Here is a 57,671-nt window from a genome sequence, read left to right as displayed (position 1 = left end):
GATCGCAACTTTGAAATGTTGAATATATTCTTTTTAAATACCTATATTTTCTTTGATTTAACGCAATATTTGTCACCTCTTTACACGTATATTAATTTTGATTTAATGATTAAAAATCAAATAGATAGAGGATAAGTATGGAAAAGAAATTAACTACCGCAGCAGGATGTCCTGTTGCTCATAATCAAAATGTACAAACAGCAGGGAAACGAGGACCTCAACTTCTTCAAGATGTGTGGTTTCTTGAAAAATTAGCACACTTTGATCGCGAAGTTATTCCTGAACGCCGTATGCATGCAAAAGGTTCAGGTGCTTACGGTACTTTTACTGTGACTCATGACATTACTCAATATACCAAAGCTAAAATATTTTCAGAAATTGGTAAAAAAACAGAGTTATTTGCTCGTTTTACTACCGTAGCAGGTGAACGTGGTGCTGCTGATGCTGAGCGTGATATTCGTGGCTTTGCTTTGAAGTTCTATACTGAGGAAGGCAACTGGGATTTAGTGGGCAATAATACGCCTGTTTTCTTTTTACGTGACCCTTTAAAATTTCCTGATTTAAATCATGCAGTGAAACGTGATCCTCGTACTAATATGCGTAGTGCAGAAAATAACTGGGATTTTTGGTCATCATTGCCTGAAGCTCTGCACCAAGTAACCATCGTTATGAGTGATCGTGGTATTCCTGCGTCTTATCGCCATATGCATGGATTTGGTAGCCATACATTTAGTTTTATTAATGCCGCCAATGAGCGTTTCTGGGTTAAGTTCCACATGAAATCTCAACAAGGCATTAAAAACTTGAGTGAAGAAGAAGCTGCAAAAGTTATCGGTGAAGATCGTGAAAGCCATCAACGTGATTTATTAGACAGTATTGATAATGGTGATTATCCAAAATGGAAATTCCAAGTTCAAATCATGCCTGAAGCAGATGCAGAAAAAGTACCTTATCATCCATTCGATTTAACTAAAGTTTGGCCACATAAAGATTACCCGTTAATTGATGTGGGTGAGTTTGAACTCAATCGTAACCCTGAAAACTTCTTTGCTGAAGTTGAGCAGTCAGCATTTAACCCAGCGAGTGTAGTTCCTGGGATCAGCTTCTCACCAGATAAAATGTTACAAGGTCGTTTGTTCTCTTACGGTGATGCGCAGCGCTACCGTTTGGGTGTTAACCATCATTCAATTCCAGTGAATGCTCCTCGTTGCCCAGTACACAGCTATCATCGTGATGGTGCAATGCGTGTTGATGGAAATCATGGTGGCACTATTGGTTATGAACCAAACTCAAAAGGTGAATGGGTGGAGCAACCTGATTTTTCAGAGCCACCATTAAAAATCGATGGTTATGCGGCAAACTTTGATTTCCGTGAAGACGATGATGATTACTACTCACAGCCTAGAGCTTTATTCCAATTAATGACGGCTAAGCAACAACAAACATTATTTGAAAATACTGCGGGTAATATTGGTGGCGCATCAAAACCTATTCAGTTACGTCATTTAACTAACTGTTATAAAGCTGATCCAGCATATGCGGCGGGTATTGCCGAATTACTAGGTATCGATGAGAGTGAATATAAAGCTTAATCTTATATCCATATCTTAATTTAATAAGATAAATAAAATGCCGTATTACATTCAAAATGAAATACGGCATTTTTATATCAAGCTAACTGCTTAGTTGGCTTAGTTAAATTAGTTTATGTTGTCTACCAACGATAATCGACACTAAGTGTTGCCGAACGAGATTGCCCGTAATAACAATAATAATCACAACCTGACACATATTCTTTTCCAAGGATATTATTCACATTCAGTTGTGCTTGCCATTGTGATGATATGCTATAAGAAATTGCCGCGTCCCATAATGTTGCACTTGGTACGGTGAGATCACTGCTTGCTGGGTTATCTTGAGATTCACCTATATAACGGACACCGGTACCAATATTTAATCCCGGAATACCTGCAAATGATGCATCATAATCACCTCAAGCAGATGCTGCATGTTTGGGAATAAGTCCAGCTTGTTTTTTACCTTGTCCGCCAGTGTTATCTGTTTTTTCATCGGTATAAGTATATGCTGCTGAAATAGTTAAGCTTTCAGTCATCTGAGTGAAGGTTTCTAGTTCTATACCTGAAGAGGTGACTTCCCCGGTTTGTGTCGCAACCCATGTTGTTGGATTTGTTACTAACGCATTTTTTTGTGTGATATCAAACCAAGCTAAATTGATATAACCATCACGGAATAAACGGTTACCATCTAAATATGTTGCTGCATCAAAACCTCGTACTTTAAACCAATCAGTATCATTATCTGAACCATAAGGTTGTGATGTTACTCCTGATGTATAACGTAATGCTTCATCTAATTTTTTAGGGACATGTTTTTGTAAGTCATCTTCAGAAACAATAGAAGCAGACTTTGGTGTTTCTTGTAATGATGTTTCCATTTTCAAAGCATCAGCCGTTACAACCATCATTTCCATTTTTTGTACACCTTCAGTATTTGCCATGGCAAAACTTAGTGGTAGTAATGAAAGTGTTCCTGCAAGGATCCCTTGTTTTACACTTAACGTTAATGGTTTTACTTTAAACGTACTCATAATGTCCTTATTTTGCTGTTACGCACTATATTTTTTCAGCTATTTATTGAATGGTTGTAGATAAATAACCAAGTTAATTGATTCATTTATAGAGGATATAAAAGCTTTTTTTAAAAAAACTAAATTTAATAATGATATTCATTATCATTAACTGCAATACTTGTTGCAATCAAAAAATATGTGTTAATAAAGTCATTTATTTATTAACAAAAATAATTATCATTCAATAGGTAATATGAGTCGCATTTTTAGACACTTTCATGTAAAAAAGCCGCACAGAAGGTAATTGCTCAATTTAGCTAATATTAAGATCCACATTCTGGATTATTGGTATTATGGCATCTTTTAATAAAAACAAATAAGCAGCCATGCTGTTATCGTTATTGATACTAAAGCGCTTATTTAAATTAATCATAATTTGGAATTATAATGTTTAGTTGGTTTGAAAATATAACAAAAGCTTTCCCGTCAGATGAGCCACAAAAACCACCTAAAACCTTATTTGGTTTTTGTCGCCATTATACAAAAGGCTTTGAAATCCCGCTTGTTATGATGTCGATATTAAGCGCTTTGATCGCCATTGCAGAAGTAACCCTGTTGCGCTATATGGGTGAACTTGTGGATATGTTAAGTACTCAGGATCGTGCAACATTCTGGGTTGATCAAGGCGACCAAATTAAAGTAATGATCATCTTGATTGCAGTCATTATGCCTGTGTTGAGTGTGTTACATTCGATGATCATGCATCAGTCTTTACTTGGCAATTATCCAATGTCTATTCGCTGGTCTGTGCATCGCTATCTATTAAAGCAAAGTGTTGGTTTTTTCCATCGGGATTTTGCTGGCCGAGTTGCTACTAAAGTGATGCAAAGTGCATTAGCGGTTCGCGAAACAGTGATGAAATTATTAGATGTATTGGTTTATATATCTGTATATTTTGTTTCAATGCTGTGGATGATGGGACAGTCAGATCTACTACTTATGTTACCAATTGCTATTTGGTTAGTAAGTTACATTCTTATTCAATTTTATTTTGTTCCTAAAATGAAACGAATTGCGACTGAGCAAGCAGATGCTCGTTCTGTGATGACTGGTCGTATTGTCGATACTTATACAAATATCACAACAGTTAAGCTATTTGCACATTCCCAACGAGAAATGGAATACGTAGAAACTAGTTTTAAGCGTTTTTTAAAGACGGTATATAAGCAGATGCGTATGGTGACTTGTCTGTTATTGAGCGTAGATACAATTAATTATTTATTACTTATTTCTATCGCGACGTTATCAGTGACACTTTGGTTGGATTCTGCTGTGACTGTCGGTGTCATTGCTGTTGCAATCAGTATTGCCTTAAGAGTACAAGGTATGTCTAAGTGGATAATGTGGGAAGTTAGTGCGTTATTTGAAAATATTGGTACGGTTGTGGATAGTATGAATACTATTTCTAATGATGTTGAGATAAAAGATGTGGTTGATGCTAAACCACTTATGGTTAGTCAAGGTGCAATTCATTTTAATCAAGTCAGTTTTAATTATAACTCTGAGAAAGCTATTTTTGCAGGTCTTGAGCTAGCTATTAAACCGGGAGAAAAAATTGGTTTAGTGGGGCGCTCAGGAGCAGGTAAATCGAGTTTAGTTAATTTATTACTTCGTTTTCATGATGTGTACTCTGGTTGTATTAGTATTGATGAACAAAATATTGCGGCAGTACCTCAAGAGTCATTACGTAAGCAAATCGGTATGATCACTCAAGATACTTCATTGTTGCATCGTTCAATTAGAGAAAATATTTTGTATGGGGACCCTGAAGCGAGTGAGGAAGCGTTAATTGAAGCAGCTAAACAAGCTCATGCTTATGACTTTATTTGTGAATTAAAAGATGAACATGGCAATGTCGGTTTTGATGTTGAAGTTGGAGAACGCGGCGTTAAATTGTCTGGTGGACAACGTCAACGTATTGCCATTGCCCGAGTGTTATTAAAAAATGCGCCTATTCTTATTATGGACGAAGCTACATCTGCCCTTGATTCCGAAGTTGAATCAGCTATTCAAGAAAATTTAGAATTGTTAATGGAAGGTAAAACAGTGATTGCGATTGCTCATCGTTTATCTACTATTGCAGCCATGGATCGTCTAATTGTAATGGAAGAGGGTAAAATTGTAGAGCAAGGTGCTCATCATGAATTACTTGATAAAAATGGTATTTATGCTCAATTGTGGGCATATCAAACAGGTGGTTTTTTAGGGGGGGTAGAGGACTTATCGTAACCAAATAAGCTTTTATATCAGTAAAAAAATAGCCTGTTATCAAGTGAATAACAGGCTATTTTAATAAACTTTTAATATGTTATTTTTTGATTAGTTTAAATTCATCAACACGAACTTCAGTTTGTTTGCCGATGTCACCATTTTTATCGATTTTTGATGGATCTGAGATATGTATTTTTGCAAACACTTTCACACTTGTATTTGCACCTGTATTAAAGCTCACTGATGTTTGACGGAAAGCCGTTTTTACAGCTCCCATTGGCGCTTCGATAAGTTCTGAAGCATGAACTGATTTTTTTGCTAACGATTGCCCTGAATCAGTTGTTGCACCAAAGACTAAATCAGTAATAGATTCTGGGCCTTTTTTATCACTGTAGTATAAAGAGAATTCATAATCAGTATTTGCTTCTAAACCTTGAATTTCTTGAGTTAGCCCTGGTTCAGCAGTGAAGTCATCGGTTGCAGCAACAAAGCGGATACGAGCTGAGCCTTCATCATCAAATGCAGTATCTTTTGAGCTACCTATATCGCCTAAACCATTTATTCTATCTGCATCTTTATGCCACACATCGCTGTTGCCACTGTTATTTCTAAATTGTGTTAATTGAGCATCAAAAATTTGATTGTCAGTAGGTGATTTTTGCGGTTTAGCTGCTGTTGGATCTGTTGTTACACAACCCGTTAATAAGCCTGCAATTGCTAATCCTAAGTAAATTTTTTTCATCGTATTACACCCTTTGAATAATTAATGGTTATTAATGTAGATACTCTATAGCGGGGAAATTTTATTTTATGTGATTGATTAAACAATATTGAAAAGAAGTTACTAAAATATTGAATGTATTCATGGCACTAAAATCAACTTAGGTAAAGCATCTGGTTATTTAAAATAATGTTAAATCTTATCTACCCTACATTAATCCTTTCTTTAATGAGATCTCTTTAGAAGTACAAAAATTAACAAAATCAGTAACATGTTTAGGGCTATCAACACTACAGTGGTATAGGTTAAGCGCTAAGGTAAGACTCAGTTCTTGCATGGGAATAAATTTACATTCATTTAAACCAATATATTGCACACATTTAGGGACAAACGAGATCCCTAAACCCGCTGAAACAGCCGTCATTAAACTACGGATATTGCCATTATGATAAGTAATATTGGGTGTAAAATTATTTTTCTCACAGTTCGACATAATATGATAATGCAAATCAACCGTATCCTCTGGTTTAAAGAGAATGAAGTTTTCATTTTCTAATTCATTAAAACTGAGGTGTTCTTTATTCGCTAGGTAATGCCCTGTTGATACAGTAGCAACGAGTGGATCTCTGTAAATTTCTGAGCAATAAAACTTTTTTCTTTCTAATAAAGGTTGAGGTCTTGAAAAACTAATATCAATTTTCTTTTCTAATAATGCATCTAATTGCTCTTTTGAGCTCATTTCTAAAATAGAAATTTTTATTTTGGGGTAGAGTTTTGAAAATTCACACACTAATTGTGGTAAAAAAGTAAAACAAGCGGAGGCAAGGTAACCAATTGTAAGACTTTGTTGGTTATCTTTAGCAGCTTTAATGAGGTTAATAACACGAGTGTTGTTGGCTACAATTTCAATGGCTTCTGGTAACAAAAGTTGACCTACTTCGGTCAAACTTACTTCTCGGGTATTGCGAATAAATAACTTAACATCTAGTTCTTTTTCTAGATCAGATATTTGTCGGCTGATATTGGGCTGTACTGTATAAAGCTCTTTTGCTGCAGCGGAAAAGTTCTTTAAAGATGCAACTGTAATAAAGGTTTTTAATGTTTTAATTTCCATCTTTAAATTCCATCATTCCAACTTTGTATTAATGTTATACGATATCACTATTTCTCAGCATCCCCTATGTCACGTATATTAATTTGTGTGGTATCTAGCAAAGAGCCATTTAACTAAAGCAGATCCTTTACCTTCTTCATATTATAGGAATAAATAAAGATGGATATCGATGTAATTGTAGTACTCGTTTATTTTGTATTTTTACTCGCTATTGGTTGGATGTTCCGTTCAGCTGCCGATAATACCAGCGAGTATTTTAGAGGGGGCGGCCGAATGCTTTGGTGGATGGTTGGATCTACCGCATTTATGATGGCACTTAGTGCTATGACGTTCACAGGCTTAATGGGTAAAGCATTAACCAGTGGTATGTCAGTCGCGATTGTATTTTTTGCAAATGCGTTAGGCTACTTTTGTAACTATTTATTCTTTGCCGCTAAAGCTCGACAAATGCGTGTTATCAGTCCATTACAAGGCGCAAGAATGCGTTTAGGTAAAGTGAATGAGCAAGTATTTACTTGGGCAAATATCCCGTTAAGTGTACTTCAGGCTGCTATTTGGTTGAATGGTTTAGCTGTATTTACTAGCGCGGTATTAAATGTTCCGCTAGAACAAACAATTGTTGGTGCTGGTTTAGTTGTTTTGTTTATGTCTTTAGTTGGTGGTAGCTGGGCTGTTATTGCATCAGACTTCCTGCAAATGGTGATTATCACCGTGATGTCATTTATTGCAGCTGGTGTCGCAGTTTGGAAATCTGGTGGTATTGGTAATTTACTTCATGTTGGTTTACCTGAGCACGCATTAGTTGGTGAAGGTTATAGCTACACTTATCTTTTTGTTGGCTGGTTTATTTGTATTTTTGTTAAGCAGTTCTTTAGTACAAATAATATGGTTGATTCTTATCGTTATATTAGTGCTAAAGATACTAAAAATGCCCGTAAAGCAGCGTTACTTGCTTGTGGTTTAATGATTTTAGGTCCTCTAATTTGGTTCTTGCCTGCTTGGTATGTTGCTGGTAATTATGCAGATGTTGCAACATGGGGATTAGACTCTCTTGGTAAAAATGTGTCTGATGCAACTTATTATATCTTTGTAAAACGTGAAATGCCGGTAGGTATGGTGGGATTAATGCTTGCTGCTATGTTTGCTGCAACAATGTCATCGATGGATTCTGCATTGAACCGTAACGCAGGGATCATGGTGAAAAGTGTTTACGAACCTTACTTCTGTAAAAACCCAAGTGAAAAGAACTTAATGCGTGCAAGTCAGTTATTCACGGCACTGTTTGGCATTATTGTTATCTTAACAGGTTTATTTTTAACCTCTTTACGTGAATTTGGTTTATTTGATTTAATGATGCTTGTTGGTACGTTAGTTGGTTTCCCTGTATTGATCCCTTCTATCATGTGTTTCTTTGTACGTAAAACGCCTGATTGGGCTGGTTGGGGAACGATTCTTGTTGGTATGTGTGTTTCAGGTGTCATTGCTTTTGGTGTGACTCCAGAGCTTATTCAATCAGTACTTCACTTAGATGCACCTTTATCGGCTCGTGAATTTGCTGAAATGAAATCAGTAACATTAGGTGTTTCTGGTCACATGCTGATCACATTACCATTCTTTGTTTTATCACAATTCTTCTATAAAGGACTATCACCTGAACGTACAGCAGAGGTTGAGAAATTCTTTAGCAATGTAGATACAGAAGTGGTAGTAGAGGATACAGCGTTCAGCGTAACGATGGATAACAAGCAACATACTATGTTAGGTCGTTTATTGTTAACTGCATCAGGTGCCTTACTGCTATTAACTTTGGTTCCAAACCCATTATGGGGACGTTTATTGTTCGTTGTCGTTGCTGGGATCGTAGGTCTAATTGGTTTCTTATTAATAAAATCAGTAAGAGATGTACCTGAAGATGCTGAATCTAAAGGCTCTGTTAACCAAACTGTTTAATTAATTGTGGAGGAAGTGAGTTATTGCTAACTCACTTCTTAAAGGTAAAAAAATATGTCAGTACAAGAGAAATTCGGTGGTGAGTTAAGTGAAGAAGAGTTTCGTAAATTCACCCTGTATACAACTCAAAGTAGTAATTTTGAAGATGATAATAGTAGATCGCTAATCCTTGGCTTTGTTAATGAAAGAGTCAGAATCGCACCCGGTGCAATTGTGCGTATTGGTGATAATCAAATAGGTCAGCGTTCGTATGTTGGACTGTATAGTTACATTAATGGTGATGTAACTATTGGAGAAAATGTACTTATTGGGCCACATGCCAGTATTGTTGCTTCTAACCACACTTATTCAGCGGAGGATGACTTTTTTAGTGGTCGCAGTGATCTCGATAAAGGCAAAGTAGTTATTGAAGATGGTGTTTGGTTAACCTCTGGTGTAGTGATCACTCCTGGAGTAACAATAGGGCGTTGCAGCTTAGTGTGCGCTAACTCTGTAGTCACTAGTGATGTAGCTCCATATTCGATTGTGGGTGGAACACCTGCTGTATTACTCGGTAATATTGACCGAGAAACGGGTAAATATACTTGGTTTACGAAGGAGAAATAATATGTTGCAGTTAACTCGTCATCATGATTTTCAATTATTTTTGTCTCCTGAGAACCAGCAAGTAGCGTTAACAAATCCGCCTAGTTTTAATTGGCCTCAGCCAAAGAGCGAGTTACGTTATAATTTACAATTAGAATTATGTGGTAGCGAACAAAAATGGCAATGGCAAACAGTGCAATCTCCTTTTCAGCTATCATTCTCATTACCTGTAGGGGATTACCGCTGGTGCTTAACTGATGCTGAAGGTCAACAATCTGAATGGTTTAGTTTTGAGATTGATGAAACGGTTGCTGCTTATTTAGCACCAACAGCTGAAGATTTATTTACACTGTGTGAAAACCGTTCTCAGTTTATGATGTATTTTGATGAAGATATTAGTGCAATTAGGGCAGCTTCTGAAAAAGATTATTCAACCTTAAAAGCAACTGCAAAATTAGCCGTTGATTGCGCTGATATTAAATATCCAGATCATTATAAACGTGGTGCTGAAGCAGGCAAAAGAACTGCTATTACCAATGTGCGCGAATGGTTAGATAGAGATTTAATGGCTTTGACTCTGCTTTATAAAATTTGGCAAGAAGAAGATAGTGGTCAAAAAGCCGTTGATCTGTTATTGAGTTTTGCACAATGGAGCCCTGAAGGACCTGCTACATTAGTGCGCCCATTAACATGGGGAGACGAAGTTGGACTATCACTTTCTCGTAACTTATTTTTAGCTTATCACTGGCTTTCACCGCTAATGACTGAGCCTGAAAAGTCTTATGTTCGCCCTATGTTGATTCGTATTGCGTATCAAATGGAGGAACGTTTGGCTGGCGATGAATTTCATCAATTTCCGGGGCATTCTCATACTTCGCGTTTACCGGGATATTTAGGGGTGGCCGCTTTAGTATTGCACAAAGAATTTGAACGTGCAGTGTGTGAACGTTGGCTGGAATATTCACTGATGATCTACCGTGGAGTTTTGCCTTTTTATGGAGGTAAAGATGGTAGTTGGGCTGAAGGTGCATTCTATTCGTCATCTTATAGTAAATGGCATCATCCATTCTTTTTATCTGTAGAAAGGTTAAGCGATTTTTCTTTTTATGAGCATCCTTTTTATAAAAATTATTGTCATTTTGCGATGGATTTTGTGGCTTCCGAGCAAGCGATTCATCCTTTTGGTGACGGCTTTTGGTGTAAACGAAAAAGTGTTGAATGGCCAGGCTTCTTTGCTCAAAATCCATTACGTATTTATGCTCAACGTTTTGGTGAACAGCAAACAAAACAAGTGTGTGAAAAACTAGAGTCTCAGATTGATACTTATGCATTACATTTATTGGATGTGATCCCAACGACCAAGCAATTAGCATTTACCAAAGTCGTTAAGCAAGAGTCCAAGCAAACGTTGTCGGATGTTGCTCGTTTTTATGATTATGCTGGTTTTGGTATTGCCACCTTTGAGCAAACTAACTTGTCATTCCGTGCTAGCCGTTTTGGTAATAGCTCTCACCGTCATGCTGACCAAGGTAACCTTGCTTTAATTGATAACGGTTTGGGTGTATTAACACCAACAGGAAGTTATGGTTATTGTTTTGGTAGTGCACACCATAGTGAGTGGACACAAACTACACAGGCTCATAATTTACCGTTAATTGCTGGTAAAGGTCAGTTAATCGATGATGAAAGTGCAACAGCTGAAATGGTATTCCAACAACAAGGAGAAGGTTGGTATTGCTGCAAAATTAATTTAGCAAAATCGTACCAAGATGTTGAATCATTTATTCGCACATTTGTTTTTGTTGCAGGTAAAGGGGTAGTTATTTGGGATAGTATCGAATTACAACAGGAAGGTTCGATACAGTGGCGTTTACATAGCCATCTCAATGCTCACCTAGATTCTAAATTGGTGTTGTTGCAAGCCGAACAATTTCAATATGAATGTGCATTACTCAGTCAAATTAAAGTACAGCCAACCATTGAATTTGGTTATCAAGAAGCAATACCTGTCACTGGTGGCATTGAGTCAGATGCAACTTTAGAAGTCTCTCATTTACAATGGGAGTTGCCTGCAACTAAAACTCATAATGTTGTTGTAAGTTGTTTGAAACAACCATTAGAGATTAGTTTTGAAGACGAAAAATTGTTATCCCTTGTTGTTACTGAAGGCAACTTAACTATTGATAAGTCATCACTTCAATTGACATAAAACAGGAATATGTGATGACTGCTACTTATCATATTTGCTGGTGGCGGTCATTAATTTATACCCTTAAAGCGGGTGCTTATGCTCAAGTTAGTTTTTATCGCTTAAATTTACAACAATAGAGCTTTTTATAGAGTGGTTTAAATTTTGATTAACCACTCTTATTTTTTAGGTAGTACAGGTGCTTTATGACAACATACTGCTTTATAGAATTTTTGCTCTAAAATATTTTGATCTACAAATTGATAATAATGTAGCTTAATACGATTCCAATAAGTTGGTTTTATTCTCACTTGATACTTTGAGAGTAAATTTTGTATTTTTGTTAAGTTACTATTTGTAGCATCATAACTTATGCTAAGCATGCCTGATATGACTTCAATATTTAGTTTCTCTATAGCAAAAACCTTATTCATTTCTTGAGATATATCTGCATGATTATATTGGGTTATACCAATTAATTGTAATTTCCTATGAACTAGATTTTCTTCCTTAACACCCACTTTAAAATTTAGATTATTCATTTACTTACTCATATTTTTATTCGTTTTGCATTTAAAATAAAACGCTTAATCAGTGTTTAATAGGTTAAATGTAATCTTTACCCTTATGGCAAGGTCTAGTCATTTTAGTAAAAAGTAGTGGTAACAGTCACAATAAATAGCTTATCTATTTTATTGCTTAAAATAGTCCACTTCCTCGTTGTAAATTTCGTAAAGGGAACCTCTTTACGCTTGAACTGTTTTTTCAGCATAAAATTTAGAGAACATATTTAATGTAATCGCTATTAATAAAATAATACCTCGATAATTTTTCTCTTGAATAGAGAAGATCATATGTAATTATATTTACCTACTTTATTAATAATAAATTGACAAATAACTCACGTAAGCAGTAAAATTTCTTGTTGTTAGTTGCCTAGGCAAATAAAAAGGTGATCTATGAGTGATTATTTGCATAATAAATCTTTAGGCATTCCATTAAGTAAATTAATTGGTTTAGTGAATCAGCATAAAGAAGCGTTACTTAACCAATATTTATCTCCTTTAGGTATGTCATCAGCACAATTTAAAGTATTAGTTGCTATTCATTTTTATAAAATGAATTCACCAGCTGAAATTAGCAAATATCTTAATATCAACTGCGGTTCAATGACTCGTATGGTTGATCGGCTAATTAAAAAATCATTGATAGACAAGCAATCAAACCCTGAAGATAAACGTAGTGTATTACTCAATCTTACAATACCAGGTGAATTGCTATTAGAGCAGTGTATGGAAACCATGAATAATGACATCGGACCTATGTTAATCGGGGATCTTTCCCCGCAAGAAGTAGAACAACTTAGTGGATTATTAAAGCGTTTATTGCCTTAATGTTTCCTAATCTTATTTTGATAACCTTGATAGGTAAGTGGTAAATAATGGAAAATTCAGAAAAAACAACTGCTGCTCCAGTAGCTACAAAAAGTAAACGTAAAGTTTCTTTCTTCATTTTATTTGTAGTTTTAATTGCAATTGTAGGCGCTTGGGTTACTTATTATGAGCTTTACGCTAAGTACTCTCAAGAAACTGGAGATGCTTATGTGAATGGTAATTTAGTGGTTATTTCTCCACAGATTCCTGGCACGGTGAGCAAGGTGGTTCCTGATGAAGGGGACTACGTTAAAAAAGGTCAAGTGTTAGTCAGTCTGGATTCAAATGATACTAAAATTGCTTTACAAGGCGCTGAGGCAAAATTAGCAAATTCTGTCCGTGAAGTACGTAGCCTATATGCAACTGCAGATAATGCAAAAGCAAGAGTTAAAACAAATAAGGTTGAATATACACAAGCTGTTAATGACTATAAACGTCGAGAGAACTTAGTAAAATCAGGTGCAATATCGAAAGAAGACTTAAATCATTACCGTGATATGGTTGAAAAAACGCGTAGCGAATACTTAGCTGCACAACAATCATTAAAAATGACCATTGCGCTAGTTGATAATACTGTAATAGAAACTCATCCAGCGGTTAAAACTGCAGTGTCGAATTTACGCCAAAGTTACTTAAATAATATCCGTACTCAAATTGTTGCACCTGTTAGTGGTTATGTTGCAAAACGAGCTGTGCAATTGGGTAGTCAAGTACAACCAGGTACACAATTAATGGTTATTGTGCCATTACACCAAGTTTGGGTGGATGCTAACTTTAAAGAAAGCCAGATGAAAGATATGCGTATTGGGCAATCTGTTGTTCTAACGTCTGATCTCTATGGTGATGATGTTGAATATAAAGGAAAAATTGAAAGCCTTGGTATTGGTACAGGTAGTGCATTCTCATTATTACCAGCACAAAATGCGAGCGGTAACTGGATTAAGATTGTGCAACGTCTACCCGTTAAAATTCGTTTAGATGATGAGAACCAAGAACAATACCCACTAAGAATTGGCCTTTCGATGTTAGCAAAAGTAGATATTGAAGATACTAGCGGTACAGTATTAGCTACAACCCCCCAAGAAGAAGCTCGTTTTGATACAGATGTATATCAAAATACTTTGGAAGAGGCTGATAAACTGGTGACTAAAATTCTACATGAAAATGTGGGGCTCATTACTCCAAGTGAAAAATAGAGGCGTATATGAAGGATCAAACCTATACGCCGCCGAGTATCGTATTAGCGACGATTGCTTTAGCGTTAGCTACTTTTATGCAGGTTCTCGATAGTACTATTGCAAACGTTGCCTTACCGACAATTGCAGGTAGTTTAGGTGTTAGTTCAGAACAAAGTACGTGGATCATTACGTCATTTGCCGTATGTAATGCCATTGCATTGCCTTTAACCGGCTGGCTTTCTCGCCGAATTGGTCAGCTTAGATTATTTATCATCTCTGTTTCTTTGTTTACTATTACGTCTTTTTTATGTGGTATTGCGACTAGCATGCCTGAGTTAATTGCTTTTAGAGCTTTACAAGGGTTCTTTGCTGGACCGATGTTTCCAATGTGCCAAACGCTTTTATTGGCAATCTTCCCATCGGTAAAACGTGGCACAGCATTGGCACTTATTTCAATGGTAACAGTGGTTGCTCCAATTGTTGGCCCTATTACAGGGGGCTGGATCACTGATAATTATTCTTGGCCTTGGATCTTCTTTATTAATGTACCTATTGGTATTTTTTGTTGTGCTGCCGTATGGCAACAACTAAAAGGGCGTGCAGATACAATTTCTAAAATGCCCATTGATTACATTGGCATTGCATTGCTTGTTCTAGGGGTGGGTTTATTACAAATTGTATTAGATCTTGGTAATAATGCAGATTGGTTTGAGTCGACTCATATCGTGATCATGACGGGCATTTCAGTAGTTGCATTGATCTCTTTTGTGATTTGGGAGTTAACTGAAAAAAATCCAATCGTAAATTTATATCTATTTAAAGATCGTAACTATGCCTTTGGTACTATTGCTTTAGTCTTAAGTTATTCTGCTTTCTTTGCGATTAATATTATTCTTCCGCAGTGGTTGCAAATGTATATGGGGTACACCTCAATATGGGCGGGACTTGCTGCTGCACCGATGGGAGTTTTACCTTTGATATTAGCGCCTTTAGTTGGGAAATATGCAAGTAAAACAGACATGCGAATTTTAGCGAGTATCTCCTTTATCGTGATAGGTGTTTCTTGTTTCTTACGTGCTAATTTTAATACTTTTATCGATTTTGCTTCTGTTGCTGAAGTGCAACTGTTTATGGGAATTGGTATTGCATTCATGTTTATGCCGTTAACCACTATTTTCTTATCTAACTTAAGTGATGATCAAGTTGCTGATGGTTCTGGTTTAACAACCTTCTTACGTGTATTAGGTGCAAGTTTTGCTTCATCACTTACTACTTGGATATGGAATCGACGTGCAGACTTTCACCATGCGAATCTGACTGAACATGTCAGTAATTATCAAATTGGTACAGTAGATTATTTAGATAAAATAGGAGGAGCAACACAGACTAATCTTGCTGTTGTTGAGCACATGGTGACCACGCAATCTTACATGATGTCCTTAAATGATTATTTCTACATGTTAGGCTGTTTATTCTTTGTATTGATTGGTTTTGTTTGGTTTACAAAAGGCCCTTTTATAAAATCAGGGCCAGCCGCCCCTTCAGTAGGGCATTAGTCACTTAAATGATTCGCTGAAGAAAATAACCTGCTAATTATTAAAATTATGCAGGTTATTTTTTAGGGAGGTTATAAAGGCAATAAACCGTGAGCGCCAGCAACACCTGCTGCGACAGCTAATAAGCTGAGCGATAATAAGATAATGTGCATTAACTGCAGAAGGAAAAAAGATTTTTCAGGATCATTTTGTGCTTTTTTATGGAACCATTTGTGTAGAAATAAAGGCTCTAAAACAAATAATACCAGTGTAAAAATAAACCAGACTAAAATCATGAGATGTATCCACCAACCCATGGTCGCCCACGCATTCATTACATGTAGCATGTAAAAACCAGAAAGCCCTGCAATAAGTGTTGATATTTTTGCTTGAAAACCAAATTTATTTTCAAGTAATTCAAAGGTTTTTAATCGTTCTTCTGGTGATTGGGATTTTCGAATGGCTGGTATTAGAACGGTTGTGACAAAAGCGACACCGCCAATCCATAAAACAATCGCCACTACATGCAAAGCTCTCGCTAATACAAAGTTTTCGTAATCCATATTTAGGCTCATTTCATTTTTAAGAGTGAATTCTGCTGACATTATTCCATATTATAAATACTACTCTAAAACAATTTTAAAAATTCATTTCTCAATATACTTTGGCCTCTATAAACCACACCCAGCAAGAACGGATTTGCTTCTGTAATGGCCGTTACTTTTTTGAGGCTTTCGAAGAATAAATGAAAGAGTTATTTAGAAGTAAAAAAGGCACCTCGAATTGAATTGTTTTTCCTGAGTAAAATTTAGGGCACCTATTTAATGTAATTGCTATTAACCCTTTTGCTATGTGATGTCATTGTATTGATATTATGTCTTTTTAATATTTAAGCATCGAATATTTCATCTGCTTTATTTAAATAAGATCAATAAGTTGTCAAATACATACTTCTTGTGAGGTTAATTTATAGCGTGATATTTATATTATTAATCATTGTGTTAATGTGCGCTGCAGCTTGTTATTTTTTAAATCAATATTGTATAAATTTTTTGTAACCTGACTTTAATTTATCAATTCCAAATACCTATTAGTGAAACTATTTAAATATGCATTATAAGAAAAACCCACTTTCATTCGATATTTTTATTGTCATAGTGATCGCATTCGCTAGTTTTGCTTTATTTATTTATTTTGATGTCGTCGATAGATGGTTTTATTTTACTCGTGCTTATGAGAAGTATGATTTAGATGAAATAATCGGTTTATTTTTTGGTTTTTTTATTGGCTTATTATTTTTTAGTTATCGACTCTTCACTCGTGTACAAAAAGATAATCAGCGAATTTCTAAATTAGTTAAATCTTTACAGCACGAAGTACTTCATGATCATTTAACTTCGCTACCTAATAGAAGATCGTTTGAGCAAGAAGTGCTACAACTCATCAATAAACAAACAGATTCAGATAATTCCTTTACCTTATTTAATATCGATATTGATAGCTTTAAATATATCAATGACACATTAGGCGATCGTGTTGGAGATCAGTTATTAGTCGCGGTTGCAAAACGTTTATTAGATCTTGATATAGAAGGAGCTACTTTAGCGCGTATTGGTGGTGATGAATTTTGTATGGTTGTGGTTAATATTGATGAAGATGCTTGCTTAAAAGTATGTGAACAACTCAATGGAGCGGTAGTGGAACCCTTTTCAATTGCCGATCATAAATTATATATATCATATACAGTGGGTATTAGCCGTTTCCCTGAAGATGGAACTTCCTACGAAAGATTATTACAAACTGCGCATATTGCGATGTGTATGGGGAAAAAATCAGGAAATAGACGAAATAACTTCAAAGATAGCAATTTTACACAAATGACAAAAATGTGTTTTATCATTCAAAATAATTTAAAAGACGCATTAAAAGATAATCAGTTATATGTAGAGTATCAACCGAAAGTAAATTTAAGTAATAGCCATATAATAGGTTGTGAAGCACTCATTCGCTGGCGACATCCTGAACATGGTTTTATTTTGCCAGATGAATTTATTTATATTGCAGAAGAAGCTCAGAAAGTGCATTTGATTGATTTTTTTGTTTTGGAAGAAGTGTGTAAACAATTAAAAGCATGGGGGGAATTAGCAAAACCTGTCTCTGTTAACTTATCACCAATTTTGTTTGTTGATGAAGATTTAGCAGATAAGATCATTGCCATATTGAATCAATATCAAATTCCTCCGCATTTAATTGAGCTTGAAATAACTGAAAGAACTTTGTTTGCAGATTCGGATGTACCATTACTTATTTGCCAAAAATTAGTAAAAGCAGGTATTACACTGAGCTTGGATGATTTTGGAACAGGTTACTCTTCACTTGCTCATATTGCAGATTTTCCAATATCGGCGATCAAAATTGATCGCGCTTTCATTACACAAATTTGTCATAGCGAGCGAACTTTAAATATTGTTACTGCAATTATTTCATTAGCAAAAGCGATCAATATTAAGGTCATTGCTGAAGGAATTGAAACTGAAGAAGAAAGTCTTATATTAAAAGAATTAGCATGTGATGAAGCACAGGGATATTTTTTCGATAGGCCTCTATCAAAAGATGTTTTTTCTGAGCGTTTATTACAACTAAAATGTAAATAACTGCATTTTGTCTTAGTAGGCTGTCAATTAATTTCTACCTATCCAAGTTATGCACTTATTATTTGAATCTAAGGGTGTTTTGAACACCTCTTTTTACATTTAATCTTCTATAAACAAGTTAAAAATTAAAATATACTCAAACCTTTATATTGATACAGGTTCCTGCCATGCAAACGATAGAAAATGTTGAATTATCATTATTAAGTCTTGATGATTATCAAGAATTGAAAGCTGCTATGATAGAGGCTTACACTAATCTTGCTCTGTCAAATTCCTATTGGGAAGAAGAAGAAATAGAGGCATTAATTAATAAATTTTCTGAAGGGCAAATAGTCATTAAAGTAAATAATCAGATTGCTGGTTGTGCTTTATCTATTCGCATTAATGATGCTGATTTTAACGATGCTCATACCTATGATGATATTACTGGAACAGGTAAAGATACATTTAATACACATAACGATGATGGCGATACTCTCTATGGAATAGATGTGTTTATTAAAGCTGAATTTCGTGGTTTGCGTCTTGGTCGTCGCCTGTATGATTACCGTAAAGAGCTGTGTGAGCGATTAAATTTAAAAGGCATCACCTTTGGCGGGCGTATTCCAAACTATCATAAATACTCTGCAGAACTATCACCAAAGCAATATATTGATAAAGTGAAGCGTAAAGAGATCCATGATCCTGTTTTAAACTTTCAAATATCTAATGACTTCCAACCAGCTCGAATTTTAAAAGGTTATCTTGAAGGTGACAAAGGCTCTAATAATTATGCTGTCCTGTTAAAGTGGAATAATATTTATTATGAGCAGCCAAATAAAAAACAAGTACCGACTAAAATGTTGGTCCGTCTTGGTTTGATACAATGGCAAATGCGTCCTTATAAAGACCTTGATGAACTAATGGAGCAAGTTGAATATTTTGTTGATGCTGTTGCTGGTTATCGTTCTGATTTTGCTTTATTCCCTGAGTTTTTTAATGCCCCTTTAATGGCCGAAAATAACCATTTAAGTGAGCCACAAGCTATTCGAGAATTAGCTAAGCATACGGAAACTATCGTACAAAAATTTACTGATTTAGCGATCAGTTACAACATTAATATTATCACCGGTAGTATGCCTGAAATAGTAGGTGACCGATTGTATAACGTTGGTTATTTATGTCGTCGAGATGGCACCAAAGAGCGTTTTGAAAAACTCCATGTAACACCCGATGAAGTAAAAGTTTGGGGAATGGACGGTGGCACACAGCTGAAAGCATTTGATACTGACTGCGGAAAAATCGGGATATTAATCTGTTATGATTCAGAGTTCCCTGAGTTAAGCCGTATTTTAGCTGATGAGGGGATGGATATTTTATTTGTACCTTTCTTAACTGATACACAAAATGGGTATTCACGAGTAAGAAACTGCTCTCATGCACGTGCTATTGAAAATGAATGTTATGTTGCGATTGCTGGTGGTGTAGGTAATTTACCTAAAGTACATAATATGGATATTCAATATGCACAATCAGCTGTGTTTACACCTTGTGATTTTGCATTCCCTGCTAATGGTATAAAAGCTGAAGCAACGCCTAATACAGAAATGATCTTAATTGCAGATGTTGATATTTATTTATTACGAGAGCTAAATCAGTTTGGTAGTGTAAAAAACTTGAAAGATAGACGTACAGATCTTTTTGAATTAAAAAAACGTTAACCCTTAATGCTTTCAAAATAATAGCTGAATATATGCAAGCTATGGCGGCTTAGTCGTTATGCACTTCAACGTTTTGAATCCGCCATACTTATTTACTCAGTTATTATTTGTCTATTTCCTTATTTGAATGTGGCAAATAACGCTCTGTACGATTTCGTCCTCGCTCTTTCGCGAGATAAAGTGCTTCGTCAGTATGATTGATAAGTGTATCGTGAGTATCTGATTTGGTCATACAAGCTACCCCAATGCTAATGGTGATTGAAACAGATTTACCTGCAAAAATAATATTCAAATCAGCAGACTTTATTCTAATTTCTTCTGCAATTTCATAAGCAGATTGCAAATCACTCTCAGGTAAAATAATAAGAAATTCTTCACCTCCCCAACGGAAAATAATATCAGATTCTCTAAGATTTGCTTTTATACTTTGTATTAGTGTTTTTAATACGACATCTCCCGTTGGGTGTCCGTATGTATCATTAATTTGTTTAAAGTAGTCAAGATCTAGCATCAAAGCAGATAAAGGTGTTTTGTTACGTTTGGATTGGTTATAGACCTGTTGAAACAGAACATCAAAAACTTGGCGATTTGCACTACCTGTTAACTTGTCAGTAGTTGCCATTGTTTCTAATTTTTTTTGATATCCTGAAATAATAAAATTAACCAAAATAAGGATAATAATTGAAACCACAAAGCTAATTGCTAAATTAAGTAATAGTGTATTTTGTATACGTTGTTCAGCTTCTTGTTGTTGTTGAGAAACAATGAGATACCAGCCAAATTGAGGTACTAATCGACTATTGAGATAATATTTCTCATTGTCTTGTTGATAAGTAATAGAGTTACTTGGAGAGGTGAGTATTTGAGTTGCAAAAGTAGATAAACCAGGGATTTGATGAATATTTTTGTAGTTATGCTTTGATTGACCTTGCAGCATAATTTCGCCACTTTTATTAATAAAGTAAACCTCTCGATCATAGCGACTATTATAATTTTCTATTAATTTTTGCACTCTATCTAGACCAAGTCCTACACCTATCGCCCCGATATAATGTCCTGAATAATCGAACATTCGGAAGTTAATGAAAACCACAAATGAGCTCAGATCTGCACTATCAACATCAATATTAATTTCATATTCTTGTGGCATCGTTTGAACACGGAAGTACCATTTGTCGTGAGGGATAAGTGGGTCAACAGCCCTTAATTTCCCTGACGAATGATAATATGCTAGTGATTTATCAGATACAAAAAAGCTAGTGACCGTATTAAAATGAGTTTGAATGGAGCTTAAGTATTTAATCATGGCCTGTTCATCTTGCTCACCATTTAAAATCCAGTCTCGTACAAAAGTATCATTTGCCATCATTGATGCGATAGAAATAGGGCGTAGTAGATCTCTTTGAATTTCAGAATAGATGTTATCACTCGTTAATGGGAGAGTTGTTTTTGCCACTTGACTACGGATTGATTCATTAGCGGTAAAGTAACTAATAAAACTCGTAAAAAGAAAACCAGAAATCATCAATACAGCTAATAATATTACAAAGCGTAACTTTCTATTCTGCATTAAAAGTCCCTTTTAAATTACTGGTTATTGGTAGCGTAATATAATAGCAGCCTAAAGTTCAGTATTTTGTTATGTAAACTTTAGAAAAACTATTATATAGAGTTCATAACGAATATCATCGAATTTATATATAAAATAGGGCATTTATACCTAATAACATTATCTTTATGTGTTGTTTATACTTTTGATGGGTGTATTTAATGCTGTTTTTGCTGAAACGAAAGAGAGATGATTTTTTGTTATCAATAAAGGTGAACTAAGAAGAGATTTATTTTTTATATTACCAATTAACAGAAATACTGACTCCTGCTTTTTTGTTACCGCCCCAGGGCGTTATTTGAACATTTTCATTTAAAGAGCCGGTAAAAATCCACGCCGATAAAGAACCAATAGCAGCCCCTGTTAGTACATCACTCCAATAATGTTTATCTGCTTGTACTCGCCCTATCCCAACTAATGTTGCTAAGCCGTATGCTGGTAGCCCTGTTTGCCAGCCGTAACGAATATTTAATGTTGTAGCTGCAGAAAATGCACTTGCTGTATGGTTTGAAAAAAAACTATTATCATCACTTTTATCTGGTCGCTCTTTATCTACTAATGATTTAGTGATCACGCCTGTCGTTAAAGCGCTTAAGATGCTGTAGTTTGCTTGTTCAAAACCTTCCCAATCACTCTTATAAGCTGGAATTGCTAAAGCAGTACCGATTAACCCATAAGCACCAATATCGCTAAATGTCTTCCACTGCTGACTACTAGCTGCATTGACACTAAATGTAGTAAAGATAGAACATAATAAAATAATCAAATGTCTGACATTCATGGCTTAGCATTACCTATTTGAGTGAGTAGCGATGTGTAAATATTAGATAGCGAGTAAGTGCTTATATGCAAATATTATTACTGTAAAAGTAACTTGCTATTTCATACCAATTACAATAAATAGCCGATCTATTTTATTTTTTAAAACAAGCACTTATTTGCTATAAATTTCATAAATGGAACAACCATTTATGAAATTTACGCCTAGAATTGCATTGTTTTTCAACGTATCATTTAGACAACATAGTTAATGTAATCGGTATAATATTTTTTATTTGATATGAGGCGAATTAAAAGAATACATCAAATAGGATAACACCCCATACTAATGCAACAATCATAAGAGCAACAAATACCGCGGCGGAACCAATATCTTTTGCTCGTCCACTAAGTTCATGAAACTCAGATCCAATTCTATCGACGGTTGCTTCCACTGCTGAGTTTAATAGTTCGACAATAACCACTAGTAATAAACTACCAATAAGTAGAATGAGTTCGACATGCGTCACCGGTAAAGCTATCGCTATTATTGACAATATAATTGTTCCGATAATCTCTTGTCGTACCGCCGCTTCATGGGTCCAAGCCGCTTTGAATCCTTGCATTGAAAATCCTGTTGCAGCAATAATTCGGCTGATGCCTGTTTTTCCTGGTTTCATTGTTGTTCCTTAATATCAGAGTTACTGTGTTGAATTAAATGGTTAACTGTTTTTTATTGTTCACTAATTTGGTCGTTTTTTGTGCGTTGTAATAATCCTTTTTAAAACGTTGCATAATAGCTCGCTTTTATTCTAATTTTCTAGATGCATGATGATGGTATGTTGTCATGCTGTTTTTATTCATTCTTTATTAAGTAATAACGTGAATTTAATTTTACTTTCTTCAAGCAGTTCGACGTTGATAGTATAGTTATTAATAGCACATAATTTTTCTACAATGGTTAAGCCTAATCCATAGTGTGTATTATCGGTACGTGCACTATCAATTCTATAAAGTGGTTTAAAGATCTTAGTTAATTGCTCATCTGAGATAGGGTTAGTTAATTCATTTACTAGGGTAATTTGAGGGGAACCTTTAGACACCTTGTTAATTTGTAAATGAACAATAGATTGAGCAGGGCTATAAAAAAGCGCGTTATTAAGCAAATTACTGATAATTAGATTAAAGCTTAGAATATCTAAGTTAATTGTCTTATCTATCAATGCGCCGCTTATTTGGACTCTTGAAAGTATATTGTCATGCATCCCCTGCACTGTTTCTAGTATTTCATTAATTGCAGTACGTAATACGATGTCTTCATTTTGTTGCTTTAATAAGTACCCATCGGCTTGATTTAACATCATCAAGTTATTGACAATATGTTTCATTCGTTGCCCGATAGATAACATATCTTGTGAATAACTTTCTGAAATCCGTAGATCATTAGGATATTGAATTGATAATTCACTAAGGCTAATGATTTCTGATATGGGGGTTTTAAGCTCATGCGCAATATCAGCTGAAAGACGTTGTTCTTCTTTTAATGTTTGTTGTGAAAACTCAATAAATCGTATTAGCTCAGCTCTAATTGGGGCGATTTCAATATGTTCATCCGTCACTTTTTTGAGTGATGATGTGGATTTATCGACCTTTAAATATGCAATCTCTTCATTTAATAATAAAAGTGGCTTTAAACCTTTATCAACTTGGTAAATAACTAAGTAGCGTATTCCGACAATTAATATAAAAAACAATAACCAAAAAATAATATCAACAGCAATTAATGCTTGTGAAAAGTGTTCTGTTGACATGGTGACAGTGAAAAAAGCTGTATGTTGAAAGGGGGCAATACTTGCTCTTAAGCGGCTAGGTACTTGTGGATGAAAGTAACTCATTATGGAACGACCGCTGCGGCCATCAGGCAAAGTTACGTTAATTATTTTTGATGTATTAATATAAATAGGTTCTTTGGCTAGCTGTTCTTCTGGGAATTCTTCTAAGGATGCTGAGCGTTCAAAAGGTTTTTCATCAACCCATAATTGAAAATATTGAGCATCATTGTGAGGTAAGAATTCAGGCATAAACTCACCTGCGAAATCAAATTCAACTCCTTCTTGTTCGACGGTTATTAAGGTTTTTAAATAATTTGATTTAGTGGTTAAGACTTCATCAAATTTATCTTTTACCCAATCATCTAGAATAGTGTCTACGGCAATAAATATAATAAACAGGATCACTGCAGGGATAATAGTAATGGTACGTAGAATATCTTTTTTTATTGATTTCATATTTTATGATTCAATCATATAGCCAAAACCACGTTTATTCTTGATAGGTAATAGACCACCAAGCTGTTTGCTTTTTCTTCTGACTGAAGAAAGATGAGCTTCGATACAATTTTTAGAAAGTTCGTCAAAATGGCCAACCACGGCTTCACTGATTTGACTTGTACTCACAATGTTATTGTTTGAACTAAAAATAACTTCAATTATTTTGAATTCATTTTTAGTTAACTCGATTGTTTTATCTTGATAAGAAAAAGTCTTCTGTGTTGTATCAAGAACAAAGTCACCTTGTTTAATCACGTTAGTAAAGTGTGTTATTTCACTTCTGCGATGTAAACTGATCACTCGAGCATGTAATTCGTCAAAAGAGAAAGGTTTAACAATGTAATCGTCAGCACCGGCTAATAATCCATTGACACGATCATCAACAGTAATGCGGGCTGAAAGAATGATAACTTTACTATGAACATTTTCTTGGCGAATTTTTTTGAGCAGCGTCATGCCATCAACATTCGGCAACATAAGATCTAAAATGATAATATCGAATTGGTTGTAAAGGGCTAGGTTTAGCCCTTCACTTCCATCACCAGTGGCTTCAACTGTAAAACCTAAGTTGCTTAATCCTACGATCAAGCTTCTACGTAAATGTTGAGAATCTTCAATCACTAAAATTTTCATTAATAATCTCTATGAAGGTCAGATAGCGTTAATGAAGTATCTTAACATTTTATAATTTACAGTGTGCTGTAATATCTAAATCACTTTGTTTTTCTTGAGTTGCAACACCATAAAAACCTAATAAAGTATGAAACAAGTTATCGTGTGAAACATCATCATTGAGTGCACTTTGTTGTATACAAGATTTATCGATCCCTTTTGTCGTGTAATAATCATCTGGAGCCCACATATATAAAGGAACATGTGTCTGTTCTTTTGGTGCCACAATATAAGGTGTTCCGTGTAAATAAAGACCATTTTCACCTAACGATTCACCATGATCAGACATATAAACAAGCGCAACGTTATATTTATCTTCATATTTTTTAAGAGTGTTGATCATCTCTGCAAGTAAATAATCAGTATATGCGATGGTATTGTCATATACATTCACGATCTCTTCAGTACTACATTTCTCTATATCACTACGTTCACAAGCAGGTTCGAAGAGTGTTTTATCTTTAGGGTATCGTTTTGAATATGTTGGACCATGGCTACCTATCAAGTGCAATGCGATAAGTTTATTTTGCTTTGGTTCTTGATTTATTAACTCTGGTAGATATTTTAATAAAATACTATCGTAGCAGGTATAAGAATCACATAAGTCGCTATATTTTTCTCTATCAGGGATTATTTTTGTTAGGTTTTGTGCGACTCTTTTATCGCCACCATCATTTCCTACCCAATGTATATTCACACCAGCGTGATCTAATATATCCAATACATTATCTTGATTGACTGCTCGGTTTTTATTGTATTTAGTACGTTCCATATTTGAAAACATACAAGGTAATGAAATGGCTGTTGCAGTACCGCAACTAGTCGCGTGTTGAAATGAAATTAGTCCGATATTTTCAGTATAAGGATTAGTATTTCTTTCATATCCGTTGTGATGAATATTCTGTGAGCGAGCAGTTTCACCAATCACCATGATCATCAATGTAGGTTTATTATTTTTTGCAGGAATAATTTTGGCGTCTTCACCTAGTTTTAAATATTCAAGCGGCGTTGTAAAGTAATGGTTATTAATATACTTACCAGTATTAAAAGCATACGAAGGATTAATCATCTTGTTTAAATACGAGTTGTTGCGGCCTATTGATGCATAATCTTTGTAATAAAGTGCAGCGATTAAAGCGATCATTGCAATTGCGCCAAATAATAATAAAGCACGCACAAAAAATGTTTTAAGTAAGCTTTTGCCGTAAGTGATTTTTACTTTGAAAAGTAAAAATGCTGGTAATACACCTAATACTAAAAACGCTAAAATAGAGCTTAAATTAACATAAGATAGTGCTTCACCAGTGTTCGTTTCAAAAATGTTTTCCATCATATCGTAATCAAACATGATGTTGTAAGTGACACTCGCGTAGAAGGCTAATGCAGAAAGCAAAATTAATGGAATGACAATGATTTTGAATAGATAAGGCCATGCAAGGAGTGAAAAAATAATAATAAATGCGCTAAGCATTAATAGATGTGATGCGAAGTACAATGGTAAATCATAATGAGATAACTCATAGACTTTTTGTATGATGGGATGATTAAATACCACTGCAAAATAAGCAGATACAATAAAAATAACTGTACTCACATATAACGGGAATTTTTTTAAGGAGATAAGGCTCTTTAATATATTCATTTTATTATTAGGTCTATTTTGTATTTTAGAATAGCAGGATAGTACTTGTTGAAACTTAAGCTTGGCTGAAGAGAGACTGAAATTTCACTGAGCTTTTGTCATTTTTTAGGAGTAACGCAGGCATTATCGGGAGTATTATTGCTAATTTATTATTCTACTTTTGTATGCTTGGGCTTATTTATAGCATTGAAACTAATACAGTGTATTAGTTTCAATGCCTATTCAATAAATCTTATTAAATCGCAGCTTTCTCTGCTGCTAAACGCTGCTTCTTTTTTAGTTTTACTGTTGAATAAACTGAAAAGATAGCAAATAAGATAAAGGCTAATGCAATAGGGCGGTCGTATAAAAATGACCAACTTCCTTCGTACATAATTAGTGACTTTCTTAAGTTTGTTTCTGCCATTGGACCTAATATTATTGCTAACAAAATAGGTGAAGAAGGTACATCCATTTTATTTAATATAAAACCTAACACACCAAAGAAAATTGCAATACCTACATCAAACATAGAGTTGTTAATTGCGTAAGCACCAATAATTGATAAGAAAATAATAATAGGGATCATTAATATTTTTGGTACTTCAATAATACGACAGAAGAAACGGATCCCTAAAAAGCCAATAATTAACATCACAATATTAGCGACAATCATCGAACTGAAAATACCATAAACAATTTCAGGGTTCTGTGTAAATAATAAAGGCCCTGGTGTTAAACCTTGAACAATAAGCGCCCCTAATAAGACCGCTGATACCGCATCACCGGGAACACCTAATGTTAATAAAGGCACTAATGATCCACCAGTAACACCATTATTACCTGATTCCGCCGCTGCTAAACCATGCATGGATCCTTTACCAAACTCTTCTGGATTTTTAGCCACTCGTTTTGCTTCGTTGTAACAAGCAAAGGCGGATATATCTGCACCAGCACCTGGTACTGAACCAATTGAAGTACCAATTAAACCACTTTTAACACTGGTAGGTAGTATCTTTTTGAAGTCTGAAAAACTTAGTAATTTGTAATCAAATTTAGGTGGAATATCCTGTTGATTGCTAGACATTTTTTCTAGCTGATTTAATGCTTCTGAAATGGCAAATAAACCAATTAAAACAGGAATGATATTAATACCACTATATAAATCCATGACACCAAAAGTAAAACGAGGAACGCTACTGATAGGGTCTAAACCCACCATAGCCACTAATAAACCTATTGTGCCGGCTAATAACCCCTTCCAAATACTTGCTGCAGATACACTCGCAATTATGGTTAAACCAAATAGGGCGAGAGCAAAATATTCTGGTGCATTAAAGCGCAGAGCAAAATCAGCTAATATCGGCGCAACAGCAATTAATACAATCGTGCTGATCAGACCGCCAATAAAAGATGCAACGGCTGCAATGCTGAGTGCTTTTGCTGCAAGACCTTTAATTGCCATTGTATGACCATCAAGCACAGTGGCAGCAGAAGCCGGCGTACCCGGTGTTTTTAATAAAATTGCTGCAATAGAACCACCATAAATGCCACCAATATAAACACCAATTAACATCACTAGTGCGGGTGTTGCGTCCATACCAAAAGTGAAAGGCAATAAAATAGCGACGCCCATAGTTGCAGTTAAACCAGGTAATGCGCCTAAAATAACACCACCTAACACGCCAAAAACTAAAACAGGGAATACGGCCATACTAAAAGCAGAGGCAAAGCCTGTGAGTAAATAATCCATCATAATAACGACCTAATAAAAGAGTAAACCTTCAGGTAATGAAATAATAAATACTTCACTGAAAAGGAAATAGATAGCGAATACAAAAATCCAGGCAATAATGTAATAACTTGGTTTTTTAATTCGGTGATACATAAGGTAGTAGGTAAAACCAATCAGACTTGCTAGTAAGTAACCTACGAATGTAATGAGTGTTGCGTAACCAATTAATAAAGTGAATCCAAATATGGCATGACTTGATATTAGAGGTTTTTCCTTTGTTGCTTTGTCACTTCTTTTATATTGAATGATCAAAACACTACAAATTATAATTTGGAGAACGGCGATAACACTAGGGAAAAAATCAGCACCTACTGGCGCATCTTGATATCTAGGTTCAGGGAATTGAGAAATGAGCACTAAAGCAATAATGCTAAATAGAATCATTAAGCTAGGAAAAAAAATATTGCGATTAAACATAATAAACTCGCTAATCATAAGGTTGTGTTAATCAATATTAAAGATAGAGACCAAAGTAAGACCTTGGCCTAAACTGTGTTACTTATATAAATGATTGATACCACTTAATTACTTATTATTTAAAGCGTTAAGTGGCATTAAATTATTTAATAAACTTGCTTAATGTTTTTTCATCTTGCTTAACAAAGCCTGTGAACTCTTGTGCTTTTAGTGGATGAATTGTCATCGCACCTTTTGCCATAAAGTCTTTAAACTGTGCTGAAGCCATTGCTTTATCAAAGGCATTACCTAAGATTTCAATAATTTCATCTGGTGTATCTTTTGGTGCTCCAATGCCACGCCATGTACCAGTTGTCACATCCATACCTTGTTCAATTAATGTCGGTACATCAGGAATGTACGAGATACGTTCTTTAGACATTACACCTAATGCTTTTAGTTGACCTGAACGTAATTGAGCAATTGCTTCGCCCGGTGTAACCATAGTGACTTGAGTATGTTTACCTAATACAGAAGGAATTGCTTCTGATGCCCCATTGTAAGGAACTGCATTAAGCTTAATATCTTGAGCTTGTTCTAAAGCCATTAGGTAAAAGTTAGGAGCCGCTGTTGAAGCAAATTTCACTTTACCTGGGTTTTTCTTCGCTTCTGCAACTAAGTCATTAACCGTATTAAATGGGCTATCTGCAGGAACTAAAATAACAGCTGGATCTAAATTAACCATACGAATAAGTTTGAAGTCGTCAGCTGTATTCTGCATTAATCCCATTTGTGGTAATGATGCAATCTCACGAGTAACAACCGTAAGAGTGTATCCATCAGGGCGTTGTTGAGCACCAAAGCTCATACCTACTGCGCCTGCTCCGCCAGTTCTATTCATGACTGAAATACTTGTTCCTAAAACATCTTTAGCGCTATTAGCTAGTGTTCGACCCACTGCATCCGTGCCACCACCTGCACCAAAAGGTACGATCAAGCGAATATTTTTAGATGGGTAATCAGCAGCAAAAGAGCTTGCTGACATAATTAAACCTGCACTAATGATTGCTGTTTTGAGTAGTTTCTTCATCGTTACATTCCTTTATTATTGATAAAATTAATTTCTCTATATTTGGATCGAACATGTTATTTAGGGCTAATAAACAAAACTGTATTAGAAAATAAGTCATGCTAACGATGAAGTGTAGCGTATATTTTCAATGTTATTTTTATTTACAGTAATGTAAAAACCTTGTAACAAAGACTACTGGAATAAATCAAAAATAAGCACAACGTGAGTCACGAAAGTCAGGTAAAAAAGTGTGCCTGTGATCGGGTAATTGAACTTTAAAATGAAGTTTTGTTGATATTCTGAACGAGTGTTCACTATTTGTACTAAGTATGTATGTGCGATTTAATTGTGGTTAGTAAAATAAAAATAAAAGTTGAGATATGTAATAAGTTGTTATGACATTTTTGATGATCACTTACTCATATTTGATGTTGTTTAATTTCAATTATAAAAGAGTCACTATTTAATCCATTACTTTTTGTATCTGTTTTTATACAGTGTAGAGTATGGCTTATAAAAACCTCAAAGAATTTATCAAGGAGTTGTTATGAATATGAAAAAATCAAAACTGGTATTAGCACTAAGTGGTGCATTATTTATGACTTTACCAATGAACCAGGCTTTTGCTCATGATGATCACTGTGAAATTAAGGACACTAAATTAGGTGATACGATGAAGTACATGAAAAGTGAACTTCGTGGTTATACAAAAGGCTTTAAATCTGCTGATCAAAAAAAGATGCAACGGCATCTTAATGAGCTTCTTAAGTTGAGTGAACAAGCGGGGCGTATGATGCCAGTGACCATTGCACAACTAGGTAAGGGCGATCTGGAAAAAATTGATTATTCAAAGATGGACCATGACAAATCAGAGATGACAGAGCAACAGCGTGAAAAGCAGGCGCAATATGTTGAAGGTATCGAGCGTTTACATGCTTTATTTCAAGCGTTAAATGAAAGCAAAGATAAAGCTGAAATAGAATCTATTCTAGATAAAATTAAACAACAGACAAAAGAAGGTCATAAAGAGTTTCGTCAAGATTGTTAATTTAAAATTTTTTGATAAAGAAGGGCTGGGTGATATATATTCCCAGCCCTTTTTTTATTTATTTTTCTGGTGATACCATAAATACTTTCGAAGCATCAACGAGTAAACGTTTACCAATGGCTTCTCGTCCAAAAAGCATTAGATAATTCATATCAGCGCGATCTGTTAATGTAATTTCTATTGGCCATGTTTCTGAACCTAATTTCATTGGTGTCTCTATCACATAACGCTGTTCTGCTGTGCCATTAGATGATTTAATTTTTCGAATGTCACTGATAATGGCATGACATGATATTAAACGCTCAACATTATGAATATCAGGATGAATATCAAATTTTACGCAAGGTTTTCCTTGGTCCATATATTTAACAATGTTATCTACATGTAACGAAGATGTTTTTGCGCCAGTATCTACCCTGACTTGTAAGTTATCAATGCCTAGTTCAGGCAAGGCAATGGATTCTAATCGCCCAATGATCATCTTTTCTTGCATTTTATTGTTCTCTCACTGTATCTATATTAGTAAGTTGTTCATCGGGTAATAGAAAATCGTGCACGCTTTCAATATGCTCAGCGATTGCTTCATCATTTTCTTTAAAATAAGCGATATGGAACATCGCTTCACCCTCTTGAACTAAAGGTATATTTTGTTTGCCAATAAGTATTCCTGAACGAGTTGCACTCACCACTCCTAATACTTCACCGTAAGGGCTACCAATTTCAGCTAATGCATCTCCTGCTGTTACTTGATCTCCCAATTCAACCAAGTTATTGACAATGCCACTTGCATTCGCGCGTAACCAACTGCTGCTATTAGCAATATACGGTTCTTTTAGTTTTTTCCTTGATGTTCTTTTAGGCATCATTTTAAGGTGTCGTAATACATTCTCTATTCCTCGAATACCAGCATGGATTGAAAAATCATCAAAACGTAATGCTTCACCTGCTTCATACAATAATACTTTGGTATTATTTTTAACGGCTGACTCTCGTAATGATCCATCAACTAAATTGGAATTCAAAATAACAGGAACAGCAAATACCTGAGCAAGCTCTTTAGTTTCTGCGTCACTCATATCACCTCGTATTTGAGGTAAGTTAGAGCGATGAATCGCACCAGTATGTAGATCAATGCCGTAATCACAATGTTTAACAATTTGGGTTAAAAATATATGTGCAACACGTGCTGCCAATGAGCCTTTAGGCGACCCAGGGAAGCATCTATTTAAGTCACGTCTATCTGGCATATAACGACTTTGATTCACAACGCCATAAACATTAACCATAGGGACCGCAATTACAGTGCCACGAATAATTTTAAAATTTGGTTTATTAATTAAACGCCTAATAATTTCTATGCCGTTTAATTCATCACCATGCACAGCTGCGCTAATAAAAATGGTTGGGCCATCCTTTGCAGCGCGAATAATTTGCACCGGCAATGAAACACTGGCATCGGTATATAACTTGGCAACGGGCAGATCAATTTTGCATTGAGTGCCTGGTAAAATATCAAAATCACCTATACGTAATGTTTTCATGGTTTTTATCCTTGACCACGTGTTTTGTTTGTCATTTTTTTAGATTTTATTTTTTTATCGATAAAATCAAATACCATCCCTGCCAGATCTTTTCCTGTTGCTGTTTCAATCCCTTCTAAACCCGGTGATGAATTAACTTCCATTACCATTGGACCGCTTTCTGAACGTAATAAATCAACACCACAAAAATTTAAGCCCATAATTTTAGCTGCATTAATGGCAGTTTCTCGCTCTGCTTTACTGAGTTTAACAACTTCAGCAGAACCTCCTCGATGCAAGTTAGAACGGAATTCACCTTCTGCTCCTTGACGTTTCATTGCTGCCACAACGCGATCGCCAATCACTAAGCAACGAATATCTGCACCACCTGCTTCTTTAATAAATTCTTGTACTAAAATATTGGCTTTTAATCCCATGAAAGCTTCAATAATACTTTCAGCGGCTTTTGCTGTGTCGGCTAATACAACACCAATACCCTGTGTACCTTCCAATAATTTAATAACAACAGGTGCACCACCTACATTTTTAATTAAATCTTTAATGTTGTCGGGTTTGCTTGCAAAACCGGTACGTGGCATGCCAACGCCTTTTCTAGATAATAACTGCATAGAGCGTAATTTGTCGCGTGAACGACTGATAGCAACGGATTCATTCACATTAAACGTTCCCATCATTTCAAACTGGCGTGCAACGGCTGTACCGTAAAAGGTTACAGATGCGCCAATTCGAGGAATAACCGCATCGTAATGTGGTAACTCTTCACCATGGTAACGCACAGTCGGACGGCTACTCGTGATATCCATATAACAATGTAATGTGTCAATAATATCTACTTGATGACCTTGTGCTTCACCTGCTTCTTTTAAGCGACGAGTAGAGTATAAGTTTGGGTTTCTAGATAAAATTGCGATTCTCATTGTTAGTATTCCTTTATCATTTTTCATGAATTTAAGTGCGATGGATCTCGCTAAAGTATAAGTTTGTAGAGTATAGGAACAAAAATTAATATAATAAAATTAATTGTTTTGTGGTCTTTGATTAATTTTTTTGATTAGATGTGGTGGGTGATAAATGAAGATAGAATTATTAAAAACATTTTTAGAAGTGAGTCGTTCTTTACATTTTCGTATTGCTTCTGAAAACCTGTTTATTACTCAATCAGCGGTGAGTGCCCGTATTAAATTATTGGAAGATGATTTAGGTGTGTTGTTATTTGACCGTAGTAAAAAGCATTTAAAGTTAACTGCTGAAGGGCATCGTTTAATTAAGCATGCGAATGAATTAATTTTTATGTGGCAAAAAACAAAGCAAGATGTAGGTATTACCGCGCAACATTCAACACAACTCGTGGTAGGTGCATTAAGTTCTGTTTGGGATATTGTGTTGCAAAATTGGTTGCAAAAAATACATCTTAATATTGAAGATATTAGTTTATTAACAAATACTTATAGTCCTTTAGAATTGCGTAAAAGTTTACTTAATAGGGTTATTGATATTGGCTTCTTATTTGAACCAACATTTGTTGGTGAAATTATTTCAGAAAAAGTGGCTACTGTTCCGTTACATCTAGTGACAACTGATCCTGATTATTCAAATAAATTAACTGATTTTATTATGGTTGATTATGGTGAATCAGTAAGTGCTCAATATTTAAGGGAATTTCAAGATGCACCTGAAGCAAAACACTTTATGAGTCAGCCAAGGGTTGCGTTAAATTTTATTTTAGAAGTAGGGGGAGCGGCTTATTTACCTAGACAAATCACTTTTGAATATTTGAGAAATAAAGCGTTATTTTTAGTGGAAGACGCCCCTGTTTTTAGCCGTGATATTTATGCAAATTACCTAGCAAATAATCAAAAGATAGAGGTTATTGAACAAGCATTAAAATTATTTCCAGCAGTGAGGATTTAGTTTTTATGTAGTCGATAATTTCAAAAGTGTTAATTTAAATCATACTTTTGAAATTATCTTTGTGAGATTAGTTGCTTAGCTTCATTAACTAACAACAGGTTTACAGCAGTAATAAACTACCTAAACCAAGGAAGACAATAAACCCAAAAATGTCAGTGACTGTGGTTAATACAACTGAGCCAGATAATGCGGGATCAATATTAAATTTGCTTAAAATCCAAGGAACCCATACTCCTGATAATGATGCGATAACAATATTACCTAAAATAGCAATAAAAATGGTGATTGAAAGCATCAATGTATCAAACCAAACATAAGTGATTGCACTAATGACTACAGCCCATAACACACCGTTAATTGCTCCGACTTTAAGTTCTTTTGCAATAATATCTTTTTTATTGGCATCAGTGATTTGCCCTAATGCTAAACCTCGAATGATCAACGTAATGGTTTGGCTACCAGATATACCACCCATGGAAGCAACAACCGGCATTAATACTGCTAATGCTACAACTTGTTGAATGGTGGCTTCAAACAATCCAATAAACCATGATGCTAAAAAGGCAGTGACTAAATTAATACCTAACCATACCGCACGGTTTTTTGAACTTAACCAAACACTGCTAAATAGATCTTCTTCTTCAATTAAACCAGCGGATTGGATCAATTGTGTTTCGACGATTTGTTCTTTATAACGATAAGCGCTAGGTAAATCTAAACGCCCCGTCAAACAGCGGTTTTCATCAATAACAGGTAATGCTGATTTATCCGCATTAATTAGTTTTTCTGCTGCATCACTAATATCATCAGTGCTATTAACTGACTCTATTTGTTGATTGATAAAGCTTCTGTATTCATCATCATTTGTGGCTTTAAATACCGCATTTAATGCAATCTCACCGACTAATTGAGCATTATCATCCACGATATAAATAACATCGGTAAAATTTGGTAAATTTTTAGCGCATTGTTTTTTTACGGCTGATAACTTTAATCTTTGCGGTATACGAACATCTGTAAAATTTTGCCAATGACCGACTTCATCTAACGCATAATCACAAGACTTTTTATATAGACTACGTTGTTTTGCTGTCATATTACTGACGGCATAATCAGTAAAACGATCATTAAGAGTTTCAGATAACTCTAATAGTTGAAATGCATCTAATTTAGTGAGTAATGGGAAGCAGTATTCATCTTCTAAAGCACTCAGCAGTAATTGCCTAGATTCATTTTTCATGGCAATAAATACATTTTGCTGTGTTTCATCTGCAAAACATTGCCATAGGATAATTCTGAGTTTGATAGGGAAAGATTCTAATAAAATAGCAATCTGTTCATCAGATAAATTCTCTGCAATTTCTAACATTAATGCATTGAGAGTCTTTAGAACAGTTATCTCTTTTTCTATTTCAAAATGACTATTAATTTTTTCAATGTAACCGGGTAACAGATCTAATGACATGAACCTTCCTTGTTGAACGGAGCAACTATTAATAAATAATTGTTAAATTTATTCGGGATTATTTTTCTGTCGCATTTTTTCTTTAAACCACATTTCCATAAAATCAGATGTTAAAGATTGCTCTATTTCCATTGCTCGTTCTGTTGGGCAAAAAATAGTAAATAATATTTGTGTATCTCCAATATCCGATGTTGCGACTTGAATATGAGGATCGGGGCCTGCTATATGGACATCTAAACGATTTTCAATCAATTGGTTATAACGAATAGCTACATCTCTAAAGTCTTCACAATATCCTTGTGCTTTTTCATAAAGTTGGTCTAAAAAAAGAAAAGGATTCACACTTTCATCACGGGTAATAGTGAAATGATGCATAGAGTAACGTTTTAAAAAATTAAGATTTTTAATAGAGGAGGTAATAAGTTTGCTATTGGGTAAATAAAGGGTTTTTCCCGTGTATTCATAAGCATCAATATTAACTTCTAATAATGTTAATTTAGCCCAATCAATAGAGTGCACTTCGCCGTACGAATCGCCTACCTGTATCCAATCTCCAATACGAAATGGTCGGCTGGATACAATGTATAAAAAACCAATGAAACATTGAATAAACTCTCGGGTCGCAATAACAATGGCCACTACAAATGCAGCGATTGAGATGGCAAACTTTTGCATTTCAACGGACCAAATATGAAAGATACCAATTAAAATAATAATCGTTGCCGCATTATTTATTATATTGATTTTTAAGCGTTTATTTTTTCTAGATTTTTTCGAGATGAATTTTAAAATCAAAAACTTACTAAGCATAACAAGCATAATAAGGAGGACAGTTAATACCGTATTATGTGTTAAGAGTGTTTGAAATAAATTGCTTGCAGTTAAAGCAAGTGATGAACTTTTTTCAACCATAACTAATGATCCCTTTACTTGTTTAGTTGTAAGTTGTTTGCTTAACATCCCAATGTTATTAGTATGTTATCAGATTCTAAGCTATCACTAAACTTTGTTATTCTGGTTTATTTAAGTACAAATACATTGTTAACTATTAGGTGATTTATTAATGGTTAAAGATCCATCAATATGTAAATCTCGTTGTGGATAAGCAACAATAATATTATGTTCTTCAAAGAGCTCTTCTAAGCGAAAACGAATATTACTTCGCATCACCCTTAATCCTCCTTCTACAGACGCGTCTAACCAAAATGTCACCTCGAAAGCTAATGCGTTATCACCAAAGTCATCAAATATAACAATGGGTTGAGGTGTTTTGACTATGGTTTCTTGTTCTACTGTGGCCTGCATAATAAGCTCTGCCACTTTTTTAACTGGAGAGCCGTAAGCAACACCTACTTTCACTGAAGTCCTTACTAAGCTATCAACTAAAGTCCAATTGACTACGGTATTTTCTAATAATTTACTGTTAGGTATTAATAAATGAACACCATCCACTCGTCGAACACGTGTAGAGCGAGTATTGATTTCTTCGACCATTCCTTTGGCATCGTCTACTTCTAAGAAATCACCAATGCGAATTGGACGCTCCCACATTAATATCCAACCACTAATAAAGTTATTAATAATATTCTGAGCACCAAAACCAAAACCAATAGCAATAGCTCCAGATAGAAAGGCAAAGGCAGTGATAGGAATATGAATTAACTCTAATGTAGTGATCAGTATTATTGTTACTGCGATAACACGGAGTACACGCTGTAATAAATGAATACTATGTGGGTCTTTATTTTGAGTTGTTAAGCGTTTAGTAATTAATTTTACAAACCATCGTGTGAATAAGGTGCCAAAGAATAAAATAACGGGAATAAGTAATATATGACCCAATGTAATGCTCTGGTCTGAAACGGTGAAAACGATGTAGGATAAAAATTCTTTAACTTTAGCGAGATCCATTAATTGCCCCTTAGGCGTGTTTTTATTATTGAGATAATTATAGAGTTATTTGTTTGTTATTTTTTGATATCAGCTGTTGCTTTATTAAGTAGTTCAGCTGGTTGTATCCCTTTTAATAATAAACCAAAAATATCTGCCCCTGTAATAATACGTTTATTTTCGCCCCAAATAAGTAATACATCTCGTTCAATTGCACCATCAAAAGATTTATCAATAGATTCACCCATTTTCATTTTAATGATCGCATCATTTAACATAGTTGATTCATCACTGATAATAGTTGGGCGATGACAATGTTTGTACGGGTCAAAATTTTCTGTTTCAAAAAAGACTTCACGTAAAAAACTATCGGAATCAACAACCACAAGAGGGTCTCCTGCGATATTCGTTAATACAATCCAACGATGCCCTGACTTATTTAATAACTTTAAGAATTCATTATTAGGTGCTGAAGTTATTTCAGGAATAATAGGCAGGTCTAACTTTGTAGGCAAAGCAATGATGGAATCTGGATCGATCAATTCACCTTCTTCAATGACTGATATTTTATCGAGTTTAAAGAAATTTAATGCCCCGATCCCTTCAACGTGGTTGATATCTGTTTCTTCAGCTTCGATATGTTTTCGTATGATGCTGCTTAACTCACTTTCAGCTAAATAAGTAATACCTTCTTTACCTAACCAGGCATCCAATATAAGTGCTGTTGGTTTGGCTACAGGATAAAATATAAACTGATAAAACTTGATAATAGGGGTAAGAAGAGCGCCCATTTTTAATGCGTTTCTAGAAAAATAGGCTTGTGGGGTAATTTCACCAATAACAGTGATGGCAATGGTAGAAAATAGAAACGAGCTAATGCCAGCCAAAGCAGAATCAGAGAGCAGGGTGAGTAGTACATTAATCCCAACATTTCCCCATAAAATAGTGGTTAATAAAAAATTAGAGTCATTACGTAGGCTTAATACTTTTTTAGCGCTTACGTTACCTTTCCCCGACTCAACTTCAAGTTGTAACCTGCTAAGTGAAAACAAGGCAATATTTAAGCCTGAAAATATTGCTGACTGTGAGATGCATAAAGCAATTGCAATCCAAATTATAATATCTTGAGTCATATTCCACCGAATGATTTTTATATTGTATAAAGGAAGCTTATAACCTTTATTGGCACAAAGATATTTTTTATTGATGGATAATAAAAAACTCAATCTAATGTGATAACTGTGCAATACTCATCATAGTTAAAATGATAAATAAGAGAAGTGTTATGATCAGATGTATGTTGTTAAATTCAGATAAATCATATAGTTATGGTGATGAATCTTTGATCGATAGTTGGCGCGAAGATAAAAGTACGATGCTATGGGTGGATATTGATTCTCATGATAAAGAACAAGAATATGTACTTTTAAAAGCATTAGGTTGTCATTCTTTAGCGATTACTGATGCGCAGCGAGATCGTCATCCCCCTAAAATTGAGTTATTTGATAACTATATCTTCATGCTATACCGCGGGATTTTTCATTCTCGTGAGGATTTATTATTTGAGCACTTACAAATAAGTATGTTTGTAGGCACTAATATATTAATTACATCCCATGCTCAAAAATCTATTTCTATTGATAAACTATTTAGTGTGGAAGGCGAAAAATTTTTAATGAAAAGCCCCATTACGTTGGCATTAAGAATATTTCATTATAGCTGTGGTATTTATCTGCAAAAACTATTTGAATTTGAAGAAAAACTAGAAGCATTAGAAGATAAGTTTCAACTTGGTGGGGACGATAAAATGATGCAGGAAATAACGCTGTATCGTTCTAGGCTTACTAAATTAAAACGCACCTTTAGCTACCACAGTAATATTGGTTCTGAATTAAAAATATTAGTTGCGGATGAAACGCCTATTATTAATCAAGCTGAGTTACATACAGTGATTGATGTACATGAGCGGATTGACCGATTATTAACGTTATCGCAAATGCATTATGATATTTGTAGTGATTTAGTGAATGGTTATTTATCCATTACTTCGCACCAATTGAATGCCACTATGCGGGTCTTAACTGTGATCACCGCTATCTTTATTCCATTAGGTTTTTTAGCTGGAATTTATGGAATGAATTTTGAGTACATACCTGAGTTAAAAGCAGAAAATGGTTATTTTTATTTAATTGGTTTTATGGCTTTTTTATCATTAACTTTAGTTCTATTGTTTAAGAAAAAACGTTGGCTCTAGCGGTTTAAGGTGCTTTTAATGTGGGGGTATTATGACAACTGAACAAATTATTTGGTTTATTGATTGTCGCTTTTATTATCAAACAACATCACTAGATAAATTAGTGCACCTTGTGCCACCCCATCATAAAACATTAAAAATCATATTAGATGCAAGAGGGCAATATCAAGGACGTGGGTATTGGCATTTATTAATAGATAACAACACATTGTCAGCAGAATTGATGGCAACGATTAATGCAAAAAAGCACAGTTAATTAAGTTTTTTGCAATGAATGCGATTCAAGTGGAAGTTATTATTAATCAAACTGCTGATTATTTATCAGTGCTTAATGATGAAGTGCATAGTCAAGAGCAGACTCTAGTTGTTATCGAAGATAATATTGTTGCGAAACGACATTCTATTTTTCAAAAATTAACGGCAATTGATGCGCCTGTTTTGATTGTAAATAAAAAACCGTGGAGAAATCCTATTAAGGTTTTGGCTGCTGTTGATCCTATACATGAAAATGCGAGTACAGGCAGGGTAGATACTCATATTGTTTCATATACTGAACAATTGGCTGCATTATTAAAAGCAAAGTGGTCAGTGGTACATTGTTGTAATATTACTTGGCCTTTGGCAAAGTATAAAACTAAGATCCTAGCTGCACATCGTAATGGTTTGACTTTTTTTGCGAAAAAACAGCGTATTACTTTAGATAAATGTATTTTATTAGAAGGCATGCCTGAAACAGCTTTAACTGCCCACATAATAGAGCAGAACAGTAATATATTGGTGATCGGTTTAATTGCTCGTAATAAATTAGAGCAATTGTGGATCGGCAGTACTACAACAGCGTTATTAACAGACTTGCCTTGTGATATGTTATTAATCAAAAAATAAGCTCTAAAAGTAGAGTTAGTTAATATAAAAAACTAGCTCTATTTTTAATCAATTGTTGGTTTTAAAAATTAAACCCAATTACCACTTCACCTGTTACATCGTCATTATAAAATATTGATTTATTAGACGTATATTTTTCTTGTCTGATACCTGCGCTTACTAACATTGGTGAGTTAATATAAGCCACACCCACTCTGTATCCATAAGAATCAACATCTGGCACATCTTCAACAAAATAATGGCTATATAGCAAACCAAAATAAGGTTTTATTTTCTCAGAAGCTGGGATGTAATAAGTTGATTGCAGAGTTGCTTTCGAAACTGTGGGTGTTCCAGAAAACCAATATTCATATGCACCACCAACCATCAGATTCTCTAAAGCAAAATAACCAATAGAAGCGCCGACTACAGTATACTTTTCATTGCCAATAGAAGCGCTACCAAGTTGAATACCAACAGACTTAATACCTGCAGTTAAGGTTGCTGAATATGCGATATTACTAAGTACTAAAAAAGCAGTGAGTAGTATGAGTTTCATTATTTAATCCTTTAAAAAATTAACCTGTGTTTGAAGTCTATCCTAATCCTTAAACATTAGTTTATTGATATTAGATTAGAGTTTGATCTAACCTCTACTTTTCCAATTTTTATTATTTAGTTTTATCTTCAGTTGTTTTAGAAGAAGCCATAATAGAGCATGGAAAACGACCTGAAAGATATTGGTTAGCACATAATATGCCGATCACCATCCACAGAATAAATAACCCGATAATATGACTACCTCCTGAAATACTTGCGATCACAGGTCCAGGGCAAAAACCTGCTAATCCCCAACCCATTCCAAAAATAATAGCACCTGAGATTAATTTACTATCCACTTTTTGTTTGTTGCTTACAGCAAAATCTTTTCCATTAATGGCTGTTTGACGCTTTTTAATAACTAAATGATAAAAAGGTGTAAAGACTAATAATGCACCACCCATAACAAAAGCAAGGCTAGGATCCCATGCGCCAAAAATATCTAAAAAGGCGATAACTTTATCAGGGTCAACCATGCCTGATATGATCATGCCACTACCAAATAACAGGCCGGATAATAAGCTTATTAACATGCTTCCTATTTTTGTGCGCGACATACTCATTACAATACTCCTAATAAACGACGTAATAAAACCATCAAAATAGCACTGATCATAAAGGCGCAAGTGGCATAAATTGAACGCTTAGAAAAACGTCCCATACCAATAATTCCGTGACCGCTAGTACAACCATTTCCTAAGCGAGTGCCAAAACCGACTAATAAACCTGCAATACAAACAACCAAGATATCTTTATTACTTACATCGGGTAAAGAAAAGCCAATTGGGGTGACAGCAAAGATGCTTATTATCATGCCGATGACAAAAACAACTCGCCAACTTGTTTCATTTTTTTTAGGGGTTAATAACCCGCCTACTATTCCACTGATACCTGCAACTTTTCCATTGAATAGCATTAATAAAGCAGCAGATAAACCTAATAACATGCCACCGAATAAGGATGCCCAAGGCATAGTAAATTCCATATTAACCTCTACTCAGCACAGAAAATGCGATGAAAACTAGTAATAAGAGCTTCGATCCGTTTATCGGCTAGGCTGTAAAAAACAGCTTGTGACTCTTTACGGACCGTCACCAAATTATGTTTTTTCAATACACTTAATTGTTGTGAAAATGCAGATTGGCTGAGTGTAGAATTTTCTTGTAACTGTCCAAATCCTTGCTCGCCATCAACCAACTGGCATAACACCATTAATCTTTCTGGATGAGCCATCGTTTTTAATAATTCAGCGACTTCGGTTGTACGCTCTTGCATATCCTCTAATTGCATAATGCTCTCTTTTGTTAGGTTTATTTTTTTAAGCTTACTGCTTTATTTTAATTAGTAAAGCCTTAATTAGTTTTTGCTGTATTAGCTTTTACTAATCTTTTGTTTTATAGTTCATCCATTGAATAAAGAACAACATTAGTTAGTGATTATTTTAGTTATCAATATTGATGACTAAATGGCATGTTTTATAGAGAGGTAAATGAGTATGACTAAAATCGTTATCATTGGTGGTGTCGCTGGTGGCGCGTCTGCAGCAGCCCGTGCTCGTCGTTTGAGTGAAGATGCGCAAATTATTATGTTTGAACGCGGTCCTTTTGTTTCTTTTGCTAACTGCGGTTTGCCTTATCATATTGGTGGCGAGATTAAAGAGAGAAGTAAATTATTACTACAAACGCCAGAAAGTTTTCTTGCTCGTTTTAATGTCGATGTACGACCACTGAGTGAAGTGGTGAGTATTGATCGTGCTAATAAACAAGTCACGATTCGATTATTAAGTGACAATAGTGAATACACTGAAAGTTATGACTTTTTATTATTGAGCCCAGGTGCGGGACCGATCGTTCCGCCTATTGCTGGCATTCAAAATCCATTAACGCATTCGCTACGTAATATTCCAGATATGGATAAAATTCTTCATACATTAAGCGAAAACAAAGTGGAACACGCAACCGTGGTCGGCGGTGGTTTTATTGGCTTAGAAATGATGGAAGCATTTCATGCTTTAGGTATTAAAACGACTTTAGTTGAATTAGCGGATCAAGTGATGACTCCTGTTGATAAAGAGATGGCCGGTTTTGCACATGAAGTGATCCGTAATAATGGCATTGATTTGCGCTTGGGAGTGGCACTTGAAAGTGTTGAGTTTATATCTTCAGCTTCCGTTGCAAATATAAATGCGGGTGAGAAAACAGAACACCAACACTTATATGGTCATTTAACGCTGAGCTTAAATAATGGTGACAAACTTGATACTGATATTTTGATAATGGCGATTGGAGTCCGACCTGAAACGTCATTAGCCAAACAAACAGGGTTAGAAATAGGCCTATTAGGCGGTATTAAAGTGAACGCGCAAATGCAAACCAGTGATCCTGCTATTTATGCAGTGGGAGATGCTATTGAAGAGCAAGATTTTGTCACTGGTGCACAAACTATCGTCCCACTAGCTGGGCCTGCTAACCGTCAAGGGCGAATGGCAGCTGACAATATGTTAGGGCGTAATGAAAGCTATCAAGGTACACAGGGTACGGCTATCTGTAAGATTTTTGATTTAGCGATTGCGTCAACGGGGAAAAATGAAAAACAATTAAAACGTGACAATATTGCTTATGAAAAAGTGTACGTGCACACGGCAAGTCATGCGAGTTATTATCCTGGTGCAGAAATTGTATCTTTCAAAATGTTGTTTGATCCTGTTAGCGGTAAAATACTTGGCGCTCAAGCTGCAGGTAAAGACGGTATTGATAAGCGTATTGATATTATGGCTGTTGCACAGCGTGCTGGTATGACGGTTGAGCAACTGCAACATTTAGAATTAACTTATGCCCCTCCATTTGGTAGTGCAAAAGATGTGATTAACCAAGCGGCTTTTGTTGCGCATAATCTGATGAAGGGGGATAGCAAAGCAATACATTTTGAGCAAATTGATCACTTAACTGATCAGCAAGTATTGTTAGATGTGCGCAATCCTAATGAATTAAAAAATACTGGCGTTATTGGTGAAGCGATTAATATTCCGGTTGATGAGTTGCGCCAGCGAATGCATGAACTGCCAAAAGATAAAGAGATTATTATTTATTGTCAGGTCGGTTTACGCGGTAATGTGGCTTATCGTCAGTTAGTTAATAATGGTTTTAAGGCCCGAAACTTAATTGGTGGTTATCGTACTTATCAATTTGCTAAGATTTAGACATAACAAAGGGCGTTACTAATTAGTATTTAGTCACGCCCCGATTATTTAAATAACTGATGTTTTTCTGTGCTTTTGAATTATCTGTTAATGCTTTATCCACTTTTTTTAGTAAACTCTTTAACGGTGGATTTTGACCCGTTAATGTTGCTTTATTGCTCACTATCATAAGTAATAAAACACAGTGAATTTGCCGCATGTACGCTAAATGCATACAAAGCAGCAATAAGGCCAAGTGAACGCGCTATTTTTTCATTCTCATTTCCTTTCTATTACCTAAACTTCAGTCATCAGGATTCACAAAATTTTGTGGTACTTCTGCTAAATAAAGAGCAGGCAAACCTTCAAAATCACTAGTAAATAAAACGGCACTATCATCGGGAGTAAACGAAGGATGAGGATGAGTTATTTGGCGATCCCCATCTAATACTTTCCATGATGAGCTATGTTTAGCTAATTTTTTATAGGATTTATTTTTAGTATTTAAAATATAAAGAAATGGGTCGTTATCAATGCTATAACCAGTGCCATCCACAACATCAACAGGTGTTCCTGAGCCATCTCCAACCATCAATGAACCATCAAAATTACTCATTAAATGAGAGCACGCTGGCATCTCCATCAGCGCTTCATTTTCAAGTGTTTCTGGGTTCAATTTGTAGATGATACGACTCTGTTTACCTTTAAAATAAGAAACATACGCCATCGCACTGCCATCGGGGATCCAAAATTCATGAGTACATGACTCACCTGGAGCATGATCTTTTATTTTACGAACATGAGTCCCATCTTCATTAACTAACCACATACGCGCATCGACTAAATCGTGTGGACCTTCATGGCAGAAAGCAATACAGGTATCATTAAATGGACGATATATAGGGTGCCCTAACCATGCATCTTCTTGGTGAACAACTTCTAGTTCTCCTGTTTTAATATCTATTTTGATTAAACGGCAAGTCGGCTTGGTATGGTAAAAATCATGGAATTTTTGCCAATCAGATAATGGCTTCCAACAGCTTTTTAATATTTCAATACCGACCAGTTTTGTACAGTCACTATTAGCGACCCATGTACCATAGCCTTTCCATTTGTCATCAACTGAATAGATAATACTTTCTTGTAAAGTTGATAGATCAACTTTAATTAAATGCAATTCATTTTTTACGTAGAAAAATGACTTTTCATCACTCGAGATAAAGCCACCGAAAGTGTTATCGCCAGTACCTTCGGTTAATTGAGTCGCTTGTTGTTTATCAAAATCTAATAAGTAGTAATTACGTTGACCATCGAAGTCGCCTGCAAAGAGTAGATTTTTACCGTCTTGTGTAAAACACTTTTGATAGAAATAATTACGATGACACGTCATATTTGTAGGGGTTAATCGTGTTACTTTAATACCTGTATCGCTATCGATAAAGTCAGAAAATGTAAGTGGGATAATGCAACCTTTAGACATAAAGCCTCCTAAAAATCAGCTGTTAACTTATAACTGCTGATTTTATTAATTAATTTACTAAGTGATTTTATTGATGGTGTTATCTAGTTTTGCACTTCGTTTTAAAGCATAACCGATACCGAGTATTGCAAGAGCACAGCCTAAGAAAACAATGCGTCCAGATAATGGATTGGGTATAAAGACCATAGCACTTAAACCAACACCCATTACCATTACTAATATGCCAAGTTTGTTGCGTTGCATTCTGTCAAATATATCTTGATCATCTTCTGCAATGACTTCTGTCTCAACATCTTTAAAGAATTTTTCTGTTTCTTTTTTGTTATTGTCTTTAGCTTCAGAGTAGAAAAGTGTTGATGCCCAGAAGAAACCGCCTGTTAAGAATAAGTGGGCAGCAATGGTAATTGTAGTGCGGAATTCTGAAATTTCACGACCAGTCAAGTTTTCAAGGCCAAACCAACTACCAACAACTTGAGGTGTAAAAATAGTCATAATTGACCATGATACACATCCACCGAAGATAACCGTTGCCCATGGTGCCCATTTAGGCGTTTTACGAATTAGCATACCAAAGAATAAAGGTACTAAAATTGGACCTTGTAATAGAGTTGAAACTTGCATCATTAAATCAAATAAGCTCAACTCTTTAAGTGAAGTAAAGAATTGCGCTGTCATTATCACTAGCAATCCATTGACAATACAAGCAACTTGACCAGCTCTTAATTGCTCTTTTTCATTAGCTTTACCTTTACGTAAAATCGTTGAATAGAAGCTACGAACAAAAATACCAGAGTTTCGGTTTAATGCTGAGTCCATTGATGACATGGTTGCAGCAAATAAACCGGCCATTAATAAACCGACTGTACCAATAGGCATCGCTTCTCGGGCAAATACTAGGTATACGGCATCGCCTGCTTTTTTACCAAGTTCTGGGTATTGTGCTGCTGCATCTGGATATAAACTTGCAGAAACCCATGGTGGAATAAACCAAATCACAGTACCAACTAACATCATTAAACCAGCCATTAATGCGGCTTTACTTGCATTCTTTGAGTCTTTGGCACTTAAAAAACGATATGAATCTTGCATGTTATTGATACTTTGCAGTTGTTTAACCACAAAAAATAAGAATGAGCAGACAATTAATAGTGGGTAATTCATGTCAGGGCCAATCCAAAAATTAGAAGGGAACTGAGTCACCATTTCACCTGGACCACCGATAGCAATTAATGCCACAATTGCACAAGCTACTGATATAACAGCAATAACTAAGGTTTGAATAAAGTCAGATGCTACAACACCCCAAGCACCACTAATTAATGAAATCGCTAATACGGCCAGACCTGTTATCCAAATGGTGCTCACAATGTCAGCATGGAATACTGCAGAGGCAAAGACGCCCAATCCATTTAACCAAACACCACCATTAATAATGCTTAGAGGGATAATTACCCATGTGAAAAATTGCTCATTGGTGCCAGAGAAACGATGACGTATACCTTCAGTTGGTGTATCAACACGCATTTGACGAAAACGTTTTGCAAAGTATAAATACGCAATTAAATAAGCCAATACGTTACCTAGAAATACCCCTGTTACCGCAAAGCCTGAGCTATAAGCTTTACCTGCTGCACCTGTGAATGTCCAAGCTGAGAATTGGGTCATAAATGCAGTTGAACCTACCATCCACCAAAGCATTTTACCGCCCCCACGAAAGTAATCACTGGAGCTATTATTTGCCATTCTTTTGAACATAAAGCTGATGGTTATCATCAGAGCGAAATAACCACCTATCACTAGATAATCGTAATTCATACTGAACCTCTTTAGTTTTTTTATGTAATATAAAATTAAATTTCAATTGAACCCTTGTTCTTTCTTTATTGAAACATCGTTTCATTTATTTTTCAAATTAAATGTGCGTGATGAAGATCGCTTTTTATGCATTTTGTTATTTGCTCTTTTAGTAAATCGTTTTAATTAAATAAGGTACTGCCTTATTTAATGCTGAAGATATGATGCTGTAGAGGGGGAATTTATGGAGTGTAAAACTTTAATAAGATAGTTAAAGTCGAGTATTAAATAGCTGTGTAAATTAAATTGAATTTTCCCTAAGGATTTACTCATTATTGTGAGATAAAAATATTGAGTGCATTTGAGCTTCTCTCGTTTCTCTGGCGATAATTAAGAAAAAGAATGTAGCTGATATTTTTACACTAGGATAAAGATCGGAAAGAGAGTTGTGGTTGCTATAAACATGCTTTATTAAGTGTTGAGGCTTAATAAAGCATCCTGTATATAAAAATAATCATTGAAAAAAGGTGGGGGTTTTCAAGGGGATTATTTTTCTGGGTATGTATGGCAACCCAATTGTGTTGAAATGTTTTTACCTGCTTTATGTAATAGAGCAACATAATATGAAATGCGTTTTTCATCAAAACGGATTGTTGGAAATGAAATGGATATTCCCGCAATTACATTATCAAAACGATCATATATTGGTGCAGCGATACAACGTAAACCAGGTTCTTGCTCTTCATTATCTTCTGCGTAACCCTGCTCTTTTACTAGCTTTAATTCAGATAGAAGCTGGTTAGTGTTCTCTAATGTTTTTTCTGTGTGCTTAATAAATTCAACTGATGATAATGTTTCACGCACAAACTCTTCTTTACGTCCAGCTAATAGAACTTTACCGATCGCTGTACTGTATAAAGGGTTACGACGGCCTATTTTTGATTGCATTCTTAGGCTGTAGTTAGAGTCAATTTTATGAATGTACATGATTGAGTTGTCGTCTAATGCACCTAAATGTAATGCTTCATTTGTTTCTTCTGAAATCAGGCGCATTTCTTTATCTGCTAGTGAGATCAAATCAACGTATTCAAGTGACTTAGCACCTAGTTCAAATAACTTGAGTGTTAATGAATATCTATCAGCTTCTTCTTCTTGGGTAATATAACCTAGTGTTTTCATAGTTTGTAGAAAGCGATAGGTAGTGGCTTTAGACATCATTAATCTCTGAGAAAGCTCAGAGACACCAATCTCTTTTTGCTCACCTAATGCCTGCAATATATTAAATACTTTTAAGACTGATGAGACAGATTCAGGTTGCGTTGGTTTTTCCATTATTTCCCTCTGATTATTTTTAATTGTTTGTATTATACCTTGCGTTTAATTGCTGTGCAGTATTTTTAAAAAGCCTTTTTAAAAATTTGAAATCAGTTTGAATTTGGTTGCGAATTAAATTATCCAGCTATTTCTTCTTGAAATAATGAAACGTTGTTTCATAAAAATATTGCAACTTTTGTTTTTAGGTGTATATTAAGTTGCATAGTCAGTGAGCAGCTTTAGTTTTGTTCACCACATTACCCTCTATTAAGGAACTTAATATGATTTTAGATTTATTGAACTTACAAGATAAAGTTGCCATCGTAACTGGCTGTGACACAGGTTTAGGTCAAGGTATGGCTTTAGGTTTAGCTGCAGCTGGCTGTAAAGTTGTTGGTGTTAACTACATTGAACCAACAGAAACAATTAAAAAAATGAACGCAGGTGGACATACGTTTTTAGATGTACGTGCCGACCTTCTTAAACAGGATGATATTCCTGCTGTGATTGAACAAACAATGACAGCATTTGGCAAAGTAGATGTTTTAGTTAATAACGCGGGCATTATTCGCCGAGAAGATGCACTTGATTTTTCTGAGAAAAATTGGGACGACGTGATGAATATTAATACTAAAACTGTTTTCTTTATGTCTCAGGCTGTTGCAAAACAGTTTATTGCGCAAGGTAACGGCGGGAAAATTATTAATATCGCTTCTATGCTTTCATTCCAAGGAGGTATTCGAGTACCGTCTTACACTGCATCAAAAAGTGCTGTAATGGGTATTACTCGTGCAATGGCTAATGAATGGGCGAAAGAAAATATTAACGTTAATGCAATTGCACCAGGCTATATGGCAACAAATAATACAACCGCTTTAAGAGCTGATGAAGATCGTAATGCGGCAATTCTTGAGCGTATTCCTGCTAATCGATGGGGAACACCTGAAGATGTGGCAGGTCCTTGTGTCTTCTTAGCTTCAGATGCTGCCAATTATATTAATGGTTATACCATTGCTGTTGATGGTGGTTGGTTAGCTCGTTAATACAATAAACGTCTAGAATAGAGTAGGTAATTTATGTTTGTACATAATAAAGACATTCAACTAGCAGATCTTGGTGATGGTATTTCACGCAAAGTCTTAGCTCACAGCGATAATATGATGGCAGTTGAAGTCCATTTTGAAAAAGGCGCAGTTGGTGCAATGCATCATCATCCCCATGAACAACTAACTTATGTTTTATCCGGTGTATTTGAATTCACTATTGGTGATCAAGTACAGATAGTGAAAGCAGGCGATACTATGTATAAAAAGCCAGATATTGAGCATGGTTGTATTTGCTTAGAAGCAGGTGTACTTATTGATAATTTTACGCCTATGCGTAAAGACTTTATTTAATCCAATTTATTTAACTTTGATAGGCGGCGAGAGCTGCGGGAGAAATTTATGAAAATAGCTTTAATGATGGAAAACAGTCAAGCAGGTAAAAATGCAACCATTCTAAGTGAATTAACAAGTGTTGTAGAACCACTGGGGCATTCTGTTGCAAACGTTGGTATGAGTGATGAAAATGATCATCACCTAACTTATATCCACCTTGGAATTCAAGCAAGTCTACTTCTGAACTCTCAAGCTGTTGACTTTGTTGTTGCGGGATGTGGTACTGGGCAAGGTGCCATGATGTCACTTAACTTACACCCTGGAGTATCTTGTGGTTATTGTTTAGACCCGTCTGATGCTTTCTTATTTAATCAAATCAATAACGGTAATGCGTTAGCCCTTGCTTTTGCTAAAGGCTTTGGTTGGGCTGCTGAGTTGAATGCGCGTTATATTTTTGAAAAAGCATTTACTGGGCCTCGTGGTGAAGGTTACCCCGTTGAACGTAAAGAACCTCAAGTTCGTAACGCTGGTATTCTAAGTGAAGTTAAAGCGGCGATTAATAAAGATAATTATTTAGATACATTACGTGCGATTGACCAAGAGTTAGTAAAAACAGCTGTATTAGGTGAGCGTTTCCAAGCGTGTTTCTTTGATAACTGCCAAAGCACAGAAATTAAAGAGTACGTTCAATCGTTATTAGCATAAGAATCTTTGATCGGCTGTTATTCACAATACTATAAAGTAATGCGAAATATTAAAATCCGACGTTTATTTAATGTCGGATTTTTTATACTCAAAAATCAGCGTTTCCCCTTTATCGGGTTTATTTTTGAACACTTACAGAGGAGTAATTTGATAAACACTTTGTTTTAGAGTGATTATCAAAATGCTAATTTAAAAGGGTGGTTTTATGTCACAGTTTATAAATGAAGATTTTTTGCTGCAAGGCAAAACAGCAAAAAGTTTATACCATCAACACGCATCAAAAATGCCAATTATTGACTATCATAATCATCTTGATGCAAAAGATATTTACAATGATATTCAATACCGTTCAATGACGGATGCATGGTTGAGTGGAGATCATTATCTTTGGCGTGCATTAAGAAGCAATGGTGTTGATGAACATTTTATTACTGGTGATGCCCCTAAATATGAAAAATTTCAGAAGTGGTGTGAAACGATGCCTTACTTACTGGGAAACCCTCTTTATCATTGGTGCCATTTGGAGCTGAAAACTTATTTTGGTTTAGATATTCGAATTAATAGTGAAAACTGTGCAAAAATTTGGAAGCACTGTAATGCACAATTAAAATCCTCATCTCACTCGCTACGCCAATTATTATTGAGCAGTCATGTTGAAACATTATGCACCACGGATGACCCTCTTAGCGATCTTAGCTATCATCGAAAATTAGCTGAATCAGATTTCTCAGTACAAGTTTTACCTACTTTCCGTGCTGATAGTTTATTTGCGATTGATGATGCTGAAAAATTCCATCAAATGCTAACCAAATTAAGCGTACTAACTAATATCGCAGTGAATGATTTTACAAGTTATGCAGAAGCTATTATTGAACGAGTACGGTATTTTTCAGAACATCAATGTCGTTTATCTGACGTTGGGCTTAAAGTTGTCAATTATGCTCCTAGTTCAGCTGCTGTACTTGATCAAATCATTAGAAAGTTATTGTTGCAGGAGCCACTTTCAGCATTGGAAGTTGCACAATTTAAAACGGCTGTATTTAAGGTGCTTGGCGAAGCTTATTATGCTCATGGATGGTCGATGCAAGTACATATAGGTGTGTTAACTAATGTTAATAGACGCCGTTTAAATGAGTTAGGTAAGGGGACAGGGTTTAGTGTTATTAATGATAATGCCATCGCAACTAACCTTTGCCATTTACTGAGCATGTTAGATGAACAACGTCGTTTACCACAAACTATTTTATATAGTATTAATCCTAAAGATAGTGTGGTTTTAGGCTCTATTTTAGGCGCATTTCAAGATAGTGATTCGGTACCTGGAAAAATTCAATTGGGTTCGGCTTGGTGGTTCAATGATCATAAAGCAGGTATGGAAAAGCAATTACAAGATTTAGCTAATCTAGGTGCATTAGGGCGATTTATTGGCATGCTCACAGATTCTCGTAGTGTTTTATCCTTTTCTCGTCATGATTATTTTCGTCGCATATTGTGTAATTTAATTGGCCACTGGGTTGATACAGGGGAGTTGCCTAAAGATAAAGCTCTTCTATCACAAACGGTAGAAAACATTTGTTATTGGAATGCTAAAAACTATTTTAACTTCAATGTGTTAAAAAATTAATATAGGTGCCTTTTATGTTGCAATTTACTACCCAAGAAATGGCGGCTATTCGCCAGAAAGCAAGCCACTCACTACTAGAACAAATTATTGATGATAATAAAGTGGTATTAACGTCAGACACGTTAGTGCCTCCCGATGCACGAGCAACATGGAATTTATATTATTTTTGTCCGGAACATGGCGTGCGTTTAATTTGGGATAGAAATAAACCCACTGAACATGTTTGTCCTGCTGATGGTGCGATATTAACTGGCGAACCTTATAATGGTGCTTGGTGGCGTGGACTAAATGGTTTAAATGCAAAAGCTTGTAATGATCTTGGTTTGTTGTGGCAAATTACACAGGAAAAACAGTACTTAAATAAAGTGAAGGAAATTTTGCTGGGATATGCTGAGTTTTATCCTGACTATGAAGAGCATGGTGGCATTCCTTACAACGGTCCTGGTAAAGCAAACTCACAAACACTGTGTGAAGCAAATTGTAATATTGACTTTGCAAGAGGTTATGACTTCATTAAAGAACAATTAACCTCATCTGAGCAATATTATATTGAGCAGCGTTTATTAAAGGAGGGAGCTGAATTTTTAATGCGTCATCGTAGTGACCAGTTACATAATCATGAGATGAAAATATCCGCAACCATTGGTGTAATAGGTTTAATTCTTAATGAACAAGGTTTTATTGATTTTGCTGTAAACACGCAATATGGCCTGAAGTATCAATTAGAGCATGGCGTGAAGGGTGAGGGACTATGGTTTGAAGGCTCAATTCATTACCATTATTATGCGCTGCAAGCATTGCTGAACTTTGAAAAAATGGCATGTAAAACAGAGCATTCGTTATTGTTGCATCCAAATTTTTATAGAATGTTAGCTTTCCCTTTAAAATTACTAAGTAATACAGGGGACTTCCCGCGTTTAAATGACTGTATTGCAGGTCAAGAAAAACTATCACACAACCACCTTTTTGAATTTGCATATCGAGAATTTAAAGATCCTTTGTTTGCTTCAGCATTAAAAAATATTTATTTAAACTCAGACAGAAATAATATTGAAGCATTATTATATGGAGCTGATTTTTTACCTGATGCAGAGCAATTACGTTGCCATTCAATACATGCAGAGCAAACTGGGATCACTATTATGCATGAATCCAGTAATGAAAATATGTTGCTAGTGAAACACTCAACTTATGGTGGAGAGCATGACCATTATGACCGCTTAGGGTTAATTATTTGCCGCAATGGTAAAGAGATATTACCAGACTTGGGCACGACAGGTTATGGTGCAGAATTGCATTATGGTTATTACAAAAATACGCTGACACATAATACTTTAGCGGTTGAGCAAGGAAATCAACCCCCTTCAAAGCCATCAGTTAATCACTTTAAGAAACAAGCTGAATTTACTTGGTTAGATGTACAAACTGATTGGTGTGGAAAATTGCCAATCGTTGATAGTCATACGATAGTGCAGTGGGATGAAGATGCGTATCGAGATATTTACTTTCGTCGTCAGATTTTATGGTTAGGTGATGTAGCAATTGAATTTAATCATATTAATAACCCTCACCTTAAAGCATTAGATCTTATATGGCATATTCGAGGCGTGCATTCAGGTCTGAACAAAGAAAATGAATGTGATAACCCAATGCTTGGTGCACTTGCTCGTATGACTGGTACTCATAGTAAAACAATTCATCAACATCATTTATTAACTTATGAAATTGAGGGGCAAGAATCATTTAAGCAACAATTGTTTGTAGATCATGAGGTTGAATTATTATCGGGCTATGCCCCAGATAATCCCGCAGTGAGTGACCTTGCTTATTCGATTGTTCGCTCTCATCAAGAAACATTAAAAGTAGCAATGGTACATAATTTAAGTGCTGATTTAGCACTTTCTGTTGCTAATTTAGTGTGGCGTGAGAATGGCGTTAGTTTGCAAATAACACGTCACAATAAAATACAAAGCATAGATATTTCTTATGCTGATGCACAGGTTATATTTTCGTAAAAAGTTTATTTAGCTGATGATGTCTTTATCTAAAGGATACTTTTAAAATGTAACTGAGGTGGCTGCTTAGTGAATATGTCTACTAGGCTGTTATATTCATTTTTATAATCAGTTAATCTGGGTAAATCAAAAATAAACTACATTTTATAGGGGTGCTTATATGATTTTAGATTCTTTAAATTTACAGGATAAAGTTGCTATCGTGACAGGTTGTAACACTGGTTTAGGGCAAGCAATGGCACTTGGTTTAGCTGAAGCAGGCTGCAAAGTTGTTGGCATAAATCGCAGAGAACCAACTGAAACAATGGAAAAAATGAAAGCTGCTGGACATCAATTTTTAGCAGTACGTGCAGACCTTAGCAAGCAAGATGATATTCCTCATATTATTGAACAAACAGTATCTACTTTTGGGAGAATTGATATTTTAGTCAACAACGCTGGGATCATTCGCCGTGAAGATGCGCTTGAATTTTCTGAAGAAAATTGGGATGACGTAATGAACGTAAATAGTAAAACTGTTTTCTTTATGTCACAAGCTGTTGCAAAACAATTTATTGCTCAAGGTGATGGTGGAAAAATTATTAATATCGCTTCTATGCTGTCATTCCAAGGTGGTATCCGCGTACCGTCTTACACTGCGTCAAAAAGTGCTGTCATGGGGATCACCCGGGCGATGGCAAATGAGTGGGCTAAATTTAATATTAATGTTAATGCGATTGCTCCTGGTTATATGGCCACTAATAATACGACTGCTTTAAGAGCAGATGAAGAGCGTAATTCGGCAATTCTTGAACGCATTCCAGCTGGACGTTGGGGGACTTCTGAAGATATTGCTGGTCCTTGTGTTTTCTTAGCTTCTAAAGCCGCTGATTATATTAATGGTTATACAATTGCAGTTGATGGTGGTTGGCTAGCTCGATAGTAGGCGTTGCCTGTGACCTTTAAAAATTGAGTACAATATGATTGATCAACACGTGATCGCACAAACATTAGGTTTTGTGAGTTATGCACTTGGTGTATATGCCTTTTATCAAAAAGACGATAAAAAACTGAAAATCGTTATGTTGATTTTTAATGTGAATCACTTACTGCACTTCATCTTAATGGGCTCTATTGTTTCTGCAATGAGTGCATTACTTTCTGCTGTTCGTACGGGAACGGCTATTTATGTTTCATCAAAAAGAGTGGCTGCATTTTTTATTCTTGTGGGGTTAGCGAGTGGTTTATATTTAGCTGACAGCATCTGGGATATGTGGTCAATATTTGGTGTGATGATTGGAACTTATGCCGTTTTTGTATTAAAAGGTATTCCAATGCGGATTGCATTTATACTGGGGGCAATGTGTTGGTTAACTAATAATATTTTGATTGGTTCAATTGGTGGCACTTTATTAGAAGCAACGCTGATTAGCATTAACCTGGTTACCATTGTCCGTTTATTACGAGAGCAACGTCAGGCAGATAAAATATTAGAGAGTCATTAACATAGCTTAATGTTATTCGCAGGGTAATAAATAATATTAGCCTGCGAATTTTAGCTTTATTCTGTTTTAGTTATTTTAGATAATTCCGGCACCATTTCATCTAATAAATACTGAATAGAAAGGTAGTTAAATAATGAGAATGCCCCTCCTACAATATCACCGGTAAAATATTCTTTTTTGTTTTTATAAAATGGCATACGAGTACGGAATACAGCAGTGCTTGCTTGATTAATACTTTTTTCAGAAGCTAACCAAACCACAATATCATTATTTAAAAGATCTAATCTTTCTTCACTAAAAGAAGCATAAAAAGCATCGCCCGCGAGTTGGTCTATTTCATTTGGGATAACAAATCCAAGATCAATTAAAAATTGTGAGCGTAAATCTTTACTCGCATAAGCCCCTGGTTGCTTGTTGTAATAAAAAGCAACTGCTGCTGTTTTTCCTTTAAATTCAGGATGTTCTTTTTTTACAGTTTCTATTCTATTTTGTAATGACTGTATATGTGCTTTTGCTTGTTCTGTAAAACCTAAAGCTTGCCCTATGAGCAGATGGCGGACATTCCAAGGAATTGTCCAATTACTATAGCCTTGTGGTTGCGCTAATGTAGGTGCAATCGCATTCAGTTTTTGATATTCCTTTTTATTCATGCCCGCTGAAAGACCAATAATTAAGTCAGGTTTTAACGCTGCGATTGCTTCATAATCTAGTAGGTTGGGATCCAGTAATAATGGTTTGCTATCGCCTAATTTTTTTTGTGCCCAAGGCCAGACACCGTAGGGTTGATTACCATACCAATCACGGATCGCAATAGGTTTGATACCAAATGAGAGAATATCATCTTGATCACTGAAACCAACAGAGACTACTCGTAGAGGTTTTTGCTCAATGGTTAATGTTCCATATTTATGTTCAATATTAATTGGAAAAGCCAATGCATAACTGCTTATCC

51 protein-coding genes and 1 pseudogene (1 of these 52 cut by a window edge) are annotated in these 57,671 nt (G+C 35.3%); 23 read left to right on the top strand and 29 right to left on the bottom strand.

Annotation, left to right across the window (positions count from 1 at the left end; all coding sequences use genetic code 11):
• Positions 1 to 137: 137 nt before the first annotated feature.
• Entirely contained in the window at positions 138 to 1,592 is a 1,455-nt protein-coding gene (locus E2R68_RS08400) for a catalase (RefSeq protein ID WP_134277245.1), read from the top strand.
• Between the two features lie 122 nt (positions 1,593 to 1,714).
• On the opposite strand, the pseudogene E2R68_RS14085 reads toward E2R68_RS08400, so the two are convergent.
• A pseudogene (locus E2R68_RS14085) lies at positions 1,715 to 2,455 on the bottom strand (TonB-dependent siderophore receptor).
• A gap of 582 nt (positions 2,456 to 3,037) precedes the next feature.
• Here E2R68_RS14085 and E2R68_RS08390 point away from each other — a divergent pair.
• Entirely contained in the window at positions 3,038 to 4,879 is a 1,842-nt protein-coding gene (locus tag E2R68_RS08390) for an ABC transporter ATP-binding protein (RefSeq protein ID WP_134277244.1), read from the top strand.
• Between the two features lie 79 nt (positions 4,880 to 4,958).
• Here E2R68_RS08390 and E2R68_RS08385 read toward each other — a convergent pair whose 3' ends face one another.
• The gene (locus tag E2R68_RS08385; RefSeq protein ID WP_134277243.1) at positions 4,959 to 5,603 is read right to left on the bottom strand and encodes a hypothetical protein; all 645 of its coding nucleotides are present in this window, start codon (positions 5,601 to 5,603) and stop codon (positions 4,959 to 4,961) included.
• A gap of 187 nt (positions 5,604 to 5,790) precedes the next feature.
• Positions 5,791 to 6,696, bottom strand: a complete 906-nt coding sequence (locus tag E2R68_RS08380) for a LysR family transcriptional regulator (RefSeq protein WP_134277242.1) — start codon at positions 6,694 to 6,696, stop codon at positions 5,791 to 5,793.
• A 159-nt stretch (positions 6,697 to 6,855) separates the two neighbouring features.
• Between E2R68_RS08380 and E2R68_RS08375 the strand changes: the two genes are divergently transcribed.
• From E2R68_RS08375 to E2R68_RS08365, 3 genes are read left to right on the top strand one after another with little or no spacing between them, the layout of a single operon-like run.
• Positions 6,856 to 8,646 (top strand): sodium:solute symporter family transporter, encoded by a 1,791-nt coding sequence (locus E2R68_RS08375; protein ID WP_134277241.1) that lies wholly within the window; start codon positions 6,856 to 6,858, stop codon positions 8,644 to 8,646.
• 54 nt (positions 8,647 to 8,700) lie between these two features.
• Positions 8,701 to 9,252 carry an acyltransferase gene (locus E2R68_RS08370; RefSeq protein ID WP_134277240.1) on the top strand — a complete coding sequence of 184 codons (552 nt, stop codon included), beginning with the start codon at positions 8,701 to 8,703 and terminating at the stop codon, positions 9,250 to 9,252.
• A 1-nt stretch (position 9,253) separates the two neighbouring features.
• A complete protein-coding gene (locus tag E2R68_RS08365) occupies positions 9,254 to 11,440 on the top strand; it encodes a heparinase II/III domain-containing protein (protein ID WP_134277239.1) in 2,187 nt (728 codons plus the stop codon).
• A 158-nt stretch (positions 11,441 to 11,598) separates the two neighbouring features.
• Here the strand turns inward: E2R68_RS08365 and E2R68_RS08360 are convergent, their stop codons facing one another.
• Positions 11,599 to 11,961 (bottom strand): cation transporter, encoded by a 363-nt coding sequence (locus E2R68_RS08360; RefSeq protein WP_134277238.1) that lies wholly within the window; start codon positions 11,959 to 11,961, stop codon positions 11,599 to 11,601.
• 417 nt (positions 11,962 to 12,378) lie between these two features.
• Here E2R68_RS08360 and E2R68_RS08355 point away from each other — a divergent pair, with 417 nt between their 5' ends.
• Genes E2R68_RS08355 through E2R68_RS08345 form a run of 3 tightly spaced genes read left to right on the top strand, consistent with a single transcriptional unit; the run spans position 12,379 to position 15,586 of the window.
• The gene (locus E2R68_RS08355) at positions 12,379 to 12,813 is read left to right on the top strand and encodes a MarR family transcriptional regulator (protein ID WP_134277237.1); all 435 of its coding nucleotides are present in this window, start codon (positions 12,379 to 12,381) and stop codon (positions 12,811 to 12,813) included.
• Between the two features lie 47 nt (positions 12,814 to 12,860).
• Positions 12,861 to 14,048, top strand: a complete 1,188-nt coding sequence (locus E2R68_RS08350) for an HlyD family secretion protein (protein ID WP_134277236.1) — start codon at positions 12,861 to 12,863, stop codon at positions 14,046 to 14,048.
• Between the two features lie 8 nt (positions 14,049 to 14,056).
• Positions 14,057 to 15,586: a DHA2 family efflux MFS transporter permease subunit gene (locus E2R68_RS08345; protein WP_134277235.1), complete on the top strand. Its 1,530-nt coding sequence runs from the start codon at positions 14,057 to 14,059 to the stop codon at positions 15,584 to 15,586.
• A gap of 71 nt (positions 15,587 to 15,657) precedes the next feature.
• Here the strand turns inward: E2R68_RS08345 and E2R68_RS08340 are convergent, their stop codons facing one another.
• Complete coding sequence (locus E2R68_RS08340; protein WP_134277234.1) at positions 15,658 to 16,128, bottom strand: hypothetical protein; 471 nt, start codon at positions 16,126 to 16,128, stop codon at positions 15,658 to 15,660.
• A gap of 546 nt (positions 16,129 to 16,674) precedes the next feature.
• Between E2R68_RS08340 and E2R68_RS08335 the strand changes: the two genes are divergently transcribed.
• Positions 16,675 to 18,219, top strand: a complete 1,545-nt coding sequence (locus tag E2R68_RS08335) for a putative bifunctional diguanylate cyclase/phosphodiesterase (RefSeq protein WP_134277233.1) — start codon at positions 16,675 to 16,677, stop codon at positions 18,217 to 18,219.
• A gap of 167 nt (positions 18,220 to 18,386) precedes the next feature.
• Entirely contained in the window at positions 18,387 to 19,919 is a 1,533-nt protein-coding gene (locus tag E2R68_RS08330) for a carbon-nitrogen hydrolase family protein (RefSeq protein ID WP_134277232.1), read from the top strand.
• A gap of 103 nt (positions 19,920 to 20,022) precedes the next feature.
• On the opposite strand, the gene E2R68_RS08325 is transcribed toward E2R68_RS08330, so the two are convergent.
• From E2R68_RS08325 to E2R68_RS08285, 9 genes are all read right to left on the bottom strand, one after another.
• Positions 20,023 to 21,489, bottom strand: a complete 1,467-nt coding sequence (locus E2R68_RS08325) for a sensor domain-containing diguanylate cyclase (protein ID WP_134277231.1) — start codon at positions 21,487 to 21,489, stop codon at positions 20,023 to 20,025.
• A gap of 280 nt (positions 21,490 to 21,769) precedes the next feature.
• Positions 21,770 to 22,309 carry a phosphatase PAP2 family protein gene (locus E2R68_RS08320; RefSeq protein WP_134277230.1) on the bottom strand — a complete coding sequence of 180 codons (540 nt, stop codon included), beginning with the start codon at positions 22,307 to 22,309 and terminating at the stop codon, positions 21,770 to 21,772.
• 289 nt (positions 22,310 to 22,598) lie between these two features.
• Positions 22,599 to 22,967, bottom strand: coding sequence for a diacylglycerol kinase (locus tag E2R68_RS08315; RefSeq protein ID WP_134277229.1), 369 nt, complete (start codon positions 22,965 to 22,967; stop codon positions 22,599 to 22,601).
• A gap of 180 nt (positions 22,968 to 23,147) precedes the next feature.
• On the bottom strand, positions 23,148 to 24,575 hold the full coding sequence (locus tag E2R68_RS08310) for a sensor histidine kinase (protein WP_134277228.1): 1,428 nt from the start codon (positions 24,573 to 24,575) through the stop codon (positions 23,148 to 23,150).
• A 3-nt stretch (positions 24,576 to 24,578) separates the two neighbouring features.
• Positions 24,579 to 25,250 (bottom strand): response regulator transcription factor, encoded by a 672-nt coding sequence (locus E2R68_RS08305; protein WP_134277227.1) that lies wholly within the window; start codon positions 25,248 to 25,250, stop codon positions 24,579 to 24,581.
• Positions 25,251 to 25,299: 49 nt separating this feature from the next.
• A complete protein-coding gene (locus E2R68_RS08300) occupies positions 25,300 to 26,931 on the bottom strand; it encodes a phosphoethanolamine transferase (RefSeq protein ID WP_134277226.1) in 1,632 nt (543 codons plus the stop codon).
• Positions 26,932 to 27,166: 235 nt separating this feature from the next.
• Complete coding sequence (locus tag E2R68_RS08295) at positions 27,167 to 28,666, bottom strand: tripartite tricarboxylate transporter permease (protein ID WP_134277225.1); 1,500 nt, start codon at positions 28,664 to 28,666, stop codon at positions 27,167 to 27,169.
• 9 nt (positions 28,667 to 28,675) lie between these two features.
• Positions 28,676 to 29,122 (bottom strand): tripartite tricarboxylate transporter TctB family protein, encoded by a 447-nt coding sequence (locus E2R68_RS08290; protein ID WP_134277224.1) that lies wholly within the window; start codon positions 29,120 to 29,122, stop codon positions 28,676 to 28,678.
• A 142-nt stretch (positions 29,123 to 29,264) separates the two neighbouring features.
• Positions 29,265 to 30,191, bottom strand: a complete 927-nt coding sequence (locus tag E2R68_RS08285; protein ID WP_134277223.1) for a tripartite tricarboxylate transporter substrate binding protein — start codon at positions 30,189 to 30,191, stop codon at positions 29,265 to 29,267.
• Positions 30,192 to 30,720: 529 nt separating this feature from the next.
• Between E2R68_RS08285 and E2R68_RS08280 the strand changes: the two genes are divergently transcribed.
• Positions 30,721 to 31,221: a cytochrome b562 gene (locus E2R68_RS08280; RefSeq protein WP_134277222.1), complete on the top strand. Its 501-nt coding sequence runs from the start codon at positions 30,721 to 30,723 to the stop codon at positions 31,219 to 31,221.
• A 58-nt stretch (positions 31,222 to 31,279) separates the two neighbouring features.
• On the opposite strand, the gene E2R68_RS08275 is transcribed toward E2R68_RS08280, so the two are convergent.
• From E2R68_RS08275 to rimK, 3 genes are read right to left on the bottom strand one after another with little or no spacing between them, the layout of a single operon-like run.
• Positions 31,280 to 31,714 (bottom strand): ATP-dependent zinc protease family protein, encoded by a 435-nt coding sequence (locus E2R68_RS08275; protein WP_134277221.1) that lies wholly within the window; start codon positions 31,712 to 31,714, stop codon positions 31,280 to 31,282.
• A gap of 1 nt (position 31,715) precedes the next feature.
• Complete coding sequence (locus tag E2R68_RS08270; RefSeq protein ID WP_134277220.1) at positions 31,716 to 32,762, bottom strand: succinylglutamate desuccinylase/aspartoacylase family protein; 1,047 nt, start codon at positions 32,760 to 32,762, stop codon at positions 31,716 to 31,718.
• Between the two features lie 5 nt (positions 32,763 to 32,767).
• Positions 32,768 to 33,679, bottom strand: coding sequence for a 30S ribosomal protein S6--L-glutamate ligase (rimK, locus tag E2R68_RS08265; RefSeq protein WP_134277219.1), 912 nt, complete (start codon positions 33,677 to 33,679; stop codon positions 32,768 to 32,770).
• 154 nt (positions 33,680 to 33,833) lie between these two features.
• On the opposite strand from rimK, the gene E2R68_RS08260 reads away from it, so the two are divergent.
• Complete coding sequence (locus E2R68_RS08260) at positions 33,834 to 34,673, top strand: LysR family transcriptional regulator (RefSeq protein ID WP_134277218.1); 840 nt, start codon at positions 33,834 to 33,836, stop codon at positions 34,671 to 34,673.
• Positions 34,674 to 34,773: 100 nt separating this feature from the next.
• Here the strand turns inward: E2R68_RS08260 and E2R68_RS08255 are convergent, their stop codons facing one another.
• The 4 genes from E2R68_RS08255 to E2R68_RS08240 all read right to left on the bottom strand — a co-directional run bounded on the left by E2R68_RS08255 (position 34,774) and on the right by E2R68_RS08240 (position 39,161).
• Entirely contained in the window at positions 34,774 to 36,138 is a 1,365-nt protein-coding gene (locus E2R68_RS08255) for a magnesium transporter (protein WP_134277217.1), read from the bottom strand.
• Positions 36,139 to 36,186: 48 nt separating this feature from the next.
• The gene (locus E2R68_RS08250; protein WP_134277216.1) at positions 36,187 to 37,050 is read right to left on the bottom strand and encodes a mechanosensitive ion channel family protein; all 864 of its coding nucleotides are present in this window, start codon (positions 37,048 to 37,050) and stop codon (positions 36,187 to 36,189) included.
• 129 nt (positions 37,051 to 37,179) lie between these two features.
• Positions 37,180 to 38,049 carry a mechanosensitive ion channel family protein gene (locus E2R68_RS08245; protein WP_134277215.1) on the bottom strand — a complete coding sequence of 290 codons (870 nt, stop codon included), beginning with the start codon at positions 38,047 to 38,049 and terminating at the stop codon, positions 37,180 to 37,182.
• A gap of 56 nt (positions 38,050 to 38,105) precedes the next feature.
• Complete coding sequence (locus E2R68_RS08240) at positions 38,106 to 39,161, bottom strand: DUF21 domain-containing protein (protein WP_134277214.1); 1,056 nt, start codon at positions 39,159 to 39,161, stop codon at positions 38,106 to 38,108.
• A gap of 152 nt (positions 39,162 to 39,313) precedes the next feature.
• Here E2R68_RS08240 and E2R68_RS08235 point away from each other — a divergent pair, with 152 nt between their 5' ends.
• The 3 genes from E2R68_RS08235 to E2R68_RS08225 are packed head-to-tail and all read left to right on the top strand — an operon-like array spanning position 39,314 to position 41,167.
• Positions 39,314 to 40,282 carry a magnesium transporter CorA family protein gene (locus tag E2R68_RS08235; RefSeq protein ID WP_134277213.1) on the top strand — a complete coding sequence of 323 codons (969 nt, stop codon included), beginning with the start codon at positions 39,314 to 39,316 and terminating at the stop codon, positions 40,280 to 40,282.
• Between the two features lie 31 nt (positions 40,283 to 40,313).
• Positions 40,314 to 40,538 carry a hypothetical protein gene (locus tag E2R68_RS08230; protein WP_134277212.1) on the top strand — a complete coding sequence of 75 codons (225 nt, stop codon included), beginning with the start codon at positions 40,314 to 40,316 and terminating at the stop codon, positions 40,536 to 40,538.
• A gap of 14 nt (positions 40,539 to 40,552) precedes the next feature.
• A complete protein-coding gene (locus E2R68_RS08225) occupies positions 40,553 to 41,167 on the top strand; it encodes a universal stress protein (protein ID WP_134277211.1) in 615 nt (204 codons plus the stop codon).
• 61 nt (positions 41,168 to 41,228) lie between these two features.
• Here the strand turns inward: E2R68_RS08225 and E2R68_RS08220 are convergent, their stop codons facing one another.
• The 4 genes from E2R68_RS08220 to E2R68_RS08205 all read right to left on the bottom strand — a co-directional run bounded on the left by E2R68_RS08220 (position 41,229) and on the right by E2R68_RS08205 (position 43,036).
• Positions 41,229 to 41,705: a ferrodoxin oxidoreductase beta subunit gene (locus E2R68_RS08220; protein ID WP_134277210.1), complete on the bottom strand. Its 477-nt coding sequence runs from the start codon at positions 41,703 to 41,705 to the stop codon at positions 41,229 to 41,231.
• A 112-nt stretch (positions 41,706 to 41,817) separates the two neighbouring features.
• A complete protein-coding gene (locus E2R68_RS08215) occupies positions 41,818 to 42,309 on the bottom strand; it encodes a DUF6691 family protein (protein WP_347876582.1) in 492 nt (163 codons plus the stop codon).
• Positions 42,309 to 42,731: a YeeE/YedE family protein gene (locus tag E2R68_RS08210; RefSeq protein WP_134277209.1), complete on the bottom strand. Its 423-nt coding sequence runs from the start codon at positions 42,729 to 42,731 to the stop codon at positions 42,309 to 42,311. Before E2R68_RS08210 ends, E2R68_RS08215 begins: the two co-directional genes overlap by 1 nt.
• Before the next feature lie 8 nt (positions 42,732 to 42,739).
• On the bottom strand, positions 42,740 to 43,036 hold the full coding sequence (locus E2R68_RS08205) for an ArsR/SmtB family transcription factor (RefSeq protein ID WP_134277208.1): 297 nt from the start codon (positions 43,034 to 43,036) through the stop codon (positions 42,740 to 42,742).
• Positions 43,037 to 43,241: 205 nt separating this feature from the next.
• Between E2R68_RS08205 and E2R68_RS08200 the strand changes: the two genes are divergently transcribed.
• Positions 43,242 to 44,945, top strand: coding sequence for an FAD-dependent oxidoreductase (locus tag E2R68_RS08200; protein ID WP_134277207.1), 1,704 nt, complete (start codon positions 43,242 to 43,244; stop codon positions 44,943 to 44,945).
• Positions 44,946 to 45,228: 283 nt separating this feature from the next.
• On the opposite strand, the gene E2R68_RS08195 is transcribed toward E2R68_RS08200, so the two are convergent.
• The 3 genes from E2R68_RS08195 to kdgR form a co-directional block, all read right to left on the bottom strand.
• Complete coding sequence (locus E2R68_RS08195; RefSeq protein ID WP_134277206.1) at positions 45,229 to 46,404, bottom strand: oligogalacturonate lyase family protein; 1,176 nt, start codon at positions 46,402 to 46,404, stop codon at positions 45,229 to 45,231.
• A gap of 57 nt (positions 46,405 to 46,461) precedes the next feature.
• A complete protein-coding gene (locus tag E2R68_RS08190) occupies positions 46,462 to 48,219 on the bottom strand; it encodes a sodium:solute symporter family protein (RefSeq protein ID WP_134277205.1) in 1,758 nt (585 codons plus the stop codon).
• A gap of 525 nt (positions 48,220 to 48,744) precedes the next feature.
• A complete protein-coding gene (gene kdgR / locus E2R68_RS08185) occupies positions 48,745 to 49,530 on the bottom strand; it encodes a DNA-binding transcriptional regulator KdgR (protein WP_134277204.1) in 786 nt (261 codons plus the stop codon).
• 263 nt (positions 49,531 to 49,793) lie between these two features.
• Here kdgR and kduD (E2R68_RS08180) point away from each other — a divergent pair, with 263 nt between their 5' ends.
• The 7 genes from kduD (E2R68_RS08180) (at position 49,794) to E2R68_RS08150 (ending at position 56,719) form a co-directional block, all read left to right on the top strand.
• Entirely contained in the window at positions 49,794 to 50,555 is a 762-nt protein-coding gene (gene kduD / locus E2R68_RS08180; RefSeq protein WP_134277203.1) for a 2-dehydro-3-deoxy-D-gluconate 5-dehydrogenase KduD, read from the top strand.
• A gap of 33 nt (positions 50,556 to 50,588) precedes the next feature.
• On the top strand, positions 50,589 to 50,909 hold the full coding sequence (locus E2R68_RS08175) for a cupin domain-containing protein (RefSeq protein WP_134277202.1): 321 nt from the start codon (positions 50,589 to 50,591) through the stop codon (positions 50,907 to 50,909).
• A gap of 48 nt (positions 50,910 to 50,957) precedes the next feature.
• Positions 50,958 to 51,596 carry an RpiB/LacA/LacB family sugar-phosphate isomerase gene (locus tag E2R68_RS08170; protein ID WP_134277201.1) on the top strand — a complete coding sequence of 213 codons (639 nt, stop codon included), beginning with the start codon at positions 50,958 to 50,960 and terminating at the stop codon, positions 51,594 to 51,596.
• A 205-nt stretch (positions 51,597 to 51,801) separates the two neighbouring features.
• On the top strand, positions 51,802 to 53,220 hold the full coding sequence (gene uxaC / locus E2R68_RS08165; RefSeq protein WP_134277200.1) for a glucuronate isomerase: 1,419 nt from the start codon (positions 51,802 to 51,804) through the stop codon (positions 53,218 to 53,220).
• Positions 53,221 to 53,234: 14 nt separating this feature from the next.
• Entirely contained in the window at positions 53,235 to 55,235 is a 2,001-nt protein-coding gene (locus tag E2R68_RS08160; protein ID WP_134277199.1) for a heparinase II/III domain-containing protein, read from the top strand.
• A 160-nt stretch (positions 55,236 to 55,395) separates the two neighbouring features.
• The gene (gene kduD, locus E2R68_RS08155; protein WP_134277198.1) at positions 55,396 to 56,157 is read left to right on the top strand and encodes a 2-dehydro-3-deoxy-D-gluconate 5-dehydrogenase KduD; all 762 of its coding nucleotides are present in this window, start codon (positions 55,396 to 55,398) and stop codon (positions 56,155 to 56,157) included.
• Between the two features lie 37 nt (positions 56,158 to 56,194).
• A complete protein-coding gene (locus tag E2R68_RS08150; RefSeq protein ID WP_134277197.1) occupies positions 56,195 to 56,719 on the top strand; it encodes a YgjV family protein in 525 nt (174 codons plus the stop codon).
• A 56-nt stretch (positions 56,720 to 56,775) separates the two neighbouring features.
• Here the strand turns inward: E2R68_RS08150 and E2R68_RS08145 are convergent, their stop codons facing one another.
• Positions 56,776 to 57,671: the 3' portion of an iron-siderophore ABC transporter substrate-binding protein gene (locus E2R68_RS08145; RefSeq protein WP_134277196.1), read on the bottom strand. The gene runs 31 nt beyond the window's last position; the window shows 896 of its 927 coding nt (coding positions 32-927); its start codon lies off the right edge, out of view; its stop codon occupies positions 56,776 to 56,778.

The organism is Psychromonas algarum (genome assembly GCF_004376845.1).
Lineage (GTDB): Bacteria > Pseudomonadota > Gammaproteobacteria > Enterobacterales > Psychromonadaceae > Psychromonas.
This window is presented reverse-complemented; position numbering and strand designations above follow the sequence as displayed.

Bases quoted from the DNA above. Each gene is read 5' to 3' on its own strand.
- E2R68_RS08400 (WP_134277245.1), top strand. From the start codon at position 138: ATGGAAAAGAAATTAACTACCGCAGCAGGATGTCCTGTTGCTCATAAT.
- E2R68_RS08390 (WP_134277244.1), top strand. From the start codon at position 3,038: ATGTTTAGTTGGTTTGAAAATATAACAAAAGCTTTCCCGTCAGATGAG.
- E2R68_RS08385 (WP_134277243.1), bottom strand. From the start codon at position 5,603: ATGAAAAAAATTTACTTAGGATTAGCAATTGCAGGCTTATTAACGGGT.
- E2R68_RS08380 (WP_134277242.1), bottom strand. From the start codon at position 6,696: ATGGAAATTAAAACATTAAAAACCTTTATTACAGTTGCATCTTTAAAG.
- E2R68_RS08375 (WP_134277241.1), top strand. From the start codon at position 6,856: ATGGATATCGATGTAATTGTAGTACTCGTTTATTTTGTATTTTTACTC.
- E2R68_RS08370 (WP_134277240.1), top strand. From the start codon at position 8,701: ATGTCAGTACAAGAGAAATTCGGTGGTGAGTTAAGTGAAGAAGAGTTT.
- E2R68_RS08365 (WP_134277239.1), top strand. From the start codon at position 9,254: ATGTTGCAGTTAACTCGTCATCATGATTTTCAATTATTTTTGTCTCCT.
- E2R68_RS08360 (WP_134277238.1), bottom strand. From the start codon at position 11,961: ATGAATAATCTAAATTTTAAAGTGGGTGTTAAGGAAGAAAATCTAGTT.
- E2R68_RS08355 (WP_134277237.1), top strand. From the start codon at position 12,379: ATGAGTGATTATTTGCATAATAAATCTTTAGGCATTCCATTAAGTAAA.
- E2R68_RS08350 (WP_134277236.1), top strand. From the start codon at position 12,861: ATGGAAAATTCAGAAAAAACAACTGCTGCTCCAGTAGCTACAAAAAGT.
- E2R68_RS08345 (WP_134277235.1), top strand. From the start codon at position 14,057: ATGAAGGATCAAACCTATACGCCGCCGAGTATCGTATTAGCGACGATT.
- E2R68_RS08340 (WP_134277234.1), bottom strand. From the start codon at position 16,128: ATGGATTACGAAAACTTTGTATTAGCGAGAGCTTTGCATGTAGTGGCG.
- E2R68_RS08335 (WP_134277233.1), top strand. From the start codon at position 16,675: ATGCATTATAAGAAAAACCCACTTTCATTCGATATTTTTATTGTCATA.
- E2R68_RS08330 (WP_134277232.1), top strand. From the start codon at position 18,387: ATGCAAACGATAGAAAATGTTGAATTATCATTATTAAGTCTTGATGAT.
- E2R68_RS08325 (WP_134277231.1), bottom strand. From the start codon at position 21,489: ATGCAGAATAGAAAGTTACGCTTTGTAATATTATTAGCTGTATTGATG.
- E2R68_RS08320 (WP_134277230.1), bottom strand. From the start codon at position 22,309: ATGAATGTCAGACATTTGATTATTTTATTATGTTCTATCTTTACTACA.
- E2R68_RS08315 (WP_134277229.1), bottom strand. From the start codon at position 22,967: ATGAAACCAGGAAAAACAGGCATCAGCCGAATTATTGCTGCAACAGGA.
- E2R68_RS08310 (WP_134277228.1), bottom strand. From the start codon at position 24,575: ATGAAATCAATAAAAAAAGATATTCTACGTACCATTACTATTATCCCT.
- E2R68_RS08305 (WP_134277227.1), bottom strand. From the start codon at position 25,250: ATGAAAATTTTAGTGATTGAAGATTCTCAACATTTACGTAGAAGCTTG.
- E2R68_RS08300 (WP_134277226.1), bottom strand. From the start codon at position 26,931: ATGAATATATTAAAGAGCCTTATCTCCTTAAAAAAATTCCCGTTATAT.
- E2R68_RS08295 (WP_134277225.1), bottom strand. From the start codon at position 28,666: ATGATGGATTATTTACTCACAGGCTTTGCCTCTGCTTTTAGTATGGCC.
- E2R68_RS08290 (WP_134277224.1), bottom strand. From the start codon at position 29,122: ATGTTTAATCGCAATATTTTTTTTCCTAGCTTAATGATTCTATTTAGC.
- E2R68_RS08285 (WP_134277223.1), bottom strand. From the start codon at position 30,191: ATGAAGAAACTACTCAAAACAGCAATCATTAGTGCAGGTTTAATTATG.
- E2R68_RS08280 (WP_134277222.1), top strand. From the start codon at position 30,721: ATGAATATGAAAAAATCAAAACTGGTATTAGCACTAAGTGGTGCATTA.
- E2R68_RS08275 (WP_134277221.1), bottom strand. From the start codon at position 31,714: ATGCAAGAAAAGATGATCATTGGGCGATTAGAATCCATTGCCTTGCCT.
- E2R68_RS08270 (WP_134277220.1), bottom strand. From the start codon at position 32,762: ATGAAAACATTACGTATAGGTGATTTTGATATTTTACCAGGCACTCAA.
- rimK (WP_134277219.1), bottom strand. From the start codon at position 33,679: ATGAGAATCGCAATTTTATCTAGAAACCCAAACTTATACTCTACTCGT.
- E2R68_RS08260 (WP_134277218.1), top strand. From the start codon at position 33,834: ATGAAGATAGAATTATTAAAAACATTTTTAGAAGTGAGTCGTTCTTTA.
- E2R68_RS08255 (WP_134277217.1), bottom strand. From the start codon at position 36,138: ATGTCATTAGATCTGTTACCCGGTTACATTGAAAAAATTAATAGTCAT.
- E2R68_RS08250 (WP_134277216.1), bottom strand. From the start codon at position 37,050: ATGGTTGAAAAAAGTTCATCACTTGCTTTAACTGCAAGCAATTTATTT.
- E2R68_RS08245 (WP_134277215.1), bottom strand. From the start codon at position 38,049: ATGGATCTCGCTAAAGTTAAAGAATTTTTATCCTACATCGTTTTCACC.
- E2R68_RS08240 (WP_134277214.1), bottom strand. From the start codon at position 39,161: ATGACTCAAGATATTATAATTTGGATTGCAATTGCTTTATGCATCTCA.
- E2R68_RS08235 (WP_134277213.1), top strand. From the start codon at position 39,314: ATGATCAGATGTATGTTGTTAAATTCAGATAAATCATATAGTTATGGT.
- E2R68_RS08230 (WP_134277212.1), top strand. From the start codon at position 40,314: ATGACAACTGAACAAATTATTTGGTTTATTGATTGTCGCTTTTATTAT.
- E2R68_RS08225 (WP_134277211.1), top strand. From the start codon at position 40,553: ATGAATGCGATTCAAGTGGAAGTTATTATTAATCAAACTGCTGATTAT.
- E2R68_RS08220 (WP_134277210.1), bottom strand. From the start codon at position 41,705: ATGAAACTCATACTACTCACTGCTTTTTTAGTACTTAGTAATATCGCA.
- E2R68_RS08215 (WP_347876582.1), bottom strand. From the start codon at position 42,309: ATGAGTATGTCGCGCACAAAAATAGGAAGCATGTTAATAAGCTTATTA.
- E2R68_RS08210 (WP_134277209.1), bottom strand. From the start codon at position 42,731: ATGGAATTTACTATGCCTTGGGCATCCTTATTCGGTGGCATGTTATTA.
- E2R68_RS08205 (WP_134277208.1), bottom strand. From the start codon at position 43,036: ATGCAATTAGAGGATATGCAAGAGCGTACAACCGAAGTCGCTGAATTA.
- E2R68_RS08200 (WP_134277207.1), top strand. From the start codon at position 43,242: ATGACTAAAATCGTTATCATTGGTGGTGTCGCTGGTGGCGCGTCTGCA.
- E2R68_RS08195 (WP_134277206.1), bottom strand. From the start codon at position 46,404: ATGTCTAAAGGTTGCATTATCCCACTTACATTTTCTGACTTTATCGAT.
- E2R68_RS08190 (WP_134277205.1), bottom strand. From the start codon at position 48,219: ATGAATTACGATTATCTAGTGATAGGTGGTTATTTCGCTCTGATGATA.
- kdgR (WP_134277204.1), bottom strand. From the start codon at position 49,530: ATGGAAAAACCAACGCAACCTGAATCTGTCTCATCAGTCTTAAAAGTA.
- kduD (WP_134277203.1), top strand. From the start codon at position 49,794: ATGATTTTAGATTTATTGAACTTACAAGATAAAGTTGCCATCGTAACT.
- E2R68_RS08175 (WP_134277202.1), top strand. From the start codon at position 50,589: ATGTTTGTACATAATAAAGACATTCAACTAGCAGATCTTGGTGATGGT.
- E2R68_RS08170 (WP_134277201.1), top strand. From the start codon at position 50,958: ATGAAAATAGCTTTAATGATGGAAAACAGTCAAGCAGGTAAAAATGCA.
- uxaC (WP_134277200.1), top strand. From the start codon at position 51,802: ATGTCACAGTTTATAAATGAAGATTTTTTGCTGCAAGGCAAAACAGCA.
- E2R68_RS08160 (WP_134277199.1), top strand. From the start codon at position 53,235: ATGTTGCAATTTACTACCCAAGAAATGGCGGCTATTCGCCAGAAAGCA.
- kduD (WP_134277198.1), top strand. From the start codon at position 55,396: ATGATTTTAGATTCTTTAAATTTACAGGATAAAGTTGCTATCGTGACA.
- E2R68_RS08150 (WP_134277197.1), top strand. From the start codon at position 56,195: ATGATTGATCAACACGTGATCGCACAAACATTAGGTTTTGTGAGTTAT.